This window comes from Candidatus Methylomirabilota bacterium (assembly GCA_035764725.1).
GTDB lineage: Bacteria > Methylomirabilota > Methylomirabilia > Rokubacteriales > CSP1-6 > DASRWT01.
On sequence record DASTYT010000129.1, the window covers coordinates 1 to 51,179 of the forward strand.

At 70.3% G+C, this 51,179-nt stretch carries 45 protein-coding genes; 10 read left to right on the forward strand and 35 right to left on the reverse strand.

Annotated features, from left to right (window positions below):
- The first annotated feature begins 219 nt into the window (after positions 1 to 219).
- Complete coding sequence (locus tag VFX14_21265) at positions 220 to 921, forward strand: helix-turn-helix domain-containing protein (GenBank protein HEU5192228.1); 702 nt, start codon at positions 220 to 222, stop codon at positions 919 to 921.
- 26 nt (positions 922 to 947) lie between these two features.
- On the opposite strand, the gene VFX14_21270 is transcribed toward VFX14_21265, so the two are convergent.
- From VFX14_21270 to VFX14_21325, 12 genes are all read right to left on the reverse strand, one after another.
- Positions 948 to 1,442 carry a GAF domain-containing protein gene (locus tag VFX14_21270; GenBank protein HEU5192229.1) on the reverse strand — a complete coding sequence of 165 codons (495 nt, stop codon included), beginning with the start codon at positions 1,440 to 1,442 and terminating at the stop codon, positions 948 to 950.
- Positions 1,439 to 2,362, reverse strand: coding sequence for a branched-chain amino acid ABC transporter permease (locus tag VFX14_21275; protein ID HEU5192230.1), 924 nt, complete (start codon positions 2,360 to 2,362; stop codon positions 1,439 to 1,441). Before VFX14_21275 ends, VFX14_21270 begins: the two co-directional genes overlap by 4 nt.
- Before the next feature lie 7 nt (positions 2,363 to 2,369).
- Entirely contained in the window at positions 2,370 to 3,233 is an 864-nt protein-coding gene (locus tag VFX14_21280) for a branched-chain amino acid ABC transporter permease (GenBank protein ID HEU5192231.1), read from the reverse strand.
- Positions 3,234 to 3,236: 3 nt separating this feature from the next.
- A complete protein-coding gene (locus VFX14_21285; protein HEU5192232.1) occupies positions 3,237 to 4,451 on the reverse strand; it encodes an ABC transporter substrate-binding protein in 1,215 nt (404 codons plus the stop codon).
- A gap of 31 nt (positions 4,452 to 4,482) precedes the next feature.
- Positions 4,483 to 5,109, reverse strand: a complete 627-nt coding sequence (locus tag VFX14_21290; protein ID HEU5192233.1) for a pyridoxamine 5'-phosphate oxidase family protein — start codon at positions 5,107 to 5,109, stop codon at positions 4,483 to 4,485.
- Positions 5,109 to 5,849: an ABC transporter ATP-binding protein gene (locus VFX14_21295; GenBank protein ID HEU5192234.1), complete on the reverse strand. Its 741-nt coding sequence runs from the start codon at positions 5,847 to 5,849 to the stop codon at positions 5,109 to 5,111. The genes VFX14_21290 and VFX14_21295 overlap by 1 nt, the downstream gene beginning before the upstream one ends.
- An 8-nt stretch (positions 5,850 to 5,857) precedes the next feature.
- A complete protein-coding gene (locus VFX14_21300; protein HEU5192235.1) occupies positions 5,858 to 6,649 on the reverse strand; it encodes an ABC transporter ATP-binding protein in 792 nt (263 codons plus the stop codon).
- A gap of 1 nt (position 6,650) precedes the next feature.
- A complete protein-coding gene (locus VFX14_21305) occupies positions 6,651 to 8,141 on the reverse strand; it encodes an ABC transporter substrate-binding protein (protein HEU5192236.1) in 1,491 nt (496 codons plus the stop codon).
- On the reverse strand, positions 8,138 to 9,118 hold the full coding sequence (locus tag VFX14_21310; GenBank protein ID HEU5192237.1) for a uroporphyrinogen decarboxylase family protein: 981 nt from the start codon (positions 9,116 to 9,118) through the stop codon (positions 8,138 to 8,140). The genes VFX14_21305 and VFX14_21310 overlap by 4 nt, the downstream gene beginning before the upstream one ends.
- 25 nt (positions 9,119 to 9,143) lie before the next feature.
- On the reverse strand, positions 9,144 to 9,551 hold the full coding sequence (locus VFX14_21315) for an adenylate/guanylate cyclase domain-containing protein (protein ID HEU5192238.1): 408 nt from the start codon (positions 9,549 to 9,551) through the stop codon (positions 9,144 to 9,146).
- 282 nt (positions 9,552 to 9,833) lie between these two features.
- Positions 9,834 to 10,466, reverse strand: coding sequence for an alpha/beta fold hydrolase (locus VFX14_21320; protein HEU5192239.1), 633 nt, complete (start codon positions 10,464 to 10,466; stop codon positions 9,834 to 9,836).
- The gene (locus tag VFX14_21325; GenBank protein ID HEU5192240.1) at positions 10,463 to 12,319 is read right to left on the reverse strand and encodes a 3-oxoacyl-[acyl-carrier-protein] synthase III C-terminal domain-containing protein; all 1,857 of its coding nucleotides are present in this window, start codon (positions 12,317 to 12,319) and stop codon (positions 10,463 to 10,465) included. The genes VFX14_21320 and VFX14_21325 overlap by 4 nt, the downstream gene beginning before the upstream one ends.
- 229 nt (positions 12,320 to 12,548) lie before the next feature.
- Here VFX14_21325 and VFX14_21330 point away from each other — a divergent pair, with 229 nt between their 5' ends.
- A complete protein-coding gene (locus VFX14_21330) occupies positions 12,549 to 13,604 on the forward strand; it encodes a VacJ family lipoprotein (GenBank protein HEU5192241.1) in 1,056 nt (351 codons plus the stop codon).
- Here the strand turns inward: VFX14_21330 and VFX14_21335 are convergent.
- Both VFX14_21335 and VFX14_21340 read right to left on the reverse strand, forming a co-directional pair.
- Positions 13,594 to 14,475, reverse strand: coding sequence for an NAD(P)-dependent oxidoreductase (locus tag VFX14_21335; GenBank protein ID HEU5192242.1), 882 nt, complete (start codon positions 14,473 to 14,475; stop codon positions 13,594 to 13,596). The genes VFX14_21330 and VFX14_21335 overlap by 11 nt on opposite strands.
- A 34-nt stretch (positions 14,476 to 14,509) precedes the next feature.
- Positions 14,510 to 15,064 (reverse strand): NYN domain-containing protein, encoded by a 555-nt coding sequence (locus VFX14_21340; GenBank protein HEU5192243.1) that lies wholly within the window; start codon positions 15,062 to 15,064, stop codon positions 14,510 to 14,512.
- A 233-nt stretch (positions 15,065 to 15,297) separates the two neighbouring features.
- Between VFX14_21340 and VFX14_21345 the strand changes: the two genes are divergently transcribed.
- Positions 15,298 to 18,792: a vitamin B12-dependent ribonucleotide reductase gene (locus VFX14_21345; protein ID HEU5192244.1), complete on the forward strand. Its 3,495-nt coding sequence runs from the start codon at positions 15,298 to 15,300 to the stop codon at positions 18,790 to 18,792.
- 67 nt (positions 18,793 to 18,859) lie between these two features.
- Positions 18,860 to 20,500 carry a gamma-glutamyltransferase family protein gene (locus VFX14_21350; protein HEU5192245.1) on the forward strand — a complete coding sequence of 547 codons (1,641 nt, stop codon included), beginning with the start codon at positions 18,860 to 18,862 and terminating at the stop codon, positions 20,498 to 20,500.
- On the opposite strand, the gene VFX14_21355 is transcribed toward VFX14_21350, so the two are convergent.
- Complete coding sequence (locus tag VFX14_21355; protein HEU5192246.1) at positions 20,497 to 21,318, reverse strand: XDD4 family exosortase-dependent surface protein; 822 nt, start codon at positions 21,316 to 21,318, stop codon at positions 20,497 to 20,499. The two genes, VFX14_21350 and VFX14_21355, sit on opposite strands and share 4 nt — an antisense overlap.
- 243 nt (positions 21,319 to 21,561) lie before the next feature.
- Here VFX14_21355 and VFX14_21360 point away from each other — a divergent pair, with 243 nt between their 5' ends.
- A complete protein-coding gene (locus VFX14_21360) occupies positions 21,562 to 24,813 on the forward strand; it encodes a tetratricopeptide repeat protein (GenBank protein ID HEU5192247.1) in 3,252 nt (1,083 codons plus the stop codon).
- Positions 24,814 to 24,821: 8 nt separating this feature from the next.
- On the opposite strand, the gene VFX14_21365 is transcribed toward VFX14_21360, so the two are convergent.
- On the reverse strand, positions 24,822 to 26,444 hold the full coding sequence (locus VFX14_21365) for a trypsin-like peptidase domain-containing protein (GenBank protein ID HEU5192248.1): 1,623 nt from the start codon (positions 26,442 to 26,444) through the stop codon (positions 24,822 to 24,824).
- Positions 26,445 to 26,495: 51 nt separating this feature from the next.
- On the opposite strand from VFX14_21365, the gene VFX14_21370 reads away from it, so the two are divergent.
- On the forward strand, positions 26,496 to 26,897 hold the full coding sequence (locus tag VFX14_21370; GenBank protein ID HEU5192249.1) for a cyclic nucleotide-binding domain-containing protein: 402 nt from the start codon (positions 26,496 to 26,498) through the stop codon (positions 26,895 to 26,897).
- Positions 26,898 to 26,937: 40 nt separating this feature from the next.
- On the opposite strand, the gene lhgO is transcribed toward VFX14_21370, so the two are convergent.
- On the reverse strand, positions 26,938 to 28,146 hold the full coding sequence (gene lhgO / locus VFX14_21375) for an L-2-hydroxyglutarate oxidase (protein ID HEU5192250.1): 1,209 nt from the start codon (positions 28,144 to 28,146) through the stop codon (positions 26,938 to 26,940).
- Between the two features lie 229 nt (positions 28,147 to 28,375).
- On the opposite strand from lhgO, the gene VFX14_21380 reads away from it, so the two are divergent.
- Positions 28,376 to 28,993: an ABC transporter substrate-binding protein gene (locus VFX14_21380; GenBank protein HEU5192251.1), complete on the forward strand. Its 618-nt coding sequence runs from the start codon at positions 28,376 to 28,378 to the stop codon at positions 28,991 to 28,993.
- A 22-nt stretch (positions 28,994 to 29,015) separates the two neighbouring features.
- Here the strand turns inward: VFX14_21380 and VFX14_21385 are convergent, their stop codons facing one another.
- The 7 genes from VFX14_21385 to VFX14_21415 all read right to left on the reverse strand — a co-directional run bounded on the left by VFX14_21385 (position 29,016) and on the right by VFX14_21415 (position 37,252).
- On the reverse strand, positions 29,016 to 29,777 hold the full coding sequence (locus VFX14_21385; GenBank protein ID HEU5192252.1) for an exodeoxyribonuclease III: 762 nt from the start codon (positions 29,775 to 29,777) through the stop codon (positions 29,016 to 29,018).
- Positions 29,778 to 29,854: 77 nt separating this feature from the next.
- Positions 29,855 to 31,012, reverse strand: a complete 1,158-nt coding sequence (locus VFX14_21390; protein HEU5192253.1) for an ATP-binding protein — start codon at positions 31,010 to 31,012, stop codon at positions 29,855 to 29,857.
- The gene (locus VFX14_21395) at positions 31,005 to 32,915 is read right to left on the reverse strand and encodes an ATP-binding protein (protein HEU5192254.1); all 1,911 of its coding nucleotides are present in this window, start codon (positions 32,913 to 32,915) and stop codon (positions 31,005 to 31,007) included. The genes VFX14_21390 and VFX14_21395 overlap by 8 nt, the downstream gene beginning before the upstream one ends.
- Positions 32,912 to 34,492, reverse strand: a complete 1,581-nt coding sequence (locus tag VFX14_21400; GenBank protein ID HEU5192255.1) for an ABC transporter substrate-binding protein — start codon at positions 34,490 to 34,492, stop codon at positions 32,912 to 32,914. Before VFX14_21400 ends, VFX14_21395 begins: the two co-directional genes overlap by 4 nt.
- 88 nt (positions 34,493 to 34,580) lie before the next feature.
- A complete protein-coding gene (locus VFX14_21405) occupies positions 34,581 to 34,718 on the reverse strand; it encodes a hypothetical protein (protein ID HEU5192256.1) in 138 nt (45 codons plus the stop codon).
- A gap of 298 nt (positions 34,719 to 35,016) precedes the next feature.
- On the reverse strand, positions 35,017 to 36,417 hold the full coding sequence (locus VFX14_21410; GenBank protein HEU5192257.1) for a sigma-54 dependent transcriptional regulator: 1,401 nt from the start codon (positions 36,415 to 36,417) through the stop codon (positions 35,017 to 35,019).
- Positions 36,418 to 36,469: 52 nt separating this feature from the next.
- Entirely contained in the window at positions 36,470 to 37,252 is a 783-nt protein-coding gene (locus VFX14_21415; GenBank protein HEU5192258.1) for a hypothetical protein, read from the reverse strand.
- A gap of 404 nt (positions 37,253 to 37,656) precedes the next feature.
- On the opposite strand from VFX14_21415, the gene VFX14_21420 reads away from it, so the two are divergent.
- Positions 37,657 to 38,313 carry a transglycosylase SLT domain-containing protein gene (locus VFX14_21420; GenBank protein HEU5192259.1) on the forward strand — a complete coding sequence of 219 codons (657 nt, stop codon included), beginning with the start codon at positions 37,657 to 37,659 and terminating at the stop codon, positions 38,311 to 38,313.
- A gap of 28 nt (positions 38,314 to 38,341) precedes the next feature.
- Here the strand turns inward: VFX14_21420 and VFX14_21425 are convergent, their stop codons facing one another.
- The 7 genes from VFX14_21425 to VFX14_21455 form a co-directional block, all read right to left on the reverse strand.
- Positions 38,342 to 38,890, reverse strand: a complete 549-nt coding sequence (locus VFX14_21425; protein HEU5192260.1) for a hypothetical protein — start codon at positions 38,888 to 38,890, stop codon at positions 38,342 to 38,344.
- Entirely contained in the window at positions 38,887 to 40,347 is a 1,461-nt protein-coding gene (locus VFX14_21430; GenBank protein ID HEU5192261.1) for a HAMP domain-containing sensor histidine kinase, read from the reverse strand. Before VFX14_21430 ends, VFX14_21425 begins: the two co-directional genes overlap by 4 nt.
- 482 nt (positions 40,348 to 40,829) lie before the next feature.
- The gene (locus tag VFX14_21435) at positions 40,830 to 41,696 is read right to left on the reverse strand and encodes a nitrile hydratase accessory protein (GenBank protein HEU5192262.1); all 867 of its coding nucleotides are present in this window, start codon (positions 41,694 to 41,696) and stop codon (positions 40,830 to 40,832) included.
- 11 nt (positions 41,697 to 41,707) lie between these two features.
- A complete protein-coding gene (gene nthA, locus VFX14_21440) occupies positions 41,708 to 42,304 on the reverse strand; it encodes a nitrile hydratase subunit alpha (GenBank protein ID HEU5192263.1) in 597 nt (198 codons plus the stop codon).
- Positions 42,297 to 42,986: a nitrile hydratase subunit beta gene (gene nthB / locus VFX14_21445; protein HEU5192264.1), complete on the reverse strand. Its 690-nt coding sequence runs from the start codon at positions 42,984 to 42,986 to the stop codon at positions 42,297 to 42,299. The genes nthA and nthB overlap by 8 nt, the downstream gene beginning before the upstream one ends.
- Positions 42,987 to 43,045: 59 nt before the next feature.
- The gene (locus tag VFX14_21450; GenBank protein HEU5192265.1) at positions 43,046 to 43,780 is read right to left on the reverse strand and encodes an HD domain-containing protein; all 735 of its coding nucleotides are present in this window, start codon (positions 43,778 to 43,780) and stop codon (positions 43,046 to 43,048) included.
- A 3-nt stretch (positions 43,781 to 43,783) separates the two neighbouring features.
- The gene (locus VFX14_21455) at positions 43,784 to 44,797 is read right to left on the reverse strand and encodes a glycosyltransferase (protein HEU5192266.1); all 1,014 of its coding nucleotides are present in this window, start codon (positions 44,795 to 44,797) and stop codon (positions 43,784 to 43,786) included.
- Between the two features lie 97 nt (positions 44,798 to 44,894).
- Between VFX14_21455 and VFX14_21460 the strand changes: the two genes are divergently transcribed.
- Together VFX14_21460 and VFX14_21465 are read left to right on the forward strand one after the other, a co-directional pair.
- Entirely contained in the window at positions 44,895 to 46,928 is a 2,034-nt protein-coding gene (locus VFX14_21460; protein HEU5192267.1) for a molybdopterin-dependent oxidoreductase, read from the forward strand.
- Positions 46,929 to 46,949: 21 nt separating this feature from the next.
- Positions 46,950 to 47,366: a hypothetical protein gene (locus VFX14_21465; protein ID HEU5192268.1), complete on the forward strand. Its 417-nt coding sequence runs from the start codon at positions 46,950 to 46,952 to the stop codon at positions 47,364 to 47,366.
- A 22-nt stretch (positions 47,367 to 47,388) separates the two neighbouring features.
- On the opposite strand, the gene VFX14_21470 is transcribed toward VFX14_21465, so the two are convergent.
- From VFX14_21470 to VFX14_21485, 4 genes are read right to left on the reverse strand one after another with little or no spacing between them, the layout of a single operon-like run.
- Positions 47,389 to 48,012 carry a hypothetical protein gene (locus VFX14_21470; protein ID HEU5192269.1) on the reverse strand — a complete coding sequence of 208 codons (624 nt, stop codon included), beginning with the start codon at positions 48,010 to 48,012 and terminating at the stop codon, positions 47,389 to 47,391.
- 17 nt (positions 48,013 to 48,029) lie between these two features.
- Positions 48,030 to 48,983 carry a D-2-hydroxyacid dehydrogenase family protein gene (locus VFX14_21475; protein ID HEU5192270.1) on the reverse strand — a complete coding sequence of 318 codons (954 nt, stop codon included), beginning with the start codon at positions 48,981 to 48,983 and terminating at the stop codon, positions 48,030 to 48,032.
- Between the two features lie 4 nt (positions 48,984 to 48,987).
- Positions 48,988 to 49,980, reverse strand: coding sequence for an aldo/keto reductase (locus tag VFX14_21480; GenBank protein ID HEU5192271.1), 993 nt, complete (start codon positions 49,978 to 49,980; stop codon positions 48,988 to 48,990).
- 9 nt (positions 49,981 to 49,989) lie between these two features.
- Positions 49,990 to 51,057: a C-terminal binding protein gene (locus VFX14_21485; protein ID HEU5192272.1), complete on the reverse strand. Its 1,068-nt coding sequence runs from the start codon at positions 51,055 to 51,057 to the stop codon at positions 49,990 to 49,992.
- Positions 51,058 to 51,179 lie beyond the last annotated feature (122 nt).

A 51,179-nucleotide genomic window follows, 5' to 3' on the forward strand; every position in this document is an offset into this window, starting at 1 on the left:
GGTGCGCCGAGAACGAGCAGTGCCGCCAGGAACCCGAGCCATGCATATCGACGGTCAACCTTCATCGCGCGCTCCTTTCCTCGTTCCCCAGCACAGGCCGGGGGCGGAGCCGCGCCTGGTCGGCCCACTCCGCGCGCCCAGCATGGGGCACGCCCTGGCAGGTCGCAAAGACCAAAAAATGAACTTGTCGCGCCCCCCCGGGCGTCCTAGAGTCCCCTCATGAAGGGCTATGGCCAGTTCTGCCCGGTGGCGGTGGCCTGCGAGATCGTCGCCGAGCGGTGGACGCCACTGATCCTGCGCGAGCTACTCGCCGGCTCGACCCGCTTCAACCAGATCCGCCAGGGCCTGCCCCTGATCTCCCGCGCCCTCCTCGCCCAGCGCCTTCACCTGCTCGAGGAGACCGGAGTCATCCAGAGCCACGCGCGGGCCGCCGGCCGCGGGCGTGAGTACCGGCTCACCCGAGCCGGCGAAGCGCTGCGGAGCATCGTCGATGGTCTCGGGGCCTGGGGACAGCACTACGCGGCGACCCAGTTCTCTCCCGAGAATCTCGACGTCGGGCTGCTCATGTTCAACATCAAGCGGCGCGTGGACCTCTCACGACTGCCGAAGCCTCGGGTGGTCGTGCGCTTCGAGCTACGCGGCGTCCCCGCGCGCTGCCGCAACATGCGCACCACCTGGCTGGTCCTCGAGCCCACGGGCGTCGACGTCTGCATCAAGGACCCCGGCTTCCCCGTCGACCTGGTCCTCCAAGCGGACATGGCGACGCTCGCGCGGGTGTGGGCCGGGCACGTGACGTTCGCGCAGGGCGCGCGGACGGGCGGGCTGCGCCTCGAGGGGCCGCGCGAGCTGGTGCACGCGTTCCCTGGCTGGCTCAAGCTGAGTCACTTCGCGGCGGTCCTGCGCTCGGCGCACGCCAGCTGAGACGGCGGCGCGCCACGACCGGCGCGCTAGAGGATCAGGTAGCCCGGCACCGCGAGCGCGGCGAAGAGCAGCGCCGGGGCCACGTCGCCGTCGTCGTACCAGTCCGCCTCGTGCAGGAGATTCAGCGTCCCCAGCACGCGACCGTCGTACGCCACCGGCACGTTCAGCACCGCGTCACAGCCCAGCGACGCGATCAGCGCGTGGTCGAAGAAGACGGTCCGGATGTCCTCCGCGGTGCGACCGATGTACGGCCGCCGCTCCCCGAACACCTGGCGCGACCACGCGCTCTCGTTGAACGGCTTGCGGCCGCCGACCGGGTACGCCACGGGCTGATTCGTGTAGCAGCGCTCCGACTCGCGCGAGTCCGGGTGGAAGCGCAGCACGGTGAAGAGCTTGTGGCCGATGACCACGCCCAGCGCGGCATCGAGCGCGGCCCAGAGCGGCGCGGGCTGCCCCGGGCGTGCGAGGGCGGCGGCCACTGCGGCGAGATGGGGGGCGGGATCGACCGCCGGCCCTTTCAACGCGTGGCTCCCGCCGGCGCGGGCAGCCCGTGGCGTGGCATGCGCTCGGGGATGAGGCCGGACGGGCGCACGCGGAGCACCACGATCAAGCTCGCGCCGATCAGGAACTCGCGCACCGCCGCCACCTGCACCGGCTTGAGAGCGGGCAGCGCTGCGGTCACGAAGCGTGTGGACTCGAGGAAGAAGACCACGAGGAAGGCGCCCACCACCGCGCCGGTGTTGCTGCCGGTGCCGCCGGCGGTGAGGGCCAGCACGATGTAGATCGAGATGAGCGGCACGAAGCCCTCCGGCGCGATGTAGGACGTGTAGTGCCCGTAGAGCGCGCCGGCCAGCCCCAGCACCGCCGCGCTCAGCGCGAATGCCTCCACCTTGAACGCGATCACCGGCTTGCCCGCCACCGCGGCGACCTGGTCGTCGTCGCGAATGGCCCGCAGCACACGGCCGTACGGTGAGTGACGCACGCGCTGCATCGCCAGGTAGACCACGGCCACGGCGACCACGGCGAGGCCCAGATAGATCAGATTGAAGGTGGCGGGCGTCACCTGCCCGCGCCAGGGTCCCGGAATGCCCGAGATGCCGTCGGTGCCGTTGGTGAGCCAGATCTCGTTGCTGGCGACGAGGCGGACCACTTCGGAGAAGCCCAGCGTGATGATGGCGAGATAGTCGCCGCGCAGCCGCGCGGTGACGAGCGCCATCGCCGCGCCCGCCGCCGCGGCGAGAATCATGGCGGCGAGCAGCCCCGCGGGCATCGGCCAGCCCGCCTTCTTGGTGAGCAGCGCCGAGACGTAGGCACCCACGGCGTAGAAGCCGACCAGGCCCAGATTGATCATGCCCGTCATGCCCCACACGAGGTTCAGGCCCAGGGTGAGGAGGGCGTAGAACGCGGCGAAGGTGGCCATGGCGACCAGGTAGCCTTCCATCGCCGCCTCAGTAGGCCCGCTCGCCGAGAAGGCCGCGCGGACGCAGCGTGAGCACCACCAGGATGGCCGCGAAGCCCACCGCGGTGCGGTAGGCCGGTGCCAGAGAGAGCAGCGAGAGCTCCTCGGCCACGCCGATGGTGAGCGCGCCCACCACCGCGCCGGGAATCGAGCCGAGCCCGCCGACCACCGCGGCCGCGAACACGGAGAGGATCACGCGGAAGCCGGTGAGAGGGTCGATGCTGGTGTCGAGTCCCAGCAGCATGCCGCCGACGCCGGCCAGGCCCATCCCGACGAAGTTGACCAGCCGCGCGACCATGTCGGCATTGATGCCCTTGATGCCCGCGAGCATGGGATTGTCCGCGACCGCGCGCATGGCCTTACCGGTGCGCGTGAAGGCGAGGAAGAGGAACAGCGCGACCATGGCGAGCACGGCGATGACCAGGTTCTCCACCTGCTGGGGGCCGATGCGCAGGCCGGCCCACTGCCAGTCGCGGCGGATGGGCAGATCGTAGCCGCGGAGGTCGTTGCCCCAGATGAAGCGCACCACGTTCTCGAGCACGATGGTGAGCGCCACCGCGGCGATGGCCGCGGTGAGGGCGCCGGCGGGACGCAGCGGCTTGAGGACGATCTCGTCGTTCACCACCCCGGCCGCGCCCGCCACCAGGAATGCGACCCCCACCGCGGCCCACGCGGGCAGGCCGCCGGCGGTGTTCGCGACATAGCCGGCGAAGGCACCGATGGTGGCGTGGGAAGCCACCGTGAAGTTGGGGAAGCGGAGCACCGCGTAGATGGCAGTGAAGCCGATGGCCGGCACCGCGAGGATGGTGCCGGCCACGAGACCGTTGATGAGGAGCTGCGCGACCTCGCTCACGCGCTAGAGAATCGTCACCTGCTTGAACTTGCCCTTCTCGGCCTGGTCGTATCGGATCTTGCAGTCGATGATGTCGCCCGTGTCGGTGAAGTCGCACGGCCCGCTGGCGCCCTCGTAGTTGATCTCCTTGCCCTGGGCGAGCAGCTTGAGCCCGTCCACCGCGTTGTCGACCTTGGCGCCCCCGCCCTGCGAGATCTTGCGGACGTGGTCCTTGATGGCAGTGCCGGTCGCCTCGCCCTTGGCGTGCGCGATGGCGAGGACGACCAGGCTCGCGTGGTCGTGGCACTGGCAGGAGTAGGGATCGAGGTCGGTGGTGCCCAGGAACTTGGCCAGGCGCTTGTAACCGGCCGAGTCCACCGCGGGCGAGGGCGTGGCGGTGTAGGTGCCGTCCGACACCTCCGCGGGCATGGAGTCCAGGAGCTTCTGGTTCACCGCGTAGCCCTGGGCGATCTTGGCGCCGGTGTAGCCGGCCTTGTAGAGCTCCTTCATCACCACCGTCGTGTCCGGCGTGTAGCCGTTCAGATAGATCATGTCCGGCCTCGCCTTCAGCGCCTGGTCGATCTCCGACCGGAACGTCGCTTTGTCCTTGTCGTAGATGACCCCGCCCACCAGCTCCGAGCCGCCCTTGCCGAGCACCTCAGCGAGGCGCTTCTGCGACGGCACCGCGAACGGGGTCTGCGCGGCCAGCACGAACACGCGCTTGGACTTCAGCGAGAGGATGAACTCGCCGAGCTTGCCGATCTGCAGATGCGTGTTCGGCTGGGTGCGGACGAGATAGCCCTGATGCGGGAGCTGGGTGATGGTGTCCGATCCGGACACCGTGGTGAGGAAGGTCTTGGACTCCCAGCAGAGCGGCGCCACCGCGGTGGTGACCGCGGAGGCCCACGTGCCCATGATCGCCGCCACCTTGTCCACGTCGATGAGCTTGCGCGCCGCACGCACCGCCGCCTCCGGGTTGGTCTGGTCGTCCTCGCTCGCGAGCTCGATCTTGCGGCCCAGCACGCCGCCGGCGGCGTTCACCTCGCTCACCACCCACTCCATAGCGCGGCGCATGGGCGGCCCGTAAGGCCCGCCGGCGCCGGTGAGCGGCGTCAGGGTGCCGAGGCGGATGGCCCCGCCCTGCGCGCGCGCGAGCCGCGGCGCCAGGGCCGCCGCGCCCAGCGCGGTGGCGCCGGCCAGCACGGCGCGCCGGGAGATCCGGGTCGAGTCGTCGCTCATCGTGAGGTCTCCTCGCGGCTCGCGGCCGCGCTCAGTAGAGGTTCTTCCGGTAGCCGTCCTGCAGGCGCTGCTCGAGCGCCTCGAGCGTCATGTCGCGCGGCTTGGCGTGGTCGAGGAACATCTGGGCCGGCGAGGCAAGCCCGGCGAGATCGGGCCACCGGGCGGCGTCCCACAGCCCCGAGCGCTTCACGCACTTCGCGCAGTGGAGGAAGCTCTCCTGCACCTCGACGGCGATGGCGAGCTGCGGGAGCTTTCCCTGCACCGCGAAGCGCGCCAGCACGTCGGCGTCGCGGACGATCTGGGCGCGGCCGTTGACGCGCAGGGTCTCCTCGCTGCGCGGCACGAGGAACAGGAGGCCGATCCCGGGATTCTCGATGAGGTTGCGGATCCCGTCGTAGCGCTTGTTGCCCGGACGGTCCGGAATGATGAGGTGCCGCTCGTCCAGCACCTCGACGAATCCGGGCGCGTCGCCCTTGGGGCTCACGTCACAGCGGCCGGATCGGTCCGCCGTCGCGATCAGCACGAACGGGGAGCGCGCGATGAACGCGCGGCAGTGCTGATCGAGCCGGCCGATGTCCTTGCGCAGCGCCAGCTCGCTGGGCTCGCCCATGAGCGCGCGCAGCTCCTCCACCGACGTCACCACGTCCTTGAACGTCATCACGCACCCCCCAGGAATATCCGTCTCACCTCGGCGTCCGCCGCCAGCTCGGCGGCGGGCCCCGTCCGGCTGTTCCGGCCGTCCACAAGAATATAACCGCGCCGGGCGATGGCGAGGGCCTCGAGTGCGTTCTGCTCCACCATGGCAATGGACACGCCATCGGCATTGATGGCGGCAATGGTCTCGAAGAGCCGCTCCGCCGCCTGGGGCGCCAGTCCCGCCGAGGGCTCGTCGAGCAGCAGCAGGGCCGGATCCACCATCAGCGCCATGGCCATCGCGAGGATCTGCCGCTGCCCGCCCGACAGCGTGCGCGCGGCGTGACGGCGCTTCTCGCCGAGCGCGGGGAAGCGCTCGAAGATCGCGTCGATCCGCCGGCGGGCGCCGACGGGGTCCACGTAGCCGCCGATCTCGAGGTTCTCGCGCACCGACATCGTGGGGAAGATGTTCTGCTCCTGCGGCACGAACGCGACGCCGAGCGCGGAGATCTCCCGCGGGGCCCGGCCCTGGATCGCCCGGTCGCCGAGCCGCACGGTGCCCCGACTCGGCGTCAGGATCCCCGCGACCACCTTGAGCAGGGTGGACTTGCCCGCGCCGTTCGGGCCGATGATGCTCACGATCTCACCGCGCTCGATGGTGAGGTCCACGCCTTTCAGCACCTCATCGGCGGCGCTGTAGCCTGCGACCAGGCCCTCGCACGCGAGCAGCGTCACGCGGCCCTCGCTCCGCTCGGGACCCATCATGTATCCGCTCACCTCGCCTGCGGCTGCGGCTCGCCAACCATTCTTCTTCCCATGTAGGCCTCCTGGACGCGCGGGTCGGCCGCGAGCGCGGCGAAGGAGCCTTCCGCGAGGTGCCGGCCCTCCGCGAGCACGATCACGGGGTCGCAGAGGCGTGCGATCACGTCGAGGTGATGCTCGATGATGAGGAAGGTGATGCCGTCGGCGCGCAGTGACGCGAGGTGCCGGGCGATCTCGCCGGCGAGCGTGGGATTGACGCCCGCGATCGGCTCGTCGAGCAGGATCAACTTGGGATCGGTCATGAGCGCGCGGCCCAGCTCGAGCAGCTTCTTCTGCCCGCCCGACAGGTCGGATGCCGCCGCGTTGACGACCGGCATCAGGTTGAGGCGGCGGGCCACGTCGAAGGCGCGCGCCCGCAGGGCGTCCTCGCGCTCGGCGACCGCGCGCGGCCGGGCGAGCGCCCGCCAGAGCGCCTCCCCGGGCTGCCGGGCGCCGTAGAGCATGAGATTTTCCAGCACGGACAGGCGCGGGAAGCCGCGCGCGATCTGGAACGTGCGCACCAGTCCGCGCCGCGTGACCCGATCCGCGCGCCACCCCGTCATGTCCTCGCCGTCGAACACGACGCGGCCCGCGTCGGGGGGGATCAGCCCGGAGACACAGTTGAAGAGCGTGGTCTTCCCCGCCCCGTTCGGGCCGATCAGGCCGGTGATGGTGCCCGCGCGCACGCGGAGGTCGGCGCCGGCCAGGGCCTGGACGCCATAGAACGCGCGGCGGAGCCCGGCGACCTCGAGGAGCGCGGGCACGCTACTTCAGCATGGCCGAGTGAAAGAGCAGCCACTGGTCGGGACGGGGCGTCCAGACCAGGCGATCGCGCGTGGCGTAGATGTCCACCTGCTGCATCAGGAACACCCACGTCGCGTCTTCGATCATGGCGCGCGCGAGGTCCGCGTAGACCTTGCGGCGGCGGGTCGGGTCCGTCGTCGCGCGGCCTTGATCGAACAGCTCGTCGACCCGCTCGTTCTTGTAGTAGAGCCCGCGTCCCTTGGAGGAGACCAGGTTATAAAGCTCGTCGGCGTCTTGCATGGGGCCGCCGAGACCGAGCAGATACGCGTCCTGCATCTGCTTGCCCAGGTACTTCTTGAAGTAGGCGCCCCACTCCGCGACCTGGACCTTCGGGCGGAACCCCGCCTTCTGCCACTGTCCGCCCAGCGCCTCCGCGATCTCCTTGTCCCCTTGATAGCGGCCGGCGGGCGCGTCCAGCGTCACCTCGACGCCGTCGGGATAGCCGGCCTCGGCCAGCAGGCGCCGGGCGCGGGCCGGATCGGGCGCGTAGCCCTTGACCGAGGGGTCGAATCCGAACACGTTGGGAGTGAACGGGCCCTCGAGGCGCCGGCCGTTGCCGTCCATCACGTTCTTGATGATGGCGTCCACGTCGGTGGCGTAGTTGAGCGCCTGGCGGACGCGGACGTCGGACAGCGGCTTCTTGAAGGCGTTGAGGCCGAGGTAGATCTGCCAGGTGCTGGGGACGCGCTGCACGCGCACGCCCGCCACCTTGTCGAGCTCGCCGACGAGGGTGGGCGGCACCGTGGTGATGAGATCCACCTCGCCGTTGCGCAGCGCGGCCGCCCGAGTGAACGGCTCCGGGATGGGTTTGAAGACGATCCTCTTGATCCGCGGCTGGCCCCGCCAGTGCTTGTCGAAGGCCTCCACGATCATGTGGTCGTCCTTCACCAGCTCGACAAAGCGGAAGGGGCCGGTGCCGACGGGCCGGAGGGCCAGGCCCTGATTGCCCTTCTCGGCGGTGTACTTCGGCGGCACCATCGGGAAGTCGATCAGCCGGGCGAGGAACGGCGCGTACGGCGCGCGCAGCACGAGGTTCACGGTGAGGTCGTCCACCACGTCCACGCGCTCGACCTCGGAGACGGTGGCGCGGTTGGGGGACTTCTGCTCCGGATTCAGCACGCGCTGGAACGTGAAGCGCACGCCCTCGGCGTTGAACGGCTCGCCGTTGTGGAACGTGACGCCGCGGCGGAGCTTGAGCTGCCAGGTGCGGTCGTCCAGCGCGCGCCAGGACTCCGCCAGCTCGCCCACGATCTTGCCGTCGGCGTCGCGTCCAACCAGCGAATCGAACACGCTCACGCCCACCTGCGAGCGGAGTGAGGAGAGGTTCATCGTCGGGTCGAGGTTCTCGGGCGTCCACGGAATGGCCACGCGCAGTTCACCCTGGGCCCAGGCGGGCGCGGCGGCGAGCAGCAGGACGAACAGCGCGGCGACGCGGGCCCCGAGCGTCCTCACGCGTGGAAGCTCCGCGCGGCCTCGATCACCGCCTGGAGATTGGCGTCAGGGACGTCCAGCGGGAGCACACACCCGGTGGTGAGCACGTGGCCGCGGCCCCCGGTCTGGACGAGGGCGTCGCTCGCCTCCGCGCGCACCGCCTCGACGGGCCCTCGACGCAGCGTCCCCGCCTCGCCCAGTCCCGCCGCCACGGTGCCGCGGCGCTTACCCTCGGCCAGCGTCGGGCCGGTGAGGCGGTCGTGCCAGTTGAGGATGGCGGCGGGCAGGTCGGCGCAGGCGTCGAAGTAGATGTCCTTACCGTGGAGGTGGAGCATGGTGAGCCCGCCGCCCGCCGCGAGCTGCTCGAGGATGCGCCGCATGTAGGGCAGCTCATAACGTTCGAAGTCGCGCTCGGAGATGGCGTCCCGGCTCGCGTGCTGGGTTGCGAAGAAGAAGCCGTCCGCACCCGCGTCGCGCGCGGCCGCAGCATAGCGCGTCACGGTGGCCGCGATGGTCTCGAGCGCCGCCTCCACCTCGGCCGGCCCGGCGGCCAGGTCGGCGTCGAGCCGGTCGCCGGCGAGCTTCCGAGCGATGGTGAGCGGCGAGAAGATCGTGTGGAGCGCGGGCGCGTCGTCGGCGCGCCCCTTCACGATCAGGCGCAGCGCCTCGAGCTCGCGGCCGAGCGCCCCGGCGCCGGGATCGAGCGGCGTGATCCGCGCCCAGTCGCCGGTGCGCTTCACGGCATGCTCGGTGCACGTCTTGGCGCCGTTGGGCGAGCCCTGATAGGCGACCCGGCAGCCCCAGTCCTCCACGCAGGAGACGCCGCTCGACATGATCTTGATGAGGTCGAGATCCCAGCGGCGGTGAAACGCCAGCATCGCGTCGGCGAGGCCCTTCGCGGTGTGATCGACGTCGGGGACGTGGCGCCAGAAGGCCACGGGCACGCGATCCACGGGCTGGCCCGCGATGGCGGCGGCGATACGCTCGCGCTTCGTCATGGTCGGCATGCCGCGGAGTTTAGCACTAGCGGAGACGGTACAGGCGGACCGGGGCGTCGACGTTCTTCAGCTCGCGCGTGCCGAGAGCCTCGCAGGTGAAGGCGCCCTCGAGCCGGCCGCGCGTGCTCTCGCTCAGCACCACCTCACCGCCGCTCGCCGCCGCGGCCAGCCGGGCCGCGATGTTGGTGGTTAGCCCCGAGGCGGTGTAGGTCCAGCGCGTGCCCGCCCGCCCCTCGATCTTGGTCGCGCCGAGCAGCGCGGGGCCGGTGTTCACTCCGATGTGCATGGCGAGCGGGCCTGCGCCGCCCGACTCGGCGTTGAGCTCGCCGGCCCGGCGGTGGATGCCCTGGGCCGCCGCGACCGCCGCGCGCGCGTGATCGGCCTCGTGGAAGATCACCATGACAATTGCGCGACGCAGCGCTCCGAAGGGCATGACGCGGGACGCTCGGCGCCGTGCGCCACGATCCCCTTGACAGCGGCCTCGCACGAGCGCCTCATGGCCCCATGATGGAGACGCCACCGGACTCAATGGCTGCGTCACCGGCTCCGCGCTGACCGCGCCGATGCGGCGCGATCCCGGACCCGGTGACGCCTCGTCACGGCCACAGGCCGACACCCGACGCTAGCCGGGTTGCGCGACGACATGTCGCGCACGAACCATGGGGGGCTGGCGGGAGCTGGTCTCCCGCCCCCCCAAGCGTCGTTTTCTCCCTCCTCAGAGGAGCGCCGCGATCGCCCCAGCCACTGCGCGGATCGCGTCCGGATCGCGCACGAGATCCCAGTGGCTCTTGCCCGGGAGCGCCACCTCGCGCGCTCCGTACCGCTCGACGAGGCGCCGGCCCCGCTCGTCGGCGAACTCGTCCCCGTAGACCACCAGGACCGGGCACGCGATCTCCGGTACCGAGATGCCGCGCTTGCGCTCGGCGCGGGCCAACGACGACTCCGGTCGCGCGCGCACCCCGTCCGGGAAGGCGCCGTACTCGGCCTCGGGATCGAAGACGCCGGGCGCGGGCCGCACGTCCCGATGCACGCCCTGCACCTCGGCCGGCGCGCTCGCCTCGAGCAGGACCAGGGCATCCGCGCTGTCGGCCGCCATCATGGCCGCGAGGCCACCCATGCTCCAGGCGACCACGACGACCGGATGCTCGAGCCGCTGGGCCGCGCGCGCAACGGCGTCGGCGTACTGGGCCATCGAGGCGTGCGCCGCGTCCAGGCCGTCCTGGAGATCCACCGTCTCGAGGTGGAGTGCGGGGGGAAAGTGCGCGGGCCAGCGGTCGAACACCCACGGCCCGCTCCCCGCGCCGTGGACGAGGAGGAGCGAGCGCGCCCCCCCGCGCGCGGGGCTCACGCGACCACGGATGGATCCAGCCGCATGACGACGTATCCGGCCACCGCCCCCGCGCCAAAGCCCGGGGCAAAGATGCGCATGGGCCGGTCGATGACACCCTCCTGCACCGCGTCGTGGATAGCGATGGGGATGCTCGCCGACGAGGTGTTGCCCACCGAGCCGATGTTGAAGTAGAGGCGATCGGGGCCGACGCCCGCGCCCTTGGCGAGGTGGATCACCATGGTCTTGTTGGCCTGATGCGGCACGATGAGGTCCACCGCATCCAGCAGCGACCCCGAGCCGCCCTCGGTGTTGGGCAGCTCGCGCATCTCGTCGATCATCTGGCTCAAGTACCGCTTCGCGAGCGCGCGCACTTCGGGGCCGAACACCGTGATGTTGTTGTCGAACTCGGGATTGGGCCAGATGATCGAATCCACCTCCGAAACCGGCCCCGACGCGTAGGTCTGGTACACCTCGATGTCCGAGGGCGCGCCCGGCGGGGCCGGCGCGAGCACCATGGCCGCGGCGCCATCCGCGAAGATCATCCGTGAGGTGCGCACGGTCCCGATCTTGTCGGAAAACTTCTCCCCGCACACGACCAGTACCGGCCGCTCCGTCTCCTGGAGCAGGCGCACCGCCTCGGAGAGGCCGTACGGCAGCCCCGCGCACGCCGCCACCATGTCGAAGGAGGCGCGCGTCTGGAAGATGCCGAGCTGGCTCGACAGCCAGGTCGCCAGCGACGGCATCATCTTCACGCTCGTGCACGAGCAGAAGAGCACGGCGCCGATCTCCTCGGGCCGGCGGCCGGACTTCTCGAGAGCCCGGCGGGCGGCAAGAAGCGCGATGTGGTCGAGATCCAGCTCGGTGTAGAGCCGCTGGGTGATCCCGGTCTTGCGCTCGATCTCCTCTGCGCTCATCGGCGACCAGCAGTAGGCGGCGTTGCGGATCAAGTCGTCGTTGGTGCACGGGCGCTCGCCCTTGTAGACGGCCAGCGCCTCCAGACGCGGCAGGACGCTGAAGCGCTTGGCCACCGCGACCGGCGGATACGGCGACAGCGGACGGCGCGACTCGGCGGGGGCGGGCCGGCGCGAGCGGCCGCGGCGGCCCGTCTTGACCCGCCGGATGAAATCGAGCACGTCGTCGTTGCGCGGGTGGAAGACCACCACGTAGTCGTCGTCGTGGAGCTGGCCGACCTCGGTGAGGCGCGTGCGCGCGCGGTCCCAGCGATACTGGTTGTGGAGCACCATGGCCTGCCGCATCACCGCCTCGAGCTCGGGCACGGTGTGCGCGTACTCGATGATGTCGTTGTAGCCGTAGCCGGGAAAGTCGGGATTGTACGCGAGCAGGTGATAGGTGAGGCTTTTCGGGCTCCCGAGGAGCTCGGCCACCGTGGGCTTGATGGCGGGGAGCTCCGCGCCCGCGCCCTTCTTGTGGCGGAACACGTCGAGGAGGATGCGGAAGATCTTGTCCTCGGTGCCCTCGTCCCACGACGGCCCGAGCCCGCGGTAGCCGGCCTCGATCGCCGCGGTGAGCTCCGCCCCGTCCCACGGCTTGAAGACGGGCAGGAAGACGTCGTCGCGCTGGCGGGCCACGTCGCGCCAGCGCGTGGGGCGCTTCTCGTACATCGTCATCGCGTAGCGGTTCACCCAGAAGAGGTTCAGGGCGAGGTCGCGCAAGAGCTCGTAGCGCCCGCCATAGGTCCTGGCCTCGATGCGCGCGACGATGTCCGTCTCGTTGGGGGCCTTTTCCTCGAAGTCCCGCTTGATCACCGCCGCGAACTGCTCGAGGGTCTCGAACACCGAGAAGTCGAGCTCGGGGAAGAAGCTCTCGGGGAAGACGATCCGGCCGTAGCGGTTGACGACGAATGGCTTCATGCCTGGCCTCCCGGCGCGCGTCTGGCGGAACCCTACCGCCGGCCCCAGGGGCTGTCAACGTCGCTCCCGTGACGGAAAACGCTTGCCACGTCCACCGGATAGGTGCGAGTATCGCCGCGGGGTGCCCAGGGCACCCCCGTTGCTTGTTTGCGCCGGGCGACCCGCTCTGCATGCCTGGATCGTGAGGAGAGTCAGAGAGCGAGTGAAGTCGGACATTTCTGGACCAGCAGTGGCTGGGCGAAGGGTCCCGGGACGCCATGCGCTCGGAGCCGTCCTGGGGACGCTGTTCCTCCTGGTAGGCCTCGCGGTCGGCGGCTGCGGCTCGGTGTCGGGTGGTCTCCATGCCGAGACGGAGGTCCTCCTGGCCGCGACGGTGGTGCCTCCCGACGCCCCCAAGCCCGCCCCCGACACGCTCCTCGCCGAGCCCGTTGTGGCCGCCGCGCTGGCGAATCCCGATGCGCTCGTGGTAGGCGGCGCCGGCCCCGAGCGGGACGAGGCCGTGATGGGGACCGCCGCGCCCATCGTGGGCGCCGCCGGCGCCACCGAGGGCGAGGCCGAGCTCCTCCCGATGGCGTCGATCACCGACGCCACGATGACGCCCTACCTGATCGCGCTCGCCGAGACCATGACGGTCGCCCAGACCACCCCGGAGAGCGGCCCGCCGCTGGAGCCGCCCCTCGAGGAGTACGACCCCTGGGAGTCGTTCAACGAGAAGATGTTCAGGTTCAACTACAACTTCGACAAGTACGTGCTGAAGCCCGTCGCCAAGGGCTACAACTTCATCGTCCCGGACGAGGTGCAACGGATGATCGACCGGGGCTTCCTGAATATCACCTTCGTGCCGCGCTTCGTGAACAGCCTGCTCCAGGCCAAGTGGGCGGGGGCGGGCCGCGAGCTCGCGCGCTTCCTCCTCAACTCCACGGTCGGGATCGGCGGGCTCTGGGACATGGCCAAGCAGGAATGGGGCATCGAGCCGAGCAGGGAGGATTTCGGGCAAACGCTCGGAGTCTGGGGGGTGGGGCCGGGACCCTTCCTGGTCTTACCGTTCTTGCCGCCGATGACCGTCCGGGACGGCATCGGCATCGGCGTGGACAGCGCCATGGATCCGCTGGGCTACCTCGTGGGGTTCATCCCGACGCGCCTGATCATGAAGGCTGTCAACATCATCAATGACCGGTCGCTGAACCTGGAGGCGTTCGAGGGCGTCGAGGAGACCACGGTGGATCTCTACACCGCGGTCCGCAACGCTTACCTCCAGCGCCGGGAGCGGCAGGTCAAGGAGTAGGCCGGGGCTCAAGCAGTCCCAGCAGGCCGCAAGTGTCGAGCTTCCCCAGCCCGGCCTCGCTCGCCCGCCCGTAGAGCTCCCACGCCGCGCGTCCCACCGCGCTCTGGCCCTTGGTCTCCGCCATGAGGTCGAGGCCCAGCCCAAGGTCCTTCCGGGCCAAATCCACGAAGAAGCCGGGGCTGTAGTCGTGCTTGACGAGGGCGGCGAGCTTCCGCTCCAGGATGAAGCTGGCGCCGGAGCTCTTGCCCACCACGTCGCCCACGGTCTGGCGGGATACACCCAGCCGGTCGGCCAGGGCCATCGCCTCGCACAGCGCCGCTTGATTGGTGAGGGCGACGTAGTTGTTGAGGAGCTTCAGGATGTTCCCCTTCCCGACCTCGCCGAGGAAGAAGAGGCTCTTGCCGATGGCGCGGAAGATCGGCGCGAACGCCTTCACGTCGGCCTCGGGCGCCCCGATCATCACGGCCAGCGTCCCCGCCTCGGCGCCGCTCACGCTGCCGCTCACAGGCGCGTCGACCAGACGCACGCCCTGCTGGGCGGTCCGGGCGGCCAAGGCCCGTGTGCTGGCGGGTCCGACCGTCGAGAGGTCGAAGATGAAATCGCCCGCCTTCGCCCCGGACATCAATCCGGGAGCGCCGCCCGCGCCGAACAGCGCTGCCTCGACGGCCTTCGCATCGGGCAGGCTCATGAGCGTCACCCGCACCGATGACGCCAGCGCCGGAAGGCCGGCGGCCCGCGTGGCGCCGGCCTTCTCCAGGGGAGCCGTGGCCGCGGGGCTGAGATCGAAGACCGTCAGCGTATGCCCGGCCTTGAGGACGTTGGCCGCCATGGGGCGGCCCATGTTTCCGGTTCCGACGAAGCCGACATGCATGGGCAGGTCTCCGGGTTCGGGTGAGGTCGCGGGGTCAGATGGGCCGGTGGCGGTCGAGACGGCCGAGCGCGCGAGTGGCGGCCCGGCCCTTCCGGGGCAGGCGTCGGGGATTGCCCTTCCGGGGTCGCGGAGGCGGATCGGGCTCCTCGTCCTTGACAGAGGGACCCTGGGATTCGGCGGCGCCACGGTCCCGCGTGCCGAGACGCTCGAGTCGGGCGAGGAACTGATCCGTGGTAATCGCCACCGCGCCGGCGCGCTCCGCCGCTCGGCGGACTTCCCGATCGTTCGAGACCACGGCGCCCCCGCGCGTCGCCAGGCGCGCGAGCACGCGGTCGGCGCTCTCACGCGCGCTCGAAAAGATCACGCGTACGCCGCCGCCGCCCGTGCCGGCGCCTCCGCGCCCCGCCCCGTCGAAGACCACGGTGAATGTCTCGCCCGACTCGCGCCCGGTCCGCGCGAGGAGCCGACACAGCGCGTCGCGTCCGGCTTCGATGCTCAGCGCCTCCTGCGAGGCGAGCGCGGGGTCGCGGCGGATGACGTTGTAGCCGTCCACCATCCAGTGCATGGCGCGGACATTGTACGCGTCCACCGAGTCATCCACACCCCGCGGACGCCCAACTTTCCGCGCGGGCGTCACTCGTGGCGTTGTCCACCGCTATCCACATTGTCCACAGGCCGCTGGGTTGAGAAGATGCTCACAAGCACTAAATAAAGGTTGACTCGTTCCCACGCACCACAATATCTTGGGCTTCGTTCCTCTGAGTCCGTAATCTCCCGGTAACGTCCAGCATCGCCGTTCGCGATCGAAGTGAGGAGGGCAGTATGAAGATTTCCCGCCGCTATACCAAGGAAGGCCACAGCCCATACACCGGGATCGAGTTCGATCTCCGCACATCGGAGATCCGGAATCCGGATGGGTCGACGGTCTTTCGCCAGGAGGGCATCGCGGTGCCCTCGGGCTGGTCGGCGGTGGCGACCGACATCCTCGCCCAGAAGTATTTCCGCAAGGCTGGCGTGCCGCAGACCGGCGCCGACGGCAAGCCCCTGCTCGATCGCGAGGGCAAGCCGATGCTGGGTGGCGAGCGCGACGCGCGCGAAGTCTTCCACCGCCTGGCCGGGGCGTGGACGCACTGGGGCCGCACGCATCACTACTTCGACACCGAGACCGACGCGAAGGCCTTCTACGACGAGATCTGCCACATGCTCGCGGCGCAGATCGCGGCGCCCAATTCCCCGCAGTGGTTCAACACGGGCCTGCACTGGGCGTACGGCCTCACCGGCCCTGCGCAGGGTCACTACTACGTCGAGCCCGACAACGGCGCCCTGACCCGCGCCACCTCCGCGTACGAGCGGCCGCAGCCGAGCGCGTGCTTCATCCAGTCCGTGAGCGACGACCTCGTCAACGACGGGGGCATCATGGACCTCTGGACGCGCGAGGCGCGCATCTTCAAGTACGGCTCGGGCACGGGCTCCAACTTCTCGAGCCTGCGCGGCGAGAACGAGCCCTTGTCCGGCGGCGGCAAGTCCTCGGGCCTGATGTCCTTCCTGAAGATCGGTGACCGCGCGGCGGGCGCCATCAAGTCGGGCGGAACCACCCGGCGCGCCGCCAAGATGGTCTGCCTCGACCTCGATCATCCGGACGTGCTCGACTTCATCCGCTGGAAGGTCGTGGAGGAGCAGAAGGTCGCGGCGCTGGTGGCCGGCTCGCGCCTGGGCAAGCGGCGGCTGCAGGCCGTCATGGCGGCCTGCCGGCCCGACGCGCGGGAGCCCGACCGGATCGACGCCGATCCCAAGCGGAACGCCGCGCTTCGCGCCGCCCTGCGCGAGGCTCGTGCGGCCATGGTGCCCGAGAGCTACATCCAGCGGGCGCTCCAGCTCGCCTCCCAGGGCGTGACCGAGCTGGTCTTCCCCGAGTACGACACCGACTGGGACTCGGAGGCCTATCTCACCGTCGCCGGCCAGAACTCCAACAACAGCATCCGCGTGCCGAACGGCTTCTTCGACGTGCTGGAAGGCGGCGGCGAATGGGAGCTGCGCCGCCGTACCGACGGCAAGATCTCGAAGCGCATTCCCGCGGCGAGCCTGTGGGACGAGATCGCGTACGCGGCGTGGGCGTGCGCGGATCCGGGTGTGCAGTACGACACCACCATCAACGAGTGGCACACCTGCACCGAGGACGGCCGGATCAACGCCTCGAATCCGTGCTCCGAGTACATGTTCCTGGACGACACCGCGTGCAACCTGGCCTCGATCAACGTGGTCAAGTTCCTGCGGGCCGATGGCGGCTTCGACGTCGACGGCTTCCGCCACGCCTGCCGGCTGTGGACGCTCGTGCTCGAGATCAGCGTGCTGATGGGCGCCTACCCCAGCCCGGCCATCGCCCAGAAGAGCTGGGACTACCGGACGCTCGGGCTCGGCTACGCGAACATGGGCACGGTGCTGATGCGCCAGGGCATCCCGTACGACTCGCCGGAAGCGGTGGCGATCTGCGGCGCGATCACCGCCATCCTGCACGGCGAGGCCTACGCTACCTCCGCGGAAATGGCGCGCGACCTCGGGCCGTTCCCCGGCTACATGCGGAACCGCGAGCCGATGCTGCGCGTCATCCGCAATCACCGCCGTGCCGCCTACAACGCCGCTCCCTCGGTCTACGAGGGGCTGACGATCAAGCCGCTGGGCGTCGATCCCTCCCACTGCCCGAACGCCCTGGTCCAGGCCGCGCGCGAGACGTGGGACCGGGCGCTCACCCTCGGCGAGGCCCACGGCTATCGCAACGCGCAGGTCACCGTGCTCGCGCCCACCGGGACCATCGGCCTCGTGATGGATTGCGACACGACCGGCATCGAGCCGGACTTCGCCCTGGTGAAGTTCAAGAAGCTGGCGGGCGGCGGCTACTTCAAGATCATCAACCAGAGCATCCCGATCGCCCTGCGCGCGCTGGGCTACACCCCCGATCAGATCGACGACGTCGTGGCGTACTGCGTGGGCCGGAAGACGCTGCGTGGCGCCCCCTTCATCAATCCGGAGACGCTGCAGGCCAAGGGGTTCGATCCGGCGGGGCTGACGCGGATCGAGGCCGCGCTCGAAGGCGCCTTCGACCTCACCTTCGCCTTCAATCCGTGGACGCTCGGCGAGGGCTACGTGCAGCGCCATCTCGGCCTCAACGAAGCGCAGCTCGCGGAGTGGAACGGCAACCTCCTCCGCGCGCTCGGCTTCACCGCAGCCCAGATCGAGGCGGCCAGCGACTACGTGTGCGGCACCATGACCGTCGAGGGCGCGCCCCATCTCAAGGACGAGCACCTGCCCGTGTTCGACTGCGCCAACCGGTGCGGCAAGAAGGGCAAGCGCTTCATCGCGGTGGACGCCCACATCCGGATGATGGCGGCAGCCCAGCCCTTCCTCTCCGGCGCCATCAGCAAGACCATCAACATGCCCTCCGATGCGACCATCGAGGACGTCAAGCAGGCCTACTACACCTCGTGGCGGAGCATGCTGAAGGCGGTGGCGCTCTATCGCGACGGCTCCAAGCTCTCGCAGCCGCTCAACGCCACCACCGACGAGGACGAGGCGGCGGCGGCCGATGTCGAGGCGGTGGCCGAGAAGATGACCGAGCGCGTCGTGACCAAGTACCTCCGCGAGCGGCATCGGCTCCCCGACCGGCGCGCCGGCTACACCCAGAAGGCGGTGGTGGGCGGCCACAAGGTGTACCTCCGCACCGGGAACTACGAGGACGGCTCCCTCGGCGAGATCTTCCTGGACATGCACAAGGAAGGCGCGGCCTTCCGCAGCCTGATGAACTGCTTCGCCATCGCGATCTCGCTGGGCCTCCAGCACGGCGTGCCCCTCGAGGAGTTCGTGGACGCCTTCGTGTTCACGCGGTTCGAGCCGAACGGCATGGTGATGGGCAATGACCGGATCAAGATGGCGACCTCGGTCATCGACTACGTCTTCCGCGAGCTCGCCATCTCCTACCTCGGCCGCACCGATCTCTCGCACGTGCCGGACGAGGATCTCCGCAGCGACACGCTCGGCAACAAGATCGGCCAGGGCCCGGTCGCGATGGTGCCCCCGGCGCCCGCCGCCCCTGCCCTCGCGGGCACGATACCGAACCCCGCCAGCCTCGCGCGGGCGGCGGCGCCCCTATCCGGCGGGAGCGGCACGGTGGCTGCCGAGCTCAAGGTGCTGTCGGCCTCCGACATGGCCAAGCTCAAGGGCTACGAGGGTGACCCTTGCGGCGACTGCGGCCAGTTCACGATGGTCCGCAACGGGACATGCCTCAAGTGCATCACCTGCGGGACGACCACCGGCTGCTCCTGATCGACTCCCCTCCGCGCTAGCCAGAGAGGCCGGGCTCCTCTAATATCGGAACCCGGCCTTTCCCGTCATGTCGGCTCCCGAGCTCGCCCCCACCCGCTGGCCCGAAGCGCGCGCGCCGCGCGGCATGGTGGCCGCGCCGCATCTCCTCGCCTCCCAGTCCGGCGTCGCGGCGCTGCGCGCTGGCGGCAACGCGCTGGACGCCGCCATCGCCGCCGCTGCCACCATTGCGGTGGTATATCCGCACATGAACGGGATCGGCGGCGACAACTTCTGGCTGATCTGGGACGCGGGGGCCAAGCGGCTGCGCGCACTCTGCGGCGCCGGGCGCTCGGCGGCGGCGGCCAGCATTGACTGGTACGCGGCGCGCGGCGTCCGCGACGCCATTCCCGCGCGCGGGGGGCTGGCCGCCCTCACCGTGCCGGGCGCGGTGGACGGCTGGTGGCAGGCGCACCGCCACAGCGCGACGGCGATGGGCTCGCCGCTCGGCTGGGACGATCTCCTTGCCGATGCCATCGCCTATGCCGCGGGGGGCTTCTCCGCGTCGGCGGGCCAGCGGCGGCCTCCCCCACGCGAGCCCGACCTCTTCGGCCCCACCGCGAGTGCCGAGATGCGGCGCGAGCTCTGGCCGCTCTACCATCCCGACGCGCTGTCGCGCGGTCCGCTCGTGCAGACTGATCTCGCGCGGTCGCTCGAGACGATTCGCGACGGCGGGCCCGACGCCTTCTACCGCGGCCCGCTGGGGCGTCGGCTCATCGCCGCCGCGGCCGCCGCCGGGAGCCCGCTGAGCGTGGAGGACCTCGCCACGCATCGGTCCGAGTGGATGGAGCCGCTCATGCTTCCATTCGGCGGCGGCGTGGCGGCGAGCTTTCCGCCGCCCACGCAGGGCATGTCGGCGCTGGCCCTGCTGGGCCTCGCGGACGGCTTCGACCTCGCCGCGCTCGAGGAAGCGGACTACATTCACGTCCTGGTGGAGGCGATCAAGCTTGCCTTCGCGGATCGCGACCGCCACCTGACTGACCCGGCCGCGATGACGGTGGCGCCGGAGGAGCTGCTCGCGCCCGAGCGCCTGGCGCGTCTCCGCGGCCGCATCTCACGCCGGCGCGCGATGGCCCCGGAGGCGGCGGCAGCTGCGGGCGGAGACACCATCGCGATCGTCGCCGCGGATGGCGCCGGCAATGCGGTGTCCCTGATCCAGTCGCTCTACTACACGTTCGGCTCCGGCTTGATGGCCGGCGACACCGGCATCGTCCTGCAGAACCGCGGCGCCTTCTTCTCCCTTAATCCTCGGCACGTGAACGCGCTGGCGCCGCGCAAGCACACCATGCACACGCTGATCCCTTCGATGTATCTCGAGGACGGCCGGCCCCGCATGGTCTACGGCACCATGGGCGGTGAGGGTCAGCCGCAGACACAGGCCGCCCTGCTCACGCGCCGGCTCCGGCGCGGCCATGGCACCCAGGCCTGCGTGGAGGCGCCGCGCTGGCTCTACGGGCGCACGTGGGGGGTGGCCACGCGCGCGCTCAGCCTCGAGGGACGCTACCCCGCCTCGCTCGCCCAGGACCTCGCGGGGCGTGGGCACGACGTGAAGATGGGGGAGGAGTGGGACGACCTCTTCGGCCATGCCCACGCCATCTGGCTGGACACGGCCGAAGGCGGCCTCTGCGGCGGCTCCGATCCGCGAGCGGACGGGAGCGCGGTGGGCTACTAGCGGCGGATGCGCACCACGCTCAGCACGGCCCGCCGAGACGCGACGAGCAGCGCGCCCAGCGCGCCGAATACGAGCAGCGCCAGCGACGAGGGCTGGGGCACACGGGTGGTCGTGCCGCGGTAGTCATTCTCGAAGCTCGGCTCCGTGAGGCTCGTGCCGTACTGGAACCGCACCTCGTAGAAGGCCGCGTACGGATCGAAGCCCGCGCCGATGCCGCCGAGGAGGAAGACCACCGAGTTGCGCGCCAGCTGATTCCCGAGCAGCCCGCCGTTATCGTTGCCGGAGCCCGTATCGTCCGGGTCGTTCAGGGTCGTGATGCCGTACTGGAGCCCATCGGGGTCGTTCGGACCCTGAAGATTGGGGCCGGGGAAGCGATCACCGGGGCCAAAGAGTCCCATACCGCTGGAGGAGATCCCTCGGGTGAACTCTCCCCCGACGGAGAGTCCCGCCTTGTAGGCCCACTCACCGCCGAGAACCGTGGGATCGGGGTTGATGTCCTTGACGGTGCTGCCGGGGGCGAGAGTGGCGGAGAAGCGGGTCAGCGTCGGATTGCTGCCCTGGATGTTGAAGAACACCGCGGTGAGAATGTCCGTCGGCTTGGACGCGTTGTAGTGGCCCGTGTTGGTCAGGGTGACCTGCAGATAGTGCGTGCCCGAGATCTCGACGTTGTCGAACGTCACCGAGGCCTTCCGACCCGCCGTTCCGGTGCCCGTCAGCGTCACCGCGGTCGCATGACTCGGCGTCACGCCAACCGCCAGCAGAAGCGTGGCGCCGACCGATGCCCCGATCAGTGACTTCGCCACCTGTCCCATGAACATGTGCCCCCGTCCTTTCGGTCGCCGAGCGCCTTGGAGGCGCATCCGACCCGATTGGGGAATCTGCACGAGGGATGCCACGCCGCGAGCGCAACCGAATCAATCTGATCCGAGTCATGCAGCGATTTCGTGGGGGTCGTTCGTAAGCTTCTCCGACAATCCTCCGGGGCGGATCCCCCTTCCTTGATGATCGTCGTCGTCGATCCCGCGCTCAGATTTCGGCGGCTCCGATGAAATACTGAAAACATGCGCCACGCGAATCATCGACCGTCCGTCGCGCGTTGTTTCTTCGCCGCGCTCGCCGCGTTCGTCATGGTGCCCGCGCTCCTCCTCGCCTGCGCACAGGATCCGGCCACCAAGAAGCAAGCGCACTACGAGCGGGGCCGCGCGTTCGAGGCGAAGGGCAAGCCCAACGAGGCGATCGTCGAGTATCGCAACGCCCTGCAGGTCGACGGCAACTTCGTCGCCGCGCTCCGCGCCCTCGCCGTCGCCTACCGCGCGAAGTCGTGGGACGAGGACGCCGCGCGCGAGCTCGCCAAGGCGGCGCGCCTGGAGCCCGCGTCGATTCCCATCCAGGCGGAGCTGGGACAGGCCCTCCTCGCGCTCGAGGACTGGGAATCCTGCCAGGGCATCGGCGAGACGATCGCGGGCGCCGACCCGAAGCATCCGTACGGGCCCTACCTCATGGGGGCGGCGGCGAGCGGCCGGGGCGATTCCGAGGGGGGCCTGCGCCTCCTCGCGGAGGCGCTGCGCCTCGGCCCCGACGTCCCCGAGATCCAGCAGGCCTACGGCGAGGCCCTCGCCCGCGCCGAGCGGTACGCCGAGGCCGAGAAGGCATTCCGCGCCGTGCTCGCGCAGCATCCCCATGACGCGGAGGCTATGGCCGGGGCGGCGATGGCGCTCCTGAAGCAGCATGCCATCGCCGCCGCGCTGGAGATGGCCGATCGCGCACGGGAGGCGAATCCGGACAACGCGCGTGTGCGTCTGACCCGCAGCGCGGTGTTGAGCGCGCAGGGTAAGTGGGCGGCAGCGGTCGCGGAGCTCGAGTCCCTGCCTCGCCAGGCCTGGTCGCCGCGCTTCCAGCTGGCGCTCGCCGAGGTGTATCTCCGAAACGACCGCCCCGAGAACGCCCTGTCGGTGCTGGACCCGCTCGTCAAGCGATTCCCGACGTTCGTGGTGGCCCGCTACCTCCTGGCCCACGCCGCCCTCGCCGTGAACCGCGGGGACAAGGCGCTCGCCGAGCTCCAGGAGGTGCTGCGGGCGGCCCCCACCAATACCAACGCGCGTTTCAGCCTGGGGGTGGCGTACACCCAGGCCGGGCAGTTCGCCGAGGCGCTGGACACGTTCGCCGCGCTACGGCCCACCATGGAGCGGCAGTCCATCTATCACCTCCAGCGCGCGAACGCCCTGGCCGGCCTCGCCCGCTGGGACGAGGCGATCGCGGCAGCCGAGATCGCGCGGCGCATCGATCCGAATCGCGCCGAGCCCTACGAGACCCTGGGGCGCATCTACCTCGCGCGGAAGGACACCGCGCGCGCCCAGGACATGTACGCGCGGGCGATCGAGCTCAAGCCCGATCTCACGTCGGCGCGGCTGGCTCTGGGCACGCTCCTCGACTTCACCAAGCAGCCGGAGGCCGCGCTGCAGCAGTACGGGGCGGCGGCCGCCGCGGATCCCCGCAGCCAGCCCGCCGTGGTGGCGAAGGTGAATGCGCTCGTCCGCGCCAAGCGTCACGCCGAGGCCATCACCTTTCTCGACGGACTCATCAAGAGTCAGGGGGAGGCGGCGCCGCTCCTCACGCTCCTCGGCCACGTCTACCTGGCCAAGGGTCAGCCCGCGAAGGCCGAAGCCGAGTATCGCCGCGCGATCAGGGCCAACGACACCTACGCGCCCGCGCGCTTCGCGCTCGCGCGCCGGGCTCTCGCGGCGGGCAACGAGGAAGGGGCCATCGTGCACTTCCACGGCGTCATCGCGGGCGCGCCCGGCCACGCCGCCGCGGGAAGCGCGCTCGCCGGCCTGTATGCGCGCCAGACCCGCTACGATCAAGCCATCCAGGTCCTGGAGCCCGTGGCGGCCGCCAATCCCCGGCTCCCCGAGCTCCGCCTCCAGCTCGCCGAGCTCTACCTGCAAAAGGGCCGCTACGACGACGCCCTCCGGGCCGTCGGGCAGCTCGTGGGGAAGGGCTCCGCCTTCGTGCCCGCACGCATGATCGCCGGGCTGGCCTATCTTGGGAAATCCGAGCCGGGCGAGGCGATCAGAGAGCTCGAGGGGGCCGTCCACGCCAACCCGAAGCTCGCCGCCGCGCACTACTACCTCGGCCGCGCCTTCATCGCGCGCGGCGAGGTCGAGGCGGCCAAGAAATCCTATCAACGCGCGCTCGAGCTCGAGCCCCGCATGCCGCAGGTGCGCATCGAGCTGGCCGCCATGTCCGGACAGGCCCAGGATCCGAAGCTGCTCAGCGAGCACGTCGCGGAGCTCCGCCAGATCCTCGACAAGCAGCCTGGAGACCTCACGACGCGCTATGCCCTCGCGCGCGCCCACCTGGCCCAGGGACAGCCCAAGGACGCGGAGGCGGCACTCAAGCGCATCCTGGACACGGCCCCCGGCTACGCGCCCGCCAACATGGCGCTGGCGCTGATCCGATTCGGTGAGCGGCGGAACGAGGAGGCCGTCGAGTATCTCCGCGTCGTCGTGCGGACGACTCCCAACGATCTGCAGGCCCACCTCCTGCTCGCGGGATACTTCGATCGGAGCGGTATTCCCGCCATCGCCATCGAGCACTACGAGGCGGTAGCGCGGGTCGCGCCCGCGCGCAGCGACGTGAAGCTGCGCCTCGCCATGCTCTACTCGCAGACGGGGCGGCAGGAGGACGCACTCGGCCGCGTGCGGGAGGCGGTGGATGCGCTGCCGCGCGACGCGGAGCCGCGCTACGTGCTGGGCGAGGTGCACCTCAGGCGCGGAGAGCGCGCGGAGGCCGCCGACGCCTTCGCCGCCGCCCTGCGGCTCGATTCCAAGCACGCGGGGGCCCAGCTGGGGCTCGGCATCGCCGCCGAACAGCGCGGGGAAGTCAATCGCGCGCTCGACGCCTACGCTCGCGCGCGCCAGCTCGCGCCCGAGGACGCGCGCGGCTACAACAACGGCGCCTGGCTCCTCGCCTCGCAGGGGAAGAATCTGGATGAAGCCCTCGGCCTGGCGCGCCGGGCCAACGAGCTCGTCGCCCGCGACAAGGATCTCGTCACCTGGGTCCCCGCGATGAAGGACACGCTGGGGTTCGTCCACTACAAGCGCGGCGAGCTCGCCCAGGCCGAGCCTCTGCTGCGCGACGCCGCGACCCGCGCCCCGAGCGTGGGCACGTTTCACTACCACCTGGCGCTCGCCTACGAGGGCATGGGCCGGCGGGACGACGCGCGGGTCAGCGCGCTACGGGCGACCCGCCTCGATCAGAAGCTGGCGGCCGATGCCGACGTGCAGGGATTGCTGAAGCGCGTGGGCGGCTGATCGGCCGCCTACGCGTTGCCGCCGGCCAGCGCCTTGTAGAGCTCCAGCCCCACCGCGGACACGTCCGAGCGGCTCTCGATGGGAAGGCCCGCGTTGGTCCACGCGCCGAGCCCTCCCTTGAGGACCAGCACGGTCTTGAAGCCGAGCTTGCGCAGGGCCTTGGCGACCTTGGAGCTGGTCTGCTCGTCGGGCGAGGTGCAGTACGCAACCACGGGCCGCTGGAGATCGAGCTCGAGCCCGCTCACCCCGCTGGCGAGCTCCTCGGGCGCGAGGCGAGTGGAGCCGGGGATCTTGAGCGGCAGCGTGTCGTAGGCCGCAGACGTGCGCACGTCGAGGATCTGGGGCTGCTTGCCCCCCTCCAGGAGCTTGATGACCTCCGACGGCGACACGCGGTAGCGGTTCTTCTGCCAGCGCCGCAGGAACTGGACACCCCACCCCGCCCCGCTCAGGAGCGTCACGCCGATCGCCACCCAGAACCATGGGAAGGGCCGGGGCGGCGGGTTCTTCACGAACTCGCGCGCCTCCGCGAGCTGACGCTTGAGGTCGGGCAGGTTCGGCACGAGCTGGTCCGCGCGCTCCATGTCGCGGACGGCGCCCGAGTAGTCCTCGGTGAAGAAGCCGCGGAGGGCCGCGTACCAGGCCTCGTTGAACTTGCTGGTGCCCGAGAGCTGGACCGGGGTGCCCTTGACGAACTCGCGCACCGCGTCGGCCGGGATGACGAAGTTGAAGCCCTGGACGATGGAGCCCTCGGCGCCGGGCGCGAGCGAGACGAACGTGAGGACGCCCACCACCTGACCCCGCTGAGTCACCGCGGGCCCGCCAGAGTTGCCCCAGGCCGCCGGGGCGTCCGTCTGGATCACCGGCTGATTCGAGACGTCCTCCTTGAGCCCGGACACCGCCCCGTTGGTGACCGAGGCTTCCATGGAGGCGGACTTGTTCAGGAGCTCGTGGGAGAGCACCACCCCCGGGAAGCCCAGGATGTGCAGCGGGTCGCCGATCTGCACGTTCCGGCTGTCGACCAGCGGGAGCACCGGAAATACCTCGCCGGGGACCTTGAGGAGCGCGAGGTCGCGGCCGGACATGGCGCCGGGCTCGGCGCTCACCGGGGGGCTGTACTTCACGACCTCGGCCTTGAGCTTCGCGCCGTTGGACACCAGCACGGTGACCTGGGGCGTGAGCTTCACCTTGGTCGTGGGCAGCACCGCGTCGAGGACCTTCCGCTTGATCGCGTCCTCCATCTCCGGCCGCTCGCCCGGATTCACGCCCTTCTGCGCCAGGGCCTTGGGCAGACAGGCGGTGGACACCGCCCGCTGCGCCTGCTGGTTGATCAGCCAGCGCGGGGGCGAGTAGGCAGGCTGGATGACGTGCCCGTTGGTGATGATCCAGCCGCGCCCGTCGACGAACCAACCCGTGCCCGTCTCGCGGAATATCGGCGGCGTCACCGTCTGGACACCGCTCCCGCAGTCGAGCGTAACCTCGGCGTTCACCTCGGCGATCACGAGGACGACCGCCGGCTTGGCGCGGAGGAAGACCTCCTGGATGGTGGTGGGCCGCTCGGCAGCGAGAGGCGCGGAGATCCCGTGGATGAGGCCGAGGAGGCTTGTCACCACCAGGGTAATCAGGCGTACCATAGGGGCCACGACAGTCCATCTTATACCACTCCTCCGGACCGAGGGCCACGCATGAGCCGTCAGATCGGCGACGTCCCGACCAAATCCTTCAAGCCCGGCGAGTTCATCTTCCGCGAGGGGGACGACGCCAAGGGCGAGGCCTTCATGGTCCACGAGGGCAAGGTCGAGATCCGGCGGCAGTTCGGGGGGCAGGATCGCGTGCTGCGCGTGCTCGGCAAGGGCGAATTGCTGGGCGACCTGGCGCTGTTCCGCAACGCGCCCCGCTCGGCGGATGCGGTCGCCGTCGACGCGGTCACCCTTCTGCTGATCCCGTCCAATCGACTCGAGCACCTGGTGCGCTCGAATCCCGCCCTCGCCCTCGCGCTGATCAAGCAGTTCGCCGCCCGCATGCTCGAGGCGGAAGATCGCGCGCGCGCCGCGGAGGACCGCGAGAAGAAACCCCCGAAGCCTTGAGGCCGCGCGCGCCCGGGTCGGGCGGGCGCGGGCGCCGAGGCTAGAGCCGGAACGAGTCCGCGGCGAGGCCCGCGATGTGCCGGCCGATGGCCAGCGAGGCAGTCGCCGCGGGCGAGGGCGCGTTCAGCACGTGGATGGCGCCCTCCGTCTGGCTGATCTTGAAGTCGTCCACCAGCGAGCCATCGGGGCTCACGGCCTGGGCGCGCACCCCCGCTCCGCCGGGCGCGATGTCGGCCGCCTGGATCGCGGGCACGAGACGCTGGAGCGAGGCCACGAAGGCGGCCTTGTTCACCGAGCGGTAGACCTCGTAGGCGCCCATCTTCCAGTAGCGCCGGCCCATGTTCCAGAAGCCGCGATACCTGAACGTGCGGAGCGCTTCTCCGATCCGGACCGTGCCCATCGTGTAGCCCTCGCGGGCGAGCGCGAGCACCGCGTTCGGGCCGGCCTCCACCTCACCGTGAACGGTGCGGGTGAAGTGGACGCCGAGGAACGGAAACCGCGGGTCGGGGACGGGGTAGATGAGCCCGCGCACGAGCGAGCGGCGCTCCGGCCGGAGCATGTAGTACTCGCCGCGGAATGGGATGATCTGCACCTCGGGACGGATGCCCATGAGCGCGGCCACGCGGTCCGAGTGGAGCCCGGCACAGTTGATGAGGTAGCGCGTGGCCACCGGGCCGGCGTCGGTCTCGAGGGTGAGCGTGCCGCCGTCCCGGCGGATGGCCCGGACGCCGGCCCCCGTCACCACCTCGGCGCCGCGCTGGCCGATGAGCGCGGCCATGCGATTCGCGACCTCGGTGTAGTCCACGATCCCGGTCGCGGGAGACAGCATGCCCCGCACCGCGCGGACGTGCGGCTCCCACTCGCGGATCTCGTCGCCGGAGACCAGCTTGAGCCCGGGCACCCCGTTGGCGGTGCCGCGCTCGTGGAGCGCGTCGAGGCGCGGGATCTCCTCGTCGTTCGTGGCCACGATCACCTTGCCGCAGCGCTCGTAGCCGATCCCGTGGGCGTCGCAGAACTGGGTCATGAGCCGCGCGCCCTCCACGCAGAGCCGCGCCTTGAAGGAGCCGGGCTTGTAGTAGATCCCCGAGTGGATCACGCCCGAGTTGTGGCCGGTCTGATGCGTGGCGATCTTCGGCTCCTTGTCGAGCACGACCACGCGCGTCCGCGGATGCCGCTCGGTGAGGTTCACGGCGGTGGCGAGGCCGACGATGCCGGCCCCGACGATGGTCACGTCCGCGGTCTTGGGCATGCCCCGCACAATAGCACGCGACGGGCGGGCGGCGGGCCGCCGCCGGGCTGTCCGTCGCCTGACGAGACCTGTCCCCGGGATGACGGCATCGGGCTGGGAGGGAGACGAAAACTCCCATAATTTCAACATGATAGGAGAGCCGTACGTCTGGCATCCCTCATGCTCTCCCATAGGTTGCGGCGGCGGCGCCTTCGAGGGAGCCGCCGACATAGAACCGGGGAGGGCAGTCATGCAGAAGGCCCTGGCGTTGATCCTCCTGGCGATGGCGCCGATGGCCACGCCGAGTCCCACAGAGGTGGTGCAGTCCGGTATCGAGCGGGTGGCGCAGGTGGCGCAGGACTACGACGCCGGTCATCCCGATGCGGCCGAGAAGCGGCGCAGCGAGATCCGGCGGGTGGCCGGCCGTCTCTTCGACTTCCAGGAGATGGCCCGCCGGACCCTGGCCCGTCACTGGTCGGAGCGCACGCCGGCGGAGCGCGAGGAGTTCGTCTCCCTCTTCCGGGACCTCCTCGAGCGCTCCTACATTGCCAAGCTCGAGAACTACTCGGGCGAGCAGATCGTCTATCTCGGCGAGACGGTGGACGGCGAGTACGCCACCGTGCGCTCCAAGATCGTGGGGCGGGGCAATGAGATGGCGCTCGCCTATCGCCTCCATCTCGTCAACTCGCGGTGGGCGGTCTACGACGTGCTCGTGGAGGGCGTGAGCTTCGTGGGCAACTACCGGAGTCAGTTCAACCGCATTATCTCGAAGGGGTCGTACGAGGATCTCATCCGGAAGCTGAAGACGGGCGGCCTCGAAGGGGCCACCCTGGACCGCTCCCTCGAGCGGGCCGCCGCCCTCCGCTAGGGGCGACCCAGGCCCCTCACGCTCAGTCCAGGACGAGCGTGATGGGGCAATGGTCCGAGCCCTGGACCGCCGGCAAAATGCCGGCGGCCTTGACCCGCCCGCGCAGCTCCTCGGATACGAAGAAGTAGTCGATGCGCCAGCCCACGTTCCGGGCACGCGCCCCCGTCTTCATGTCCCACCAGGTATAGTGCCCCGAGTCCTGGGTGAAGAGCCGGAAGGTATCGCAGTAGCCGGCCTCGATGAACTTGGCCACCCAGGCCCGCTCCTCCGGCATGAAGCCGGAGGTCTTCTCGTTCTCCTTGGGACGGGCGAGATCGATCTCGGTGTGGGCGGTGTTCACGTCGCCGCAGACGATCACGCCCTTGCCCCCCTTCCGCAGCCCCTCAGCCAGCACGAGGAACTCGTCGTAGAAGGTGAGCTTGTGGGCGAGCCGCTCCGGCCCCATCCCGCCGTTGGGGAAGTACACATTCAGGAGATGGAAGTCTCGCAGCTCGAGATGAACGACGCGCCCCTCGACGTCGAGCGAGGGCGAGGCGAACGTCGTCGCGACGTGCACGGGCTCCTCGTGGAGATAGGTCACCACGCCGCTGTAGCCCTTCTTCTCGGCGAAGCTCCAGTACGAGCGGTAGCCGCCGACCGTGCGCATCTCCTCGGTGAGCTGCTCCGCCTGCACCTTGGTCTCCTGCACGCAGACCACGTCCGCCTTCTGGGACTCGAGGAAGTCGACGAAGCCCTTCTTCCAGGCGGCGCGCAGCCCGTTGACGTTCCACGACACGAGGATCATCGGGGCGAGGCCTCAGCGCCGCCACACATCGAGGGGTCACGCATCGCGGGCCAGTGTATGGCCTCGCGGCGCGGAACTCAACTGAGGGACGGAGACGACTCGTCGAGCACCCCGGCAATGACGGCTCGGAGGCGGCCGAGGTCGACCGGCTTCATCAGCGAGGCGTCCACCAGCGCCTCCACGCGCAGCCCGTCGGGGATGGCTTTGCCCGACATGAGCACCACGCGGCAGCCCGGGGACCTCCGCTTGGCCGCGCGGGCGATCTCCCATCCGCTCGCCCCGGGCAAGAGCAGGTCCGTGAGCACGACGTCGAAGCTCTCGTGCTCCAGGGTCTCGAGGCCCGCCTTGCCACTCCCCACGAGGGTCGGCTGGCAGCCGAGCTCACTGAGGAACTCACGCAGGATGTCGCGCAGCTCGCGCTGGTCGTCCACCACGAGGACACGTAGGCCCGCGCGCAGACGGGGCGCCGCCACCGCGGCCATCCGGGCCTGACGGCTCTCCGCGCAGGGCAGGACGATCGTGAAGGTGGTGCCGCGCCCGAGCTCGCTCACCACCGAGATGGTGCCGCCGTGGCTCGTTACCAGGTCCTTCGCCGACGAGAGCCCGAGCCCGGTATTCCCCGCCGGCTTGGTGGTGAAGAACGGCGTGAAGACCCGCGTGAGCACCTCCTCCGACATGCCGACGCCGGTGTCGGTGACGCGGAGGGCGGCGCGGCTCCCCTCGCGCACCGTCTCGATCGTGACATCGCCCCCCCGGGGCATCGCCTCGATGGCGTTGAGGATCAGATTGACCAGCACCTCGCGGAGCGCGCTCGACTGGCCGGAGACGGGCACCGCGACGGTGGAGAGGCGCGGGGTCACCAGCACCGAGATCCCGTGCCCCTGCGCGACCGTGACGAGGTGGGGCTGGATGAACTCCACCGCGTCGGCCACGGCCGCGTTGAGGTCGAACACCGAGCACGCGACGTCCTGAGGGGGCCGCGCGATGTCGCGCAGGCGCTTCAGCAGCTCGGCCGCGTCGAGGGCGCCCTTCTGGATGGAGAGGAGCCCCTTGCGGAGCTGGCCCTCGTCGAGGGCGCCCCTGTCCACCTGCCCCAGGAGGAGCTCCACGCGCCCGAGCAGCACGGACAGGATGTTGTTGAAGTTGTGCACCACCCCGCCCGCAACCTTGCTGATGACCTCCGATCGGACGATGTGCCGCTCGACGCGCGGATCCTCGATGATGGGTCTAGACATCGCGCTCTCCCGCCGCGCGCTCGGAGGCCAGGGGCAGGAGCACGGTGAACACCGTGCCGACGCCCGGCGCGCTCCGGAAGCCGATGCTCCCGCCGTGATCCTCGATGATCTTGTGCGTGAGGGCAAGGCCCAGCCCGGTGCCCTCCGCCTTCGTGGTGAAGAATGGATCGAACACTTTCTCGGCCTCCGAGGCTGAGATGCCGCTCCCCGTGTCCTCGATCTCGACGCGCACGCGGCGTCCCGCCGCGCCGCGCCCCATCGGATCTCCGGGGCGGTGCCAGCCGGTGCGCAGGGTGAGCCGGCCCCCCGGCGCCATGGCGGCGATGGCATTGCTGACCAGATTGACGAACGCTTCGTAGAGCCGCTCGGGATCGGCGGTGATGGAGGGCACTTCGCGCGCATACTCCCGCGTCACCACGATCCCCTTGGCGTCGAGCTCGTTGGCGTAGAGCTCGAGGACGCGGTCGAGCACGCCGGACACCGTCAGCGGCGCCGGGCGCAGCCGGATCGGGCGCGCCAGCTCGAGGAGCTGCTCCACGATGCCGTTGATCCGCTCGAGCTCGTGAGGCACTACCCGCATGAACGTCTCGCGGAAGCGGGCGTCCTCGAACTTGCGCGGGATGATTCGCGTGAAGGTGCGCAGGGACGCGAGAGGGTTCTTGATCTCGTGGGCGAGCCCGGCGGCGAGGGTGCCGAGGGCGGCGAGCCGGTCGGAGCGGCGCAGCTGGCTCTCGAGCTCGCGAACCTGGCTCACGTCGCGGAAGACTCCAACGACGCCGAGGTCCTTTCCTTCGAGCCCGCGCAGCGGCGCGGTGCTCATCTCGACCGGCACGGTGGTGCCGTTCCGGCGCCGCAGGCTCAGGGACACGTGCCCCAGTCCCGCCCGGCTCGCGAGCGCCTCCATGAGGATCTCCGAGACCTCGGGGGTGTGGGCGAACACCTCGGTGCAGTACCGGCCGATGATCTCACCGGCGAAGAGGCCGGTGAGAAGCTCGGCGGCGGGGTTCACGGTGGCGACCCGGCCGTCGAGGTCCAGGGTCACGATGCCGCTCGTGATCGAGGCGAGGATGCTGTCGGTGTAGCTCTTGAGGTTCGCGACCTCCTCGAAGCGCTCCCGGAGCGACTCGTGGGTGGCCTCGAGGTCGCGCCGCTGCTGCAGGAGCTGCGCGGTCATGTGATTGAAGACCACCGCGAGCTGGCCGATCTCGCCGACTCCCCTCGCCTCGATGCGTTGGTCGAGGTCACCGCGTGCGATGGCCTCCGCGCCCGCGGCCAGCTCGCGCACCGGCCGGGAGATGGCGCGCGCGACGAGGGCGGCGGCGAGGCCGCCCACGAGCAGCGTCACCGCGGTCAGCCCCGCCAGCTCGATCCGCGTCCGGCGGATCTGGGCCTCCATCCGCTTCTTGGACAGCCCGACGCGCACGGTGCCCCAGCGCTGGGCGCCGATCAGCACCGGCACCGCGAAGTCGTACACCGCGTCGCCCCGCGTCTGGCTCTCCTGTACGAGCAGGTCCTCCGTCGCGGCGGCGGCCCGATCGATCGGCGCGGCGAGTACGCTGCCCACCAGCTCGGGGCGGCGGCTGTGCGCGGCCACCTTGCCGTCGGCGTCCAGCACCACCGCATACACCACGTCGGTGTTCGCCCGCACGCGGTCCACGTTCTGCTCGAGCGCGGTGAAGTTGTAGAGAAGCAGCGGGGTCGACGAGATCGCGGCGAGATCGCGCACGATGACCTCGCCGCGCCGGAGTACCTCGCCGATGATGGCCACGCGCTGCCGGTACTCGACCACCGCGATCACCCCCGCCATCACCACCAGGAAGATGAGGATGGTGCCGGCGAGGAGGCGGGCGTGGAGCGAGTTGAAGCGCCGCCCCACGCGGTCCAGCAGGGCGCGCGAGCTCACCGGCGATTCTCCAGCCAGATCTTCCGTAGCGGGATGTACGGGTCGCCGAGTCCGTTCACCTCGACACTGCGCACGTAGCCCTGGAAGAGCCGCTCGAACGGGTAGTGCCAGATGGGGATGATCGGCGCGTCGTCGAGGATCGTCTGCTCGGCGCGCCGATACAGATCCATCCGGCGGGCCAGCTCCTTCTCGCCGCGCGCCTGCACGAGCAAGGTGTCCACCACGGAGTTGGAGTAGCCGGTGAGGTTGCGCGGGCTCCGCGAGTAGAAGAGCCGGAAGAGGAAATTATCGGGATCGGGCACGTCGGCGTACCACGCGTAGATGAACATGGGCAGCTTGCCCTCGTTCACCTGCCGGGAGAACGTCGGCCAGTCGGTCTCGTAGCGCGTCTCGGTCCGGATGCCGACGGCGCCAAGCTGCCGCGACACCGTGTCCAGCTCGCGCTCCAGCCGCTCGCTCCGGGCCCCCGACCAGAACACGATGGTCGGAAGTCCCCGCCCCTCCGGATAGCCCGCCTCGCGGAGAAGCTCACGCGCCCGCGCGGGGGCATAGCCGAGCGGCTTCAAGTTCGGGTTGTAACCCGGCAGCCCCAGCGGCAAGATCCCGGACGCGGGCTGAAAACGACCGGTGAAGACGTCCTCGAGCAGGGTGTTCCGATCGATGGCGTGGGCGATGGCGCGGCGCACCCGGACGTCGCTCATCGGCTTCATGTGGGTCTGGAGCCCGTAGAAGCGAACGCTGAAGGTGACGCGCCGGACGTACTGGTACCGCGCGTCGTTGACCTTGCTCCGGCAGACCGGTGGCACCGGGCTCTCGTCCAGCTCGCCGCGGTCGAAGTCACGGCACATCACGTCGCTGAGCTCCCCGGGGAAGATGCGATACACGACCCGGGCGAGCCGCGGCGGACCCTCGAAGTAGTCGCGATTCGCCGACAGCACGATCTCCTTCCGGCGCTCCCATCGGACGAACGTGAACGGGCCCGTCCCTACCGGATGCTGGCCGAAGGCATCGCCCTGCTTCTCGACCACGTCGCGGGGCACGATCTTGGCATGCCCGAGCGCCAGCACGGACACGAAGGGCGTGGAGGCCTCGCGTAGCGTCACCCGCACCGTATAGCGGTCAGGTGCCTGAAGCCCGCTCACCGTGGGCGCGCGGCCGGCGCGGAATTCCTGGGCACCCTCGATGCTCGAGAAGAGATCCGCGGCGCCGCTCTGAAACTTCGGGTCCAGGATCCGGCTGAGCGAGAACACGACGTCGTCGGACGTCAACTCGCGGCCGTGGTGGAACTTCACCCCCTGGCGCAGTGTGAACGTCCACACGAGCCCGTCTCGCGACGCCCGCCAGAAGCGGGCGAGGGCCGGGGTGATCGTCAGCGTCTGGTCGAACTGGACCAGGCCGTCGAAGATCTGCTCGGTGACGGCGCGTCCATAGAGATCGCTGACCCGGACCGGATCCAGCGTGGCGGGATCGTTCCCGAGCGGTCTCCGGTAGACGCCGGTCTCGCGAGCCGTGCTTCCCGTCGGCTCCTCGGCGTACGCGTGCGGCGCCGCGAGCCCTCCCAGCAGCGCGAGCGCCATCAGGAGCAAAGGGGGGCCGAGGCCCCCCCTTCCTCCGGCGGGGGCACGATAAAAATGGCTTGCCGCTCCCAAACGAGGTGGCGTGAGGCTAGTCCCCTCCGGCTCCACCGTCCGCATTACCGATGGCCAGGAAGATCTGGGTGGACTCCGACGTGCCCGACTCGATCACCGGCGCCACCAGCAGGAACGAGGCAAGAACTACCAGCACGGCCACGAGCTTCGTCATTGCTTTCCCTCCCGTGAGGAATGGATCTCCGGGCGGGGGGACCCCCCGATGAGGTCCTCCGCCCGAGGGGGAGAATAGAGCAATTCGGCCGCCATGGCTGCCCGCGTCGGCTCCCTGCGAAACTCCCCGTTTCTCGGCACCTTTCTCGACGCGGAATCGTGGGATCGATGCCCTTGCTGCACGATCGGCGGGGCAGGCCCCGAGCGAAGGGGGGGGCACGCAGGCAGAATCGGCAATGGTGACCGACACTTGAGGGACCTGCCCCGCTCGCAGTGCATCGGCGGCCGGCAGTGCAGCGTCAGCGGTCGGGCTCGCTCCGCTTGAGACCCCATCGGGCCATCTTCACCTTGAGCGTATTGCGATGCATGCCGAGCAGCCGGGCGGCTTCGCTCTGATTCCAGTCGACCCGGTCCAGCACGCGGCACACGATCTGCTGCTCGAAGTGATCGTGGGCTTCCTCGAGATCGAGTGCGCCCGCGGCGTTGGCGCTCGCGCGGGCGTCGGGAATCATGAACTCGAGCGGCAGGTCGGACAGGCGGATGAGCGGGCCGTCGGCGAGGGCCACGCAGCGCTCGATGACGTTCTGCAGCTCGCGCACGTTGCCGGGCCACGAGTAGTCCGAGAGGGCGGCGAGCGCCTCCGGCGCGAGGCCGCTCACCGGCTTGCCGAACTGCTGCCGGTAGCGGCGGATGAAGTGATCCGCAAGGACGCCGATGTCGTCCCGGCGGGCCCGCAGGGGCGGCATGGTCACCCGCACCACGTTGAGGCGATAGAAGAGATCCTCACGGAACGACTGCGCCGCCACCGCCTGCCGGAGATCGGCGTTGGTGGCGGCGATGATGCGCACGTCGAGCTTCACGGTGTGGGTACCGCCGACCCGCTCCATCTCGCGCTCCTGGAGCACCCGGAGGAGCTTGGCTTGCATCTCGGGCTTGAGCGAGCCGATCTCATCGAGGAACAGCGTGCCGCCCTGGGCCAGCTCGAAGCGGCCGAGCTTGCGCTGATAGGCGCCGGTGAACGCGCCCCGCTCGTGCCCGAACAGCTCCGACTCCATGAGCGTGTCGGCGATCGCGGCGGGATTGACCGCGACGAAGGGCCGATCCCGGCGCGGCCCTTGGCGGTGGATCGCGCGGGCGAGCAGCTCCTTCCCGGTCCCGCTCTCGCCCGTGATGAGGACGGTGGCGGTCGTGCGGGCCACCTGGCCGACGAGCGCGGCGAGCTTCCGCATCTCCGGGGACTGCCCCACCATCTCGTAGGTGTCCTCGCGACGGGCGAGCTCCGAACGGAGAAACGCCACCTCGCGCTCGAGCGCGCGCTTCTCGAGCGCGCGGCGGATGAGGGCGAGGACCTCATCCTCGTCGAACGGCTTGGTGAGGTAGTCGAGGGCGCCCAGCTTCATCGCAGACACCGCGGTGCGCACGGTCTTCACTGCGGTGACCAGAATCACGTCGAGCTGCTCGTCCATTCCCTTGATGCGCTCGAGCACCTCGAGTCCATCCATGCCGGGGAGACGGATGTCGAGCAGGACCAGATCCACCTGACACGAGCGTACGATGTCGAGGGCGTGCTGACCGTCCGGGACGTCGAGGACCTCGAACTCGTCCTCGAGAATCAGGCGGAAGGACTCACGCAGACCGTGGTCGTCGTCCACGACCAGGATGGTGGGGCGGATCGGGCGAGCGGTATCGGCGGCGTCCACATGTCCTCCGGTCGACTGGGCCCCGCGTCGCCGCAACTATACAGGAAAGCGCTCAGCGATGCGCCGTGAATCTCCGCGACGGCTGCCCGATGTGGATGTGGGCGCCGGTGGAGGAGCCGGGCACCGCCTGCCGCACCGCGATGAACGGGATGTTCTGGCTCTGCAGATAGCTCATCAGCGCCTGGCCCTCGGCGCTGTCGGGATGGACGGCCACGTCCACCGCGTTGCGATGGTCGAACCCGATGCGGTCGTGCACCGCGCTCTGGCCCAGCGCACTGATGGGCAAGCTATGACCAAAGCGAGTGCCGAAGAAGCGCTCGACCCGCGGGAGGTCGGCGAGCGTGAAGGCCGCCGTCCCGTTGAAGCGAATGAAGACGCCGGTGGCCAGATAGCCGCCCGCGGGCAGCGTCGTCTTCGCGATCTCGGCGTGGAGGGCGGCCTCGCCGAGTATCGACTCCCGGATGGTGCTGGCGTCCTTGATCCAACGATCGGCTTCCGCGACCTTGCGATTCGCCTGGGCGAGCGCCTCTTCGGCGATCTCGACTTCGCGCTTCGAGACGATCTGCCGCTGGTAGAGATCGCGCCGCACCTCGACCATCTCGGCGAGCGCCTCGGCATCCCGCTGATAGGCGGCGCGCGTGCGCTCGAGGCTCGCGACGTATTCGCGGGTCGTGCGGACGATCTCGGCGGCCATGCGGTCGGCCTCGGCGGCCTGGCGCGACAAGGCGGGAGAGCGGGAGGTGGGGGTCGTCGATGGCGCGCGACTCTGCGCGGCCACCGGCGCGACTCCGATGAGGAGCGTGGCGAGCAGCACCGCGGCAAGGACGAACGCCATCGCAACCAATTGTAGCCCGCTGTTCAAGCCCTGGCGAGATGAGGCCAGGGTCTCACCCCGCCAGTGTCAAGCGCGTGAATTGATTGGGCGCAACCCGCCGCTCCGCGACGCGGGCGCGCGGAGGCGATCTGGGGCTTCGGAACGTGAAGGATCGCGATCTGACCGATCCGCCCTCGTGGGGGAAGGGCGCTAGGACCTTTAGTGGATGCTGACACCGCGTGACGCTGTCGGGGATCCTGACAACTCGCGAGCGCGAAATCGTTGCGCAGTGTCATGTCGTGATTCTTCCAGCCCTCTCGCCCCTGCGTCTCCGTGGCACACCGCTTGCCCCTCTACTGGCCTGACAGCTGGGTAACACCACGCACATCATGAACAAAATCCAGTCGGCAGGAGGACTCGTGACCATGCAGGCTATCGCGCTGGCTCGTCGGTTCGCCGAGACTCGCGGGACGTGGCTGCAGGCGCTGGGCTTCGTGCTTCTCGTCGCCGCCGTGCCCCTCTTCTACATGGGAGGCCTCACGCAGGGCCGTCTCGCTCAGGAGCGCGCCGATCAGGGCCGGGTCGAGATGGAGCAGAAGATCACCGCGCTCATCGTGGAGCGCAATCCGCAGGCGACCATCCGGGAGTTCGCCGGGTTCCCGCGCACGCTGCTTGAGGTGAGCCAGGCCGCGGACATCGATTTCCGCATCATCCTGGCCATCGCCGACAAGGAGAGCCAGTTCAATCCGGGCGCGATCGGCAAGTCAGGCGAGATCGGGCTCATGCAGCTGATGCCCTCCACCGCCGAGCTCGTGGTGAAGCGGCTGGGGCTCGACTACACGCCGCCCGAGATGGGCAAGAACGGCGCCTACGCCTCGCTGGGCTCTCTGGCCGACCCCAAGTTCAATGTGCGGGTGGGCACCGCCTACCTGCGCTGGCAGATCACGCGCTACGGCTTCAACGCCACCGCGCTCCGCGCCTATAACCGCAATCCCGACAAGGCCACCGAGAACCGTCCGGCGGATCGCTACGCGGAGGAGGTGAGCTTCCGCTACCTGGCCTTCGCCCACACCCTCAGGTAGACCGAGGGGTGGGCACACCGGCCGCCGATCAGCGTGGCGACCGCTCCAGCTCCACCTCGATCCGCTTGAGGCGCTGGAGCTGGCTGCGCAGGCGGGCCATCTCCTCTTCTCGCACGAGCAGCTCGCTCAGCGTGGCGCGCCACAGCCGGGCGTCCGCCTCGTACGTGCTGCGCGGATACTCGGCGAGGAGCCGGCCGAAGGTGGCGTAGCTCACGCGATAGTCGCGGAAGGGACTGGTCGGGTCGCACTGGAGCTGGCCCAGGCCGTAGAGGGCGCTCGCTCGCGCCGGATCGCCGGGGTACTCGCGCACCACGCGCTCGTAGAGCTCACGCGCGGCGAGAGGCTTGCCGTCATGGGCCAGCTCGCCCGCGCGCTCGACGAGCTGCGCCGGCTCGGTCCGAGACGCACGCGCGGGCATGGGTACGGCCGGGCTCGCAGCGGCGGGCGGCGTGCCGACAGCCGGGCGCGGCTCCCAGGTCACGATGGGCAGCCAGGCCGGGCGCGCCGTCCAGCTCGCGCAACCTCCACCGGCAACGGCGATCAGCGCGAGGGCGATCGTGAGGCGCGCGCGGCTCACGCGGCGGCCTCCAGGTGCGGCAGCGCGCGCGGCAACGTCACCACGAAGGTGGTCCCCTTGCCCAGCTCGGACTCGACCTCGACGCGTCCCCCGTGGGCTTCGACGAAGCCCTTCACCACTGCGAGGCCGAGCCCCGATCCCTTGCGGCCCGCGTGAGCCTGTCGGTAGGCATCGAAGATACGGGGCAGGGCGTCCGCCGGGATCCCCTCGCCGGTGTCGGTCAACCGCAGCTCGACCTCCGCGTCCCAGTCCCGCACCTGCGCAGTCACCGACCCCGCCCGCGGGGTGAACTTGAGCGAATTCCCGACGAGGTTCGTGACCACGCGCATCAGGCCCGCCTCGTCCCCCCACACGGTGAAGTCCGCGCCGCTCGTGGTGGTGGCGAGCGCGACACCGGCCGACTCGGCCTGCGGGTGGAACTCGTCGAAGGCGCGCGCCACGATCTTCGCGAGGTCCACCGGCTTCCGCTCGAGCGGCATCAAGCGCGCGCGGAGGCGGGTGAACTCGAGGATCTGGTTCACCATGCCCAGCATGCGCCCGACGCTGTCGTCGATGACCCGGACCATCTGGAGCTGGCGGGGCGGGAGGGCGCCGCCCGCCCGGCCCTGGATCAGGAGCTGCGCAGCGCCCCGCATGCCCGTCAGCGGGTTGCGGAGGTCGTGGGAGATCTGCGAAAAGAAGTCCTCCTTGAGCGCGTCGACCTCTTTCAGCCGCTCTGCCATGCGGTTGAACGCTCGCCCGAGATCGCCGATCTCATCGCGGCGATCGGTCGGCAGCGGCCCGGTGGCGGCGCCCTCGGCGAGCTGGCGCGTGGCGGTGGAGAGCTGGCGCAGCGAGCGCGTCATGCGCAGGGCCACGAAGGCGGTGGCGAGGAGCGCCACCACAAGGCTCCCGATGAAGGCCACGATCACCGTGGTCCAGGTGCGCGCGGCGAGGGCGGCAGCATCGGACTGGGCGCGCCCGAGCGCGGCGTTCGACGCCGCGGCCAGCTTGACCACGCTCGTCTCCGCCTGCTCGGCGGCCTCCCGGGCGGTGCGCTCCGAGAGCTGCTGGGCGCGCTCGACCTCGCCCCGCCCCATGAGCACGCGCTCCTGGCCCACGTGCTCGCGGTAGGTCACGAAGGCGGCCGCCGCGCTCTGGTGCCACTTGAGCTCCTCGGGCGTCACGAGCAGGGTGCCGAGGCGGTCGAGTTCGCTCGCCACGCGGGTGGCCCGCTCGTTCCAGAGATCGGCGTAGGCGCGGTCGCGCAGCACGAGGTACTTCGCCTCGAGGCGCACGAGGCGGCGGAACGCCTCGGGCAGCCCGCTCGCGATCTCGATGGCCGGCACCGCGCGCGTGGCGATGTCCCGGTTCACCTCGGCGAGTTGACTCACCGCGACGATGCTCCAGGCGGAGACACCGCCGAGGAGGAGGATCGCCAGTGCCGAAACCAGGAAGATCTTGGGTGCGAGACGCATGGAGGTTGTCCTACCGACCTATCGGGAGCAAGTGGCGTTCCAGAGGAGGCGACCAATGATTCCGAGCAGTTGCCAATCTTGCTGTCGGCGATCCAGCGCCGTAAAACGTCCAGGCGCCGCCACTCTATGACGAGTGGTCGGCGCCTGGTATCGAGCGCAGATCACGCCGGGTTGCCGGCGCGACCGGGATTGGTCTTAGCGGGCGAAGGCGAGAATGGCCGAGTGCGTGAGGAACATCACCGCGCCCAGCGCCATCACTGTCCAGCAGAGCTTCGCGAGGTTCATTCTCTTGGCCATGACGACCTCCTTGGGAGTTGCGGTTGACTGCCACATGCCCCTAGAAGGGAGCAAGCGCGGTGCCACGGCGCCGCGCCACGGGCAAGTGCGCGAGTCCACGAGGGGAAGCGCGGGTTGGGAAGAATCTGCCCCTGATGGGCGGGCCTTCAGCTTTGTTGCTCGGCCCACATGGCGGCGGGCGCGCATCAAAAGATGTCGTCGCGCTCGCCGAACTCGAACTGATATGCAGCCTCGTCGATCTCGCCGGTGGAGACGAGGCCCTTCGCGACGAGGAGCCGCTCGAACGTCGCGAGCCACACCTCGTAGTACTCGAAGGGTGCCTCCCGGCGCTCGGCGACGGCGATCTCCGCGATCAGGGCCTGACGGAACTCCTCCCACGAGAACGCGCCTCCCTCGGACAGCGCCACCGCCATGCCGAACGCCCGTCCCTGCCAGGGCTCGGCGAACACCAGCTCGCCGTTCCGGCGCGGCATCGCGGCCGGACCACTCATGTCGGCGATGAGGCGCTCCACGCGTCCGTCGGCGTGCTCGCTCACGGGCGGCTCGGCGGCGCAGGCATGCTCGGCAAGGGGCGAGCTCGCGGGCTCCGAGGGACAGGCCCGGCGTCGCGGGCGATAGTCCTCGACCGGCTGCCCGTCCGGCCGCGGCTGCCACGCGGAGCCGCTGAAGTGATACGGGGCGAGGGCGGGCGGGGGCGCCAGCACGCCGTCGGCGTCGAGCATCCGCTCCAGGTGATCGTAGAGCGCGAGGACGAGCGCGTCGTGATTCATCGAGTGGAACCACTGCGCCTGGCCGTCGAAGAGGAGGAGCGCCACGTTGGCGAGCGCGCACGGCCCCAGGCAACCGCCGATCGTGAGGTGGACGAGGTTCCGGAGGCGCCGCCGCTCCCATTCACCGTGGAACAGCGCGGTGGGGACGGGCGGGAAGCCGTCCTCCGTGCGCCCGCAGCAGCACCCGCTGGCGCACACGAAGAGGTGCCCGCGCGGCCGCGCGACGTTGACGAGGCGGCCGTCGGGACGGATGACGAGATTGCGGCGGCGCTCGTAGCCCATCGAGAACGGGATCAGGCCGGAGACGGCAGCCGGACGTCGGCGACGCCAATGAGGGCGTCCCGGGTGATGAGCGGGATCAGCGCCGCCTCGCTCATCGCCTGGCTGCCCGCGGGGCGCTCCGGGAGCACCATGTAACGCAGCTCCGCGCTCGAGTCCCACACCCGGATCTCTCGCGACTCGGGAATGGTGAGCCCGAACTCGGCCAGCACCTTGCGAGGCTCCACCACGGTTCGGGAACGATACGCGGGCATCTTGTACCAGGTGGGCGGCAGCCCCAGCACGGCCCACGGATAGCACGAGCAGAGCGTGCAGACGACGACGTTGTGCACCGCCGGGGTGTTCTCGACCACGCGCAGCGCCTCGTAGTCGAGCCCGAAGTCCTTGAGGGCACCGCGCGGGTCCTCGAGCAGCCGCTGCTTGTAGGCCGAATCCACCCACGCGCGGGCCACCGCGCGCACGCCGACCATCGGGCCGGTGTCGGCCTCGTAGCGCTGGACCACGCGATCTACCGCGTCGGGCGGCAGGATCCCCTTCTCGAGGAGGATCGACTCCAGCGCGCGCACTCGCGAGACCACGTACTTGTCGACGTTCGGGTGGTTCTTACCCACGGGGGGCTCCCGGCTCGAGATACGGCTCCCAGAGATCGATGTAGACGTGCTGGTTCGGCTCCGCCGCGGGCCCCCACAGCTCGCGCGCGTCGAAGCGCACGCTGTAGAGCGCCTGCGGCTGCTCGCCGCCGCCGTGGGCGTTGCTGTCGGGGAAGACGTGGGTGCCGTGCTGGCGGTGGATCACGCCGTGCTTGCCTCGCGCGTATCGCGGCAGGCGCGTGTGTCCGGTCGGATGGATGTTGCGCGTGACGACGATCTCGCCCACCGCGAAGCGCGGCGGCTTCGTCGCCGGGCGCTCGGACTCGGGAGCCATCCACTTGATGCGCGGGGCGGGAGTGGCAGGCATGACCCGCACCGCCGCGGACGCCGGCGCGTCCGGGCGCTCGGCGAAGAACGCGGTGCGCGCGGCGAGCTCGTCGCCCGATACCACGCCCTTCTCGATCAGCACGCGGGCGATACCGTCCAGCCAGTGCTCGTAGTAGCCGGAGCGGAGATAGTGCGCGGGGTCCATGCGCTCGACCCCGTGGCGAAACTCGTCGAGGGTGTACTGCCCGGTGCCCAGGCTCGCCCGCATGATCGCGTAGACGGCGGCCTCCCATCGCTCGTGGAACGCGGGCTCGTTCACCTCCCGCTCCACCGGCCCGAAGCCGTGCATGCCGCCGAGATCGTGGACGCCGTCCATGGGCTCGCCTCATCAGGCATCATCGACCGAGCCGCCGGGTCGCGTCAAGATAGGCGGGCTCAGCGCCACGGCCGCCGGGCGAGCAGGTGGCTCAGCACCACGCGCAGGCGGGGACGGTGCGAGGCGGGGAAAATCTGGAACGACTCCTCGTGCGGCCGCCGGAGGGCGGCGCTCACCCGGGCGCTGCCGATCTCCGCGAAGGTCTCGGTGAGGGCCTTGGCGAGGACGGGCACGCCGAGGCGTTCCGCCATCTCGACGGTCGCGGCGAGATCCGCCTCCATGAACGCGCGGCGCCGCTCGTGGTCGGCGTGGTACAGGATGCCAAGGTCCAGGTGGTCCTCGAGCTCGTTGGCCAGCCGTACTAGGAGCACGTCGCGCTCGAGCGGGCTCATGGCGTCGAGCCGCGCGCCGATCGCGGGGATGGTGCTCCGCCGCCACGTCAGCTGGGTGTAGCGCGCGATCAGGTCCTCGATCTCCTCCCCGATCTCCCGCCGGATCGTCGTGCGCTTGACGTCGGACATCCCACGCCAACCGTTGCCGAACTCGCCGTGAGTATAGGCGGCATGGAGGAGCCCGGTGACCACGAGGGGCACGCGTGCGCGGAGCCACACGAGCACGCTCGCCGTGCCTACGAGATGCGAGACGAAGGGCTTGCCGGAGCCACGATAGGTCCCGGGAAAGAGCGTGAGCGCGACCTCGTGCGCGCGCGCCACCGTCTCGACGTCGGCGGACGGATAGCCCTCCACCGCGAGCTGCCGGTAGAGCTGGAGGTTGGTCTGGGCGTAGGGAAACATTGCTCAGGCCTTCGTGCGCTCCGGCTCGGGCGCGGCCGCAGGGGACGCGCGGACGCTCGGCTCCCACCAGCGGTTAAGCTGGCGCTCCACGCCGAGGAGCTGACGCACCGCCCAGCTGCCCCAGCGCGGCCCGAGGCGCTGCTCGAGCCGGCTCAGCGCCGGCCGCAAGGGAATGTAGCGGTGCTCCTCCGCCCACTTCGCGATCGCGGCGAGCCCCGCCTCGCCGGGCGGCAGCGCCCACTTCCGGCGGAAGTGCTCGAGCGAGGACTGCGTCCAGGCTCGGCTCCAGCGCCGGAAGAAGAAGGCGTAGTCCGCAGCGGTGAAGACGCCGCCCGTAATGTAGGTCACCACGGAGCCGGGCTCGAAGTACACCGCGCCGCCCTCGCGGCGCACGAGCAGGCAGAGGTCGGTGTGCTCGGCCACGCTCTTGAGTTGCTCGTCAAGCGGCCCCAAGCGCTCGAAGACCTCCGTGCGCACCAGCATGCAGTGGAACTCCACCTGCTCGCACGGCTGACGAACCAGGTGCGAGCGCACGTCGGCCGACCGCTTGCCCGCGAAGCGATGGCGCTCGATGAAGCGCCGGCCGCCGGGCCGGTCCTCGATGCGCGCGTCACCGGCGGCCATGTGGATCTCCTGGGCCTCGGGCTCACCGATGAAGTAGAGCGGGCCCACCACCCAGGCGCCCGTGGTCTCGGCGCACTCGACCAGCGGCGGCAGCCAGTCCGGCGAGGGCACGACATCGTTGTCGATGAACACGACGTAGCGCGTCCGGACGTGGCGGAGGCCGAGGTTCCGCGCGGCGTTGGGGACGAGATGGTGCGGAGTGCGTACGAGCGTGAAGCCCCGAGCCTGAGACTGTGCGGCGAGGTAGCGCCGGACCGACGCCGGCGATCCGCCGTCGAGGTATACCAGGTCGAACGGCGGCGCGGTGTTTGCGTAGATGGCCTCCAGGGACCGCTGGCTGACGCTGAACCGCTCCCGCGGCACCACGACGACGGTGACCAGCGGCTGAGGCATGTGGGTACCCCTCCAAAGCGATTGGTGTTCCTAGTGTACTCTGGAGCGCGGGGACGTGGCCAGCTGCCGCGGCCCGAGTCGAACGGGAGGTTCGTGCATGCCGCTGGAGCTCGCAAGCGTCTGTCCCCTCGATTGCCCGGATACCTGCAGCCTGACGGTGACGGTGGAGCGCGAGCGCGTGGTCGCGGTCCGCGGCTCCCGGGCGAACCCCTACACGGCCGGCGTGGTCTGCGCCAAGGTCCCCGCCGCCTATCCCGAGTGGGTCCACGGGCCGGGCCGCCTCCTCACGCCGCTGCGGCGCGTGGGCGCCAAGGGCGAGGGCCGGTTCGAGCGCATCGGCTGGGCGGAGGCGCTGGACGTCATTCACGAGCGCTGGAGCGCGATCATCGCGGCCCAGGGCCCCCAGGCGATCCTGCCCCTCAACTACGCCGGCCCCCACGGTATGCTCGCGGGCGGCTCCATGGATCTCCGATTTTTCCATCGCCTCGGCGCGTCGCTCCTCGATCGCAAGCCCCTCTGCGGCGGCGTGCGCGGGGAGGCGTGGATGGGCACGTACGGCGCGGTGCCGGGCATCCGGCCGGAAGCGGTCCGCGACGCGCGTCTCGTCATCGTCTGGGGCAACAACGTCACCTGGTGCAATCTGCACCTCACCCCCGTGATCAACGCGGCCAGGAAGCAGGGCGCGCGCCTGGTCGTGGTGGATCCCAAGCGGATCAAGCTCGCCGAGCAGGCCGATCTCCACGTGGCGTTGCGTCCCGGCACCGACGTCGTGCTCGCCTGGGCCCTCGCGGTGGAGCTGGAGCGGCGCGGGGCTCTGGACCGAGCGTTCATCGACGCCCACGTCGAGGGCTTCGACGCGTTCATGGCCGAGGCCCGGCGCTATCCGCCGGAGGTCGCGGCGGGGATCTGCGGCGTGCCGGAGGCGGACATCCGCCGGCTCGCCGAGTGGTATCACACGCTCTCCCCCGCCGCGATCAGCGTGGGCAATGGCCTCGAGCGCAATCAGAACGGCGGCAGCGGCTGCCGCGCGGTGTTCGCCCTCCCCGCGCTCGCAGGCAAGTGGGGCCCGCGCGGGGGCGGGCTCGTGAACGGCGCGAGCCAGGCGTTCCCCAAGAAGGTGGCCCGCCTCCAGCGTCCCGACCTCGTCCCCGCGGGCACGCGCACCCTCAACATCATCGACGTTGGGCGCCACCTCCTCGACCCCGCCCTGGATCCACCCATCACGTCGCTGTTCGTCTACAACCACAACCCACTCATCGTCCACCCCGACCAGAACCGGATGCGCCGCGGCCTCGCACGCGAGGATCTCTTCACCGTCGGCTGCGACGTGGTCATGACGGACAGCCTCGCGTACTGCGACATCGTGCTGCCTGCCTCCAGCCACTTCGAGTACGGCGATCTCTATCCCGCCTACGGACAGCACTGGCTCCAGCGGGCGGAGGCGGTGATCCCGCCCCAGGGCGAGTCCCTACCCAATACGGAGATCTTCCGCCGGCTCGCCGCGCGCTTTGGCTTCACCGATCCGATCTTCCTCGCCGACGATCGGGCGCTGATGGACGACGCCGTCGACGCCGCCGATCCGCGCATGGGCGGCCTCAACGGCAGCCGCGTGGCGCCCGACCGCCCGCTCCCGATGGACGTGGCGGGCGAGCCGGCACGCATGTTCCACAACGTGGCCCCGCGCACGCCGTCGGGAAAGATCGAGCTCGCGTCCCCGTACCTCGAGGGCAAGTACGGCGCGCCCTTGCCGAGCTTCCGGCCCGTCGAGAGCGCCTATCCGCTCGCCCTGATCACGCCGGCATCGGACCAGCGCATCACCTCGACGTTCGGGGGCCTCTCCACCAGCCACGGCACCCCTGCGCTCGAGATGCATCCCGACGACGCGCGGGCGCGCAACCTCGTGCATGGCGTCCTCGTCCGCATGTGGAACGATCTCGGCGAGGTGCGCCTGCCCCTGCGCATCACCGACGCGGTGCGCCCCGGCGTGGTCTCATCGCTCAAGGGCGCCTGGCTCCGCAGCAGCGACAACGGCCAGACGGTGTCCGCCCTCGCTCCCGCGCACCACGCGGATCTCGCGGGCGGGGCCTGCTACAACGACGCGCGCGTCGAGGTCGCGGCCGCCTCGCGCTGAGGCGGTCGCGGCCCGCTCGCGATGCTCGGCGACCTGCTCGAAGGCACCACGCTGGTCGAGCGCCTGCTTTGGGGAGCGGCCCTGTTCGCCGGCTCGTCCCTGCTGAGTCTCGTCGCGGTGACCGCGGTGCTCGTCTCCCTCCCCGCCGACTACTTCGGCGAGCGGGCGCCGGCGGCGGCGTGGCCGCGCTCCCCGCTGCTGCGCGCGGCGTGGCGGGGCGGCAAGAACCTGCTGGGCCTGGGCCTCGTGGCGCTGGGTGTGCTCCTCTCCATACCCGGGGTGCCCGGCCAGGGGCTGCTCACCATCCTGATCGGGTTCGTCCTGCTGGACTTCCCGGGCAAGCGCGCGCTCGAGCGGCGCCTGGTGACACGGCCCGCGGTGATCGGCGCCATCAATCGGCTGCGCGCCCGGTTCGGGCGGCCGCCCATGGAGCTCTGAGGCGCCGTCCCACTTGCCAGGCTCAGTGCTTGCGGTACCCGACGAGGCCGGCGCTGAGCGAGCGGCGTCCCACCGTGGAGAGCCCACGAATCATGGCGGGCGTGAGCAGGCGCGTGTGGGGCACACGTGCCAGATGCTCGGCGATCCACCACACCTCCCCGCCGCTGGTCATCCAGCCCGGGTGTCGGCGGTCGAAGGCAGCGAGGTTGACCGGACGGGAGAACGCGCGGAGCGTGCGCTCGCCGCGGAGGTTCATGTAGTCCTCGAAGTAGCTCATCGCCAGCTCACGCGGCGTGCGGTACACCGGCTCCCGATAGCGCAGGCCCGCGAAGTTCGACTTGGCGATGGCGCCCCAGTGGCCGCGGACGCGGAACACCGCCACCACGTGGTCGGAGTCCTGCACCGCCTCGAGATCCAGCAGCAGCGGAGGAAAGCCCAGCACGCGGAGGGCGGCGGCGGCGAAGATCGCCCCCTCGAGACAGTGGGCGGTGCGCTCGCGGAGGATGCGGCGGGGCGACCATGCGGTGGTCGCCAGGTGATATGGCATGGCGTCGAGGGCGCGCTGAATGCCCGCGGGATCGCGGAGCGCGCGAAGCGCACGCAGCTCGTGCCGGGTGAAGCCCCAGCCGGTCGCGGACGCGGGCACGAGCGCCGGGAGCCCGGCTAGGGCTTGAGCACCCGCACCGGCGCCCCGCGCAGGAAGGCCTGCACGTCCTCGAGCGCGTGGCCGAAGAACACACGGTAGGTCTCCTCGGTCACGTAGCCGAGATGCGGGGTGATCACGGTGTTCGGCAGCTTCCGGAAGGCATGGTCGAGCGGCAGCGGCTCCGGCTCGAACACATCGAGGCCGGCGCCGGCGATGGCGCCATCCTGGAGCGCACGGATGAGCGCCGCCTCGTCGACGATGGGCCCGCGGGACGTGTTGACGAGATACGCGGTGCGCTTCATGAGCCCGAGCTCCCGGGCGCCCACGAGCCCCCGCGAGCGGTCACTCAGCACGAGGTGGATGCTCACGACGTCCGACCTCCGCAGCAGCTCGTCCTTGCCGATGAGCGTCGCGCCCACCTCGGCCGCGCGCTCGGCGGTCAGGTTCTGGCTCCACGCCAGCACCTCCATCTCGAATGCCTTCCCGTAGCGGGCCACCCGCGAGCCGAGCGTGCCCAGCCCGATCACTCCGAGGGTCTTGCCGTTGAGCCCGAGTCCCAGCGTGGTCTGCCACTTACCGTCGCGGGTGGCCCGGTCCTCGACGGCGATGCGCCGGAACAGGGCGAGCACGAGGCCCCAGGTGAGCTCCGCGGTGGGATACGGCAGGCCCGAGGTCCCGCACACCGTGATGCCCCCCTCCGCCGCGGCCTTCACGTCGATGGAGGCGTTGCGCATGCCGGTGGTGACGAGCAGCCGGAGCTTGGGCAGCTTCTCGAGCAGCCCGCGCGGAAACGCCGTCCGCTCGCGCATTGCCACCACCACGTCGAAGTCGGCGAGACGCTTGGCCACCGCGTCCAGCTCGTGGAGGTGGTCGTGGAACGCCACCACCTCGGTGCCGGCGGGGAGGCTCTTCCAGTCGGCGAGCCCCATCGCCACGTTCTGATAGTCGTCGAGGATCGCCACGCGGGTCATGGCGTCACCGGGCGTCGTCGCCGAGGCGATACTCGGCGGTGAGAGCGTCGAGGCGCTCCTTGAGCTCGGCGTCGATGCCCTTCTCGGCCACCGGCAGCACATCGTCGAGCTGCTCGGGGCGGCTGGCCCCGATGATGGGGGCGCTCACCGCGGGGTGCGCGAGCACCCAGCCCACCGCCATGCGGGCGAGCGAGAGGCCCGCCTCCGCGGCGAGGGGCCTCAGCGACTCCACCGTCGCGAACTCGCGATCGTGCCAGTAGCGATCCTGATAGCGGCGCGCCGCGTTGCCCAGCGTGAAGCGGGTGCCCGCGGTGGGTCCGCCGTCCTTCCGGTGCTTGCCGGACAGCAGGCCGCCCGCGAGCGGGTTGTACGGGATGACGCCGACGCCCTCCTCCCGGCACATCGGGAGCAGGTCGCGTTCGATCTGGCGGAAGAGGAGGTTGTAGCGGGGCTGCGCGGAGTCGAAGCGGGCGACCCCGAGCACCTCGCTCCGCCCCATCGCCCGCGCGATCTTCCAGGTGACGAAGTTCGAGGTGCCGATGTAGCGCACCTTGCCCGCCCGCACCAGGTCGTCGAAGGCGCGCAGCGTCTCGTCGATGGGTGTCTCGTCGTCGGGGGCGTGGCACTGATAGAGGTCCACGTAGTCGGTGCGCAGGCGGCGCAGCGAGCCCTCGATCGCGTCGAGGATGTGCTTGCGGGAGAGCCCCCGGTCCCAGCGCCGTGCGCTCATCGCCCCGTTGCACTTGGTGGCGACGATGAACTCGTGGCGGCGCCCGGCCAGCCAGCGGCCGAGGATCTCCTCGGTGCGGCCCACGGTGTCGAGGCCGCCGCCCAGCGGATACACGTCCGACGTGTCGAGGAACGTGATGCCGCCGGCGGCGGCGCGATCGAGGATGGCCACCGAGGTGGGCTCGTCGCACTGGAGCCCGAACGTCATGGTGCCCAGGCAGAGGCGCGAGACGGTGAGGCCGGTGCGGCCGAGGCGAACGTGCTGCATGGCGCCTCCTCAGCGGTTGGGCCCGCGGCCCATGGGATAGGGCTGCCATCGGATGAGGCCGGTCCGCGGGAGCACGCCGGGGTTGACGGCCGAGCGCGGCCACTTGCCCTGGAGTACGGTGGCGATCTCGCGGCCGAGCCGGCGCCGCGTCTCGGGCGCCATTCGCGCTGTGGCCGAGGCGATGTGCGGCGTGACGATCACGTTGTCCATGGCGAGGAGCGGGTTCGACGGGTCCACCGGCTCCACCTCGAACACGTCGAGGGCGGCCCCGGCGATCTGCCCGTGCCGGAGGGCCTCGATGAGCGCGGCCTCGTCCACCGTCGGGCCGCGGCCGTTGTTGATGAAGAGGGCGGTGCGCTTCATCGCCCGGAACTGGGCGGTGCTCATCATGTGGTGCGTCTCGCTGTTGAGCGGCGCGTGCATGGACACGAAGTCGCCGCGCTCGCAGAGCTCGATGAGGCTGGTCACCGGCTCGACGCCCACCGCCGTCATCTCGAGCTCGGCGAGGTAGGGGTCGTAGGCGATGACGCGCAGGCCGAACGCGTGGCAGCGGCGCGCCACCGCCTTGGCCACGTTGCCGAACGAGATCAGGGCGAACGTCTGGCCGTAGAGGCGTGGGATCTCCTTGAAGTACGGGCGCCCCTCCGACCACTTGCCCTGCGTCGTCAGCTCGTGCATGAGGCGGAGGCGGCGGTGCGCGGCGAGGAACATGGCGAGCGTGTGGTCCGCGACCTCGTCGATGAACACGTCGGGCACGTTGGTGACCACGATGCCGGCCTCGGTGGCCGCGTCCACGTCCACCGTATCCGCGCCCACGCTACCCAGCCCGATGACCTTGCAGTTCTTCAGCTCCTTGATGATGGCGGCCGTGATGCGGCGGTTCCGCGCGATCACGGCGTCGGCGTCCTTCGCCGCGGCGATGAACTCCTCCTCGGTCTTGGCCGGAACCTCCACGATCTCGGCCCCGATGGCGTCGAGCGCCTCACGCTCGATCTTGTAGGCGCCCTCGGCGAGATCGAAGGCGATCCCGCCCGACGGCTTCTGGACGACGACCTTGAACTTCGTGCTTGCGGCCATGCCGGCGACCTCCTCGGTCCTGGACTGAGTTCTGAGCTGCCGTGGTGCGCGCTGCGGCCCCCAAGTCTACGTTCGCGCCGACGCCAAGTCGAGGCCCTCCTGTGCTAGGGTGGCCCTGCCAT

Coding starts and splice junctions, on each gene's coding strand:
- VFX14_21310 (HEU5192237.1), bottom strand. CDS start 9,118: ATGACGAAGCGCGAGCGTATCGCCGCCGCCATCGCGGGCCAGCCCGTG.
- VFX14_21325 (HEU5192240.1), bottom strand. CDS start 12,319: ATGAAGCCATTCGTCGTCAACCGCTACGGCCGGATCGTCTTCCCCGAG.
- VFX14_21460 (HEU5192267.1), top strand. CDS start 44,895: ATGCCGCTGGAGCTCGCAAGCGTCTGTCCCCTCGATTGCCCGGATACC.
- VFX14_21335 (HEU5192242.1), bottom strand. CDS start 14,475: ATGCATGTCGGCTTCGTCGGAACCGGAAACATGGGCCGCCCCATGGCG.
- VFX14_21265 (HEU5192228.1), top strand. CDS start 220: ATGAAGGGCTATGGCCAGTTCTGCCCGGTGGCGGTGGCCTGCGAGATC.
- nthB (HEU5192264.1), bottom strand. CDS start 42,986: ATGGACGGCGTCCACGATCTCGGCGGCATGCACGGCTTCGGGCCGGTG.
- VFX14_21295 (HEU5192234.1), bottom strand. CDS start 5,849: ATGATGGGTCCCGAGCGGAGCGAGGGCCGCGTGACGCTGCTCGCGTGC.
- VFX14_21385 (HEU5192252.1), bottom strand. CDS start 29,777: ATGATCCTCGTGTCGTGGAACGTCAACGGGCTGCGCGCCGCCTGGAAG.
- VFX14_21355 (HEU5192246.1), bottom strand. CDS start 21,318: ATGTTCATGGGACAGGTGGCGAAGTCACTGATCGGGGCATCGGTCGGC.
- VFX14_21380 (HEU5192251.1), top strand. CDS start 28,376: ATGCAGAAGGCCCTGGCGTTGATCCTCCTGGCGATGGCGCCGATGGCC.
- VFX14_21365 (HEU5192248.1), bottom strand. CDS start 26,444: ATGGTACGCCTGATTACCCTGGTGGTGACAAGCCTCCTCGGCCTCATC.
- VFX14_21400 (HEU5192255.1), bottom strand. CDS start 34,492: ATGGCGCTCGCGCTGCTGGGAGGGCTCGCGGCGCCGCACGCGTACGCC.
- VFX14_21430 (HEU5192261.1), bottom strand. CDS start 40,347: ATGCGTCTCGCACCCAAGATCTTCCTGGTTTCGGCACTGGCGATCCTC.
- VFX14_21465 (HEU5192268.1), top strand. CDS start 46,950: ATGCTCGGCGACCTGCTCGAAGGCACCACGCTGGTCGAGCGCCTGCTT.
- VFX14_21370 (HEU5192249.1), top strand. CDS start 26,496: ATGAGCCGTCAGATCGGCGACGTCCCGACCAAATCCTTCAAGCCCGGC.
- VFX14_21275 (HEU5192230.1), bottom strand. CDS start 2,362: ATGGAAGGCTACCTGGTCGCCATGGCCACCTTCGCCGCGTTCTACGCC.
- VFX14_21405 (HEU5192256.1), bottom strand. CDS start 34,718: ATGACGAAGCTCGTGGCCGTGCTGGTAGTTCTTGCCTCGTTCCTGCTG.
- VFX14_21435 (HEU5192262.1), bottom strand. CDS start 41,696: ATGGGCTACGAGCGCCGCCGCAATCTCGTCATCCGTCCCGACGGCCGC.
- VFX14_21415 (HEU5192258.1), bottom strand. CDS start 37,252: ATGGCGTTCGTCCTTGCCGCGGTGCTGCTCGCCACGCTCCTCATCGGA.
- VFX14_21475 (HEU5192270.1), bottom strand. CDS start 48,983: ATGACCCGCGTGGCGATCCTCGACGACTATCAGAACGTGGCGATGGGG.
- VFX14_21345 (HEU5192244.1), top strand. CDS start 15,298: ATGAAGATTTCCCGCCGCTATACCAAGGAAGGCCACAGCCCATACACC.
- VFX14_21350 (HEU5192245.1), top strand. CDS start 18,860: ATGTCGGCTCCCGAGCTCGCCCCCACCCGCTGGCCCGAAGCGCGCGCG.
- VFX14_21390 (HEU5192253.1), bottom strand. CDS start 31,012: ATGTCTAGACCCATCATCGAGGATCCGCGCGTCGAGCGGCACATCGTC.
- lhgO (HEU5192250.1), bottom strand. CDS start 28,146: ATGCCCAAGACCGCGGACGTGACCATCGTCGGGGCCGGCATCGTCGGC.
- VFX14_21285 (HEU5192232.1), bottom strand. CDS start 4,451: ATGAGCGACGACTCGACCCGGATCTCCCGGCGCGCCGTGCTGGCCGGC.
- VFX14_21290 (HEU5192233.1), bottom strand. CDS start 5,109: ATGACGTTCAAGGACGTGGTGACGTCGGTGGAGGAGCTGCGCGCGCTC.
- VFX14_21450 (HEU5192265.1), bottom strand. CDS start 43,780: ATGTTTCCCTACGCCCAGACCAACCTCCAGCTCTACCGGCAGCTCGCG.
- VFX14_21480 (HEU5192271.1), bottom strand. CDS start 49,980: ATGCAGCACGTTCGCCTCGGCCGCACCGGCCTCACCGTCTCGCGCCTC.
- VFX14_21455 (HEU5192266.1), bottom strand. CDS start 44,797: ATGCCTCAGCCGCTGGTCACCGTCGTCGTGGTGCCGCGGGAGCGGTTC.
- VFX14_21485 (HEU5192272.1), bottom strand. CDS start 51,057: ATGGCCGCAAGCACGAAGTTCAAGGTCGTCGTCCAGAAGCCGTCGGGC.
- VFX14_21315 (HEU5192238.1), bottom strand. CDS start 9,551: ATGCCCTTCGGAGCGCTGCGTCGCGCAATTGTCATGGTGATCTTCCAC.
- VFX14_21420 (HEU5192259.1), top strand. CDS start 37,657: ATGCAGGCTATCGCGCTGGCTCGTCGGTTCGCCGAGACTCGCGGGACG.
- VFX14_21360 (HEU5192247.1), top strand. CDS start 21,562: ATGCGCCACGCGAATCATCGACCGTCCGTCGCGCGTTGTTTCTTCGCC.